This is a genomic window from Novosphingobium mangrovisedimenti, assembly GCF_025153475.1.
Lineage (GTDB): Bacteria > Pseudomonadota > Alphaproteobacteria > Sphingomonadales > Sphingomonadaceae > Novosphingobium > Novosphingobium mangrovi_A.
In genome coordinates, this window is the sequence record NZ_JANZXA010000003.1 from 223,076 (window position 1) to 279,615 (window position 56,540).

A 56,540-nucleotide genomic window follows, 5' to 3' on the forward strand; every position below is an offset into this window, starting at 1 on the left:
CCAGGGGTTCGCGCAGTGCGGGTTCGTCATCGACCAGAAGGATTGTCGGTGGCGCAGTGTCGTTCATGCGTTTTCTCTTCAGCGCCCCCGGCAGGTCGGTGCGTGTTGCGGTGTCACTTGGAAGCAGGCTTGTTCGCCTGCCACTGGGCCTTCATCTGCTGGCGTGCGGCACGGCGTTCGTCCTGGGTGACCTTGCCGTCGTTATTGGCGTCCATCATGTCGAAGTGCTTCATCATGGCCGTATCGAATTCAGCCTTGCTGACGGCACCGTCGTTGTTCGTGTCCGCCATCTTGGGCATCATCATGCCGTTGCCACGGCCGCCATGCCGCTTGCCACGCCAGCCGTCGCGGCCGGGGCAGTCGCCGTTGGGCCCGCCCATGCCGGGATTACCCATACCGGGATTACCCATGCCGGGGCCTCCGCCCATGCCCGGGCCGCCCATGCCGGAACCGCGTTGGCCGGTCATGCCGGGGCCACCCATGCCGGGCTTGGCGGCCATGAACTCCTCGCTGGAAATCGAACCGTCGCCATTGGTGTCGAGCTTGGCGAACATTTCCGCACGCCGGGCTTCGTGGCGGGCCTGGCGGTCTGCCTGGTCGAGCTTGCCGTCCTGGTTGACATCCATGCGGGTGAACATGGCATCGGCCGATTGCTGGGCTTCGGCGCGGGTGATCACGCCGTTGCCATCGACGTCCATCCGGGGCTTGGCGGCAGGGCCCTGCGCATAGGCGAGCCCGCCGATCGAAAGTGCTGCGGCCGAAAGGCCGAGGGTCAGTGTCTTGATTGCAGTCTTCATCGTCGTCTCCACTCCGAGAAGGAAAGGGATGAGAGCCGCCGGCCGGGGAAGGGAGGGGGGAATTGCCCGGCGGCTCTCTGGGACCCCTTCTAGTGTTGTCTTGTCGCTCAGGTATGCCGTGAGTGGCGAATATTGTCGCCAATTGTCACAACTGAACATAGCCGTTCATGGTTCCGCAAACTGGATGAACGTCCGTTCAGCGCAGCCTGCCATCAGGCCCTTCGCCCGGGGCGATGACAGGGGTGTGGCGGCATGCGGCCGTGTCGCGTGTCACGGCGTACCGGGCACGCAGAAGGCATTCATCTTGTTGCCGTCGGGGTCGCGGAAATAGGCGGCGTGGAAGCCGTTGGCGCGCGGTCCCGGCGGGCCTTCGCAACTGCCGCCGTTGGCGAGCGCGGCCGCATGGACGCGCCGCACCTGATCCTCGCCCGAGGCCATGAGCGCGAACATCGTGCCGTTGCCCCGGTTCGCGGCCTCGCCGTCGAAGGGATAGGTTATGCCGATGCTGGGGCCACCGTCCGGGAAGCTCCAGCCGATCGCCCGGTCATGGGCAAAGGTGCGCGCGCCGCCGAATTCGGCCATGATGGCATCGTAGAAGCGCGCGCCCCGTTCAAGGTCGTTGGTTCCAAAGGTTACGTGGGCAACCGGCATCGTTCTCTCTTCCCGTGAAGTGCTGTTCACGCATTGAAGCAGGCCGGCATTGCCCAGACAAGCGTCAGCTCATCACGAAGGCGTTGAGCTTGTTGCCGTCGGGATCGCGGAAATAGGCGGCGTAGAAACCTTCGCCGCGCGGTCCCGGCGGACCTTCGCAGGTGCCGCCATTGGCCAGCGCGATTTCGTAGAGCCGCCGGACCTGCGCCTCGTCGCTGGCTTCCAGCGCGACCATCACGCCGTTGCCGACCGTGGCCGGCTTGCCGTCGAACGGCGTGGTCAGGCCGATTCCGGCGCCACCGCCCGGGATGCCCCAGGCAATGAACTGTTCCTCCTCCATCATCCGGCCGACGCCCAGCTCGCCGCAGACGGCATCATAGAATTTTGCCCCGCGTTCGCGGTCGTTGGTTCCCAGTGTTACGTAACCGATCATCGTTCCGTCCTTTCGCGACTCGCGTGAATGGAAGGAACATTACAGGAACAAAGTCAGGCGGGCAAGGGAATGCACTGGGCTTCCAGCCAGGCCCTGGCCTCGCCGTCGAGCTGCGGGCCGATCAGTTCGAGCACGCGGGCGTGATAGGCGTTCCACCAGGCGATTTCAGTCGGCGTGAGCAGGCTTTGATCGACGAGACGGCGTTCGATCGGCACGTGGGTCAGCGTTTCAAAGCCGAAGAACTCCCCTTCCGCGCCTTCGATCTCGCGCGGTTCGACAAGCACGAGGTTCTCGATGCGGATGCCGTATTCGCCGGCCTTGTAATAGCCCGGCTCGTTCGAGAGGAACATGCCGGGCAGCAGTTCCTGATCGGTCCCGCTCTGCGCGCCGGCGGACTTGGCGATGCGCTGCGGCCCTTCGTGGACCGACAGGAAGCTGCCCACGCCGTGCCCGGTGCCGTGGGCATAGTCGAGCCCGGCCTGCCACAGCGCATAGCGGGCCAGCACGTCGAGCTGGCTGCCGGCGGTGCCCTTGGGGAAGACGGCGGTGCCGAGCGCGATATGGCCCTTGAGCACGCGGGTGAAGCGGTCCTTCACTTCGGCCCCCGGCGCGTCCGGCCCGATCCATACGGTGCGGGTGATGTCGGTCGTGCCATCGGGATACTGCCCGCCCGAATCGACCAGATAGACCGAGTTCGGGGCCAGCGTGAGGCTGGTCTCGTCGGTTACGCGGTAGTGGCAGATCGCCGCATTCGGCCCGGCGCCCGAAATCGTGTCGAACGACAGGTCGCGCAAGTCGCCACGGGCCTTGCGGAAGGCTTCGAGGCGGTCGGCGGCGGACATCTCGGTGACTTCGCCCTTGGGGCCTTCCACCGAGAGCCAGTGCAGGAACTGCGAGACGGCGGCGCCATCGCGCTTCTGCGCGTCGCGATGACCCTGCTGCTCGACCGGGTTCTTCACGGCCTTGGGTAGCACGGTGGGGTCGCGTTCCTCGACGACTTCTGCCCCGGACTGGCGCAGCGTCTGGAAAATGGCGGAGACGGCGCGTTCGGGATCGACCGCGACCCGTTTGCCGGCAAGGCATTCCAGCCCGGCGACGAAGCCGGCGCGCGGCAGGATGTGCACGGCATTGCCCAGGTGCTGGCGCAGTTCCGGCGTCACTTTCTCCTCGGCGATGAACAGGTCGGCCGTTCCGTCGGCATGGGCGATCACATAGGACAGCGCGACCGGGGTCCGTTCCACGTCGGTGCCGCGGATGTTGAGCAGCCACGCGATCGAATCGAGCGCGGTGATGACGGTCGCGTCGAGCTTTTTCTGCGCCAGCCATTCGGACACGGCGGCGCGCTTGGCCTCGCTCGTTTCACCGGACAGGTCGTTGGCGTGCACCAGCGCCGGCGCGTCGGACGGCGCGGGCTGGTCTTCCCAGATCGCGTCGATCGGGTTGCTGTCGACCGCGACGAGCTTGCCGCCTTTCGCGGCGATCGCCTTGTCCACGGTCTCCACCCATTTCGCGCCGTGCAGCCAGGCGTCGTAGCCGATCGCGGCGCCCTGGGGGGCGTTGGCCTCCAGCCATTTGGCGACGCTCGTCTGGGGGACGCTTTCGTAGGCATAGAGCCGTCCGTCGACCTGGTCGCGCACCTGCAGAGTATAGCGTCCGTCGACGAAGATCGCGGCTGCCGGTTCGAGCGCCGGGTCGGTCAGCACCACGACCGTGCCGGCAGAGCCGCCGAAGCCGGTCAGCCAGGCGAGGCGCTGGGCATAGCCCCCCACGTACTCGCTCATGTGTTCGTCGGAGATCGGGATCACGAAGCCATCGAGACCACACGTCTTCAGTTCCTTGCGCAGGGCATCGAGGCGGGCTTCATGGGTATTCATCAGCATGTCATGGGTATCCGGCTTGCGGGGGTCATGATGTGAACATAGATGCGAGGGATGGCAGATTCCACCCAGACCCTGATCGGGCCCCCGCAGGCGGCGAAAAAGCCGCATTCCTTCACCCATCACGGCATTACCGTAGCGGACGATTATGCCTGGCTGCGCGATCCGGGCTATCCGACCGTCACCGACAAGGAGGTACTGGCCCATCTCGAGGCGGAGAATCGCTGGTTCGAGGCGCGCATGGCGCCGTATCGGGAACGGATCGACGCCCTGTTCAAGGAAATGCGGGCGCGCATCAAGGAGGCCGACAAGTCTGCGCCGCAGAAGGACGGCGACTGGCTCTACTGGATCGAGTTCGAGGAAGGCGCGGAATACAAGAAGTGGTGGCGCAGGCCCGTCGGCGCGGCCGATGACGGCTCTGCCGACGAGCTGATTCTCGACGAGGTCGCGCTGGCCGAGGGCAAGGACTACTTCCGCCTCGGTGCGATCTCTGTCAGCGGCAGCGGCAAGCTGCTGGCCTATGCCGTGGATGACAATGGCTCGGAGCGCTTCACTGCCCGCGTCAAGAACCTCGAAACCGGCGAAATGCTGCCCGACGAGATTCCCGGCACGCTGTCCAGCCTCGTCTGGGTCGCGGGCGACAAGGGCCTCGTCTATTCGCTGGCCAACGAGCAGTGGCGTACCGACAATGCCCGTCTGCACTGGCTGGGCGAGCCGCTGGAAAAGGATGTCGAACTCTATCACGAGGACGACGACGGCTTCCGCGTTGGCTCCTCGCTCTCTTCGAACGAGAAATGGCTGATCATCGGCGCCAGCGATCACGAGACCAGCGAGGCGCGGCTGGTGCGCGCGGACGACCCGCTGGGCGACCAGATTCTCGTCAAGCCGCGTGCGAAAGGCGTGGAGTACGATGTCGATGAGCGCGATGGCGTGCTCTACATCCATACCAACGACACGCACGAGAACTTCCGCCTCGCCATGGCCCCGCTCGACAATCCGGGCGAATGGACGACGCTGATCGCAGGTTCGGACGACTTCTACCTGACGGGTGTGGACCTGTTTCGCGACTTCTACGTGATCGAGGGGCGCCGTGCCGGGCTCGACCAGATCGAGGTGCGCTACTACGACGATCCGGCCCGCGTGGAGCCGATCGTGTTTCCCGAGGCGAGCTATTCGGCCGGGCTGTCCAACAATCCGGAATGGCACATGGAGAAGCTGCGGCTCTCCTACGAATCGATGGTCATGCCGGCATCGGTGCTCGATTATGACGTGGCCGCCCACACGCTCGAAACGCTCAAGGTCCAGGAGATCCCCTCCGGCTACGACGCTTTGCTCTACGCGACCGAGCGGCTGGAGATCACCGCGCGGGATGGCACCGCGATTCCCGTCTCGATCGTCTATCGCAAGGACCGCACGGGAGCGGGGCCTCTGCACCTTTACGGTTACGGGGCCTACGGCATCTCGATCGATCCGGGCTTCTCGACTGCGCGCCTCAGCCTTGTCGACCGCGGCTTCGCCTATGCCATCGCCCATATCCGTGGCGGCGACGACATGGGCCGCGCCTGGTACAAGGCGGGTAAACTGGAACGGCGGACCAACACGTTCAACGATTTCGTGGACTGCGCGAAGGGCCTGATCGAGCGCGGGTTTACCTCGGCGGGCAAGATCAGCATTTCCGGCGGCTCGGCCGGTGGCGAACTGATGGGTGCGGTCATCAATTCCGACCCCCATCTGTGGGGCGCGGTGGTGGCGCACGTGCCTTTCGTTGACGTTCTGGCGACCATGCTCGACGAGACGCTGCCGCTCACGCCCGGCGAGTGGCCGGAGTGGGGCAACCCGATCGAGGACAAGGAAGCCTTCGCGCTGATCCGCAGCTATTCGCCCTACGATCAGGTCACGGCTCAGGCCTACCCGCCGCTGATGGTCACTGCCGGCCTCAACGATCCGCGCGTGACGTACTGGGAGCCGGCCAAGTGGGTCGCGAAGCTGCGCGAGCTCAAGACCGATTCCAACGAGCTGATCTTCAAGACCAACATGGGTGCGGGCCATGGCGGCAAGTCGGGCCGGTTCGAAAGCCTGAAGGAAACGGCGGAAGAGTTCGCCTTCGTCCTGTGGCAACTGGGTGTGGAGGGGTGACCAGCCGCTTCACTCTCACTTTCACCGCCGGGCCGGAACACATCGACCAGATGGGCCACGTCAACAATGCGGTGTGGGTGCAGTGGATGGAGGCGATCGCGACGGCGCACTGGGAAGCCGTCGCGCCGCCGGAACACCAGGCGGAATATCTCTGGGTCGTGACCCGGCACGAGATCGATTACCGCGGGAACATCCGCGAAGGCGAAAGCGTGACTGCGGAAACCTTCATCCCGGACGGACCGAACGGCGCGCGCTTCGATCGCTGCGTGGAATTCCGCAACGGGCAGGGCAAAGTGATCGTCCGCTCGCGCACGACTTGGGCGATGATCGCGCGCGCGACCGGGCGGGTCATGCGGATACCGGACGAAGTGGCGGCGCGCTTTACCGCAGGTTGACGACGGTATTCTGTGCGCCGGAAACGGTATCGAACGAAAAGGTGTCCTGAACGGTGCGGTTGCGCCCCTGCGACTTGGCTTCGTAGAGCAGTTCGTCGCATCGCGTATAGAGCGTGGCAAAACGCATCGGCGGGGCGCCGGTTACCAGCCCCATGCTGGCGGTAACCGGGCGTTCCAGTCCGGAGATTTCGGCGGCAATGCGCGCCGGGATCGACTGGCGGCGGCGTTCCGCCCGCTCGGCGGCATCGGCGCCGCGCATCAGCAGCAGGAACTCTTCACCGCCCAGGCGCACGGCGATCGTGTCCTCGTCCGGCATCAGCGCCAGCGCGACGGCGCGCAGCACGGCATCGCCCACCGCATGGCCCCGGGTGTCGTTGACGGACTTGAAGTGATCGAGGTCGAGCACGGCCATGGTGTCGTATCCGGTCTTCGCCAGCCGGGCATAGCGTTCCTCGAAACCGCGCCGGTTGTAGAGCCCGGTCAGCGGATCGCGTTCGGCCAGGCTTTCCAGCACCCGTGCCTGGGTCAGCGCGCGGTCGCGTTCGTGCTTGATCGCCATGAAACGGTCCGCGGCGCCCAGCGTGCTCAGCAGGATCTCGAAACTCAGCGACAGGTGCTGTGTGGTCATCAGGCTCATCGGCGCGTCGGCCATGCCCAGCAACGATCCGATTCGCACCAGCGCCATGCCGATCAGCGGCGTCCAGCCGATGATCTGGAACCACACCGTGCGACTGCCGCGGCGGGCTGCCGTCGCCATCGACCAGACCAGCGTCGCGATGAACGGCAGGAAGGCGACATAATAGGCAGGTGCGATGCTGGGTAGCAGCGGACCGCCCGCGAAGAGGTAGTACACCGTCCAGACCGCCATCCAGGGCCCCATCGCGTGCAGCAGCTGCAATTGCGTCCGGTTGAGCATGCCGGGTTCGACGAGGGTCGCGATGAATTGCGAGGCCGCGATGCTTGCCACGCTCAGGCTCGCCGAGGAGAGCACCGATATTTCCATGATCGAGAGCGAGGCGAACCGGTTCACGAGGCCGCTCGCGACGAAGGTCTGAACCAGCATCGCGAAGACGACGAGCGCGTGCCAGAGCGCGAAGGGCTGGCGCAGCACCCGGTAGAACCCGAAGTTCAGCACCAGCGGCATGAGCATCATCCCGCACAGTGCGGCCAGTACCAACTCCGCGTTGCCGACGCTGGTTTCGTCCGGTGGCGGCGCGATGCGCACGTCCGACAGGAGCCCTTCGTGCCGGGCGCCGCTGACCTTCAGGACATAGGCCGCCACGTCTCCTTTCAGGGATGGCAAGGGCATGCGCATCTTCCATCCGGTGGTGGAAAACCGCAGGTCGCCGGGCGTGATCTCGCGCGTCGACACCGTACCGTCGCGGCCGATCGCGGTCAGCGAGAGCCGGTTGAAGCGCGTGAGCCGCGTGGTCAGGACGGAATCCGGGGGCGGCGTCTGGCCGGTCATGTCGATCCGGACAAGGCTGGCCTTCGAGCCGCTGATCTTCCATCGCGTGCCGCTGCAGTCCCACCGGGCGGTGCTGCGCGCGAGGGCCGCCGCATTGACGTCGGGCGGCGCCAGGGCGGTGCAGACCGAACCGGCAGGGAAGCCTTGGGCGGCGGCCGCCGTCGGCGCACCTGCCAGGGCGCTCAACAGCGCCAGCAGACCGATCAGAAAAAGCCTTGTCCCGGAGAGCATGGCCAACCCATGCGCCAAGGCTTTCAATATGACGTTAATGCCGCGCTAAATATGCCTATCGCAGCACGGCTTCGGCAGGGACGAAGTCGTAGCCCAGTTCGCGGGCCACGGCCTCGTAGGTCACCTTCCCCTGATGCACGTTGAGACCCGCGGCGAGATGCGGATCGGCCCTGAGCGCGGCCTTCCAGCCTTCCGCCCCGTCGAAGGCGTCGGCGATCGCCAGGGCATGGGGCAGGGTGACGTTGTTGAGCGCATAGGTGCTGGTACGCGCCACCGCGCCGGGCATGTTGGCGACGCAGTAATGGACGATGCCGTCCACCACGAACGTCGGATCGTCGTGCGTCGTCGGGTGGCTGGTCTCGAAGCAGCCACCCTGATCGATGGCGACGTCGACCAGGACCGCGCCGGTCTTCATCGTGCCCAGCATGTCGCGGGTGACGAGCTGGGGCGCCGCCGCGCCGGGGATCAGTACGGCGCCGATGACGAGGTCGGCCTCGGCCACGCTTTCGGCGAGATTCGCCGTGCTGGAAAAGCGGGTCTTGGCGCGGGCCTCGAAATGGGTGCCGAGCCGTTCCAGCACATCCGGGTTGCGATCGAGAATGGTCACGTCGGCGCCGAGGCCCGCCGCCATCTGCGCGGCGTTGAAGCCGACCACGCCGCCGCCGATGACCGCGACCTTGCCCGGCATCACGCCCGGCACGCCGCCCAGCAGCACGCCGCGTCCGCCATGTGCCTTTTCGAGCGCGGTCGCCCCGGCCTGGATCGACATGCGTCCGGCCACCTGGCTCATGGGCTTGAGGAGCGGCAGTGAACCGCCGGGCCCGGTGACGGTCTCATAGGCGATGGCGGTCACACCGGACCTGATCAGATCGGCGGTCTGTTCCGGGTCGGGGGCGAGGTGCAGGTAGGTGTAGAGGATCTGCCCTTCGCGCAGCATGGCGCGTTCGATCGCCTGCGGTTCCTTGACCTTCACGATCATCTCGCACTCCGCGAACACCTCTGCGGCAGTCGCGATCAGCGTGGCGCCGGCGCGTTCGTAGTCGGCATCGCTGGCGCCGATACCGCGGCCCGCGCCGCTTTCGACGCGGACGTCGTGGCCGTGCCGGACCAGTTCCTGCACGCTCTCGGGGGTGAGGCCGACGCGATATTCGTGGTTCTTGATTTCCCTGACGGTACCGATGCGCATGGTTCGACTCCGGTGGCGAGAATGACCTTGAGGGAAAATACACCCGGACCACCGCAATGTTTCACCGAATTGCCGCTTGACTACGGCTCCTTGTGTAATATTTCCCGATATGTGGCGGTTTTAAGGAAGGATTTCCCATGGATCGGGCTGACCGTGCCTTGCTGGAGGCGTTGCAGGCGGATTCCTCGCGTTCGATTGCCGAACTGGCCGGATGCGTGAATCTTTCGCCCTCGGCCTGCCATCGGCGCATCAAGGCGCTGGAGGAACAGGGGCTGATCCTGGGCTATGCCGCGCGCGTCGATCCACGCAGGTTGGGGCTTGCCGTGGAGGTCTTCGTCGAAATCACGCTCAACAGCCAGAGCCGCGAGGCGATGGACCGCTTCGAACGTGCCGTGTGCGATTTCGATGACATTCTCGAATGCCACCTGATGAGCGGCACGTCCGATTACCTGCTGCGCGTTGCTGCCGCCGATCTCGATCACTACGATCGCATCCACCGCGACTGCCTTGCACGCCTGCCCGGCGTCTCGGCGATGAAGACGAGCTTTTCTCTGCGGCGGATCAAGCGCTTCGCGGGCTATTCGGTTCCGTCCTGACGCGCGGCGCGTACCGGTTGGGTCAGGATGCGATCGTGCGCGGCCCGCAGGTCTCCCGTCTGGTATTGCAGCGAGAGCCGCTCCTTGTCGCGCGCGCGGTAGGTTGCCTCGGCCTTTTCGATGTCCTCGAGCGAAACGCTGAGGCCCTTGAGCGCGTTGCGGGCCAGGACGATCGCCGATTCCATGACTTCGCGCACGACCGATTTCACCGGCGCGTCCTTGAGCCGCAAGAGCCCCCGGCGGTCGAAGACCCGCGCGTGAATCTGCGCCTTGGGAAATGCCGCGCGAACGGCGTGAAGGAAGGGTTCGGTCAGTTGGTCGCCGTCGATGCAGAACACGATCAGCTGGGCTTCGCCGGCCCCCGCCTGCCGCAGCAGGTCGATGCGCGTACCGTCCCCGAAGTAGACCTTGGCGCCGAATCCGCTGGCGACGTCGATCATCTCGATATCGGTATCGATCAGCGTGACCTCGATCTTCGCCGCGATCAGAATCTGGGCCACTGTCTGGCCGAAACGGCCGTAGCCGACGACGAGGGCATTGGCCCCGTCGACCCTGGGGCCTTCGCGTTCTTCGTCTGCCGCCGGCATCTCCCGGATGCGGCGCGTGGCCATCATCAGGAAGGGCGTCGCCACCATCGAGAGCGTGACGATGGCGCCGAACAGGCTCGCGGCCTCGGGGCGGATGAGCCAGGCATCGGCGGCCTGGGCGAAGAGCACGAAGCCGAATTCGCCGCCCTGGCTGAGCAGCAGGCCGAGCGCGAGGGCGCTACGCCAGTTCATCCGGAACAGCAGGCCCAGCGAGAAGATGACGGTTGCCTTCACCGCGATCAGCGCGAGCGCCATGGCCGCGACGAATAGCGGGCGCTCGGCAATGGCCGAAAGGTCCAGCATCATGCCCACCGACATGAAGAACAGGCCGAGCAGGATCGAACGGAATGGTTCGACATCGGCTTCCAGCTCGTGCCGGTAGGGGCTGTCCGCAAGCATGACGCCGGCGATGAAGGCGCCCAGCGCGGTCGAGAGGCCGAGTGCCTGCATCAGCGCGGCGGCGGCGATCACGGTGAACAGGGCGGCGAACACGAACATCTCGCGTTCGCCCAGGTTGCCGATCAACCGGAACAGCGGCCGGATCACGAAGCGGCCCGCGGCGATCAGCCCGGCAATCGCGAACACCGTGATCAGCGCAAGCTGCCAGCCCGGAGGGCCTTCGGGCAGGTGGGGGTTGCGGTTCATCGCGGCGATGATCGTGATCAGCGGAATGATCGAGAGATCCTGTAACAGCAGGATCGCGAAGGATCGCTCGCCGAAGGGCGAGTGCAGGCGTCCTGCGCTTTGCAGCATCGGCAGGACCTGCGCTGTCGAAGACAGGCCAAGCGGCAGGCCGAGTGCCAGCGACGCCTCGATCGTGAAGGGCGTGAAGAAGTAGATCACCGCCGAAACGGCAAGGCCGCACAGGGCCACCTGCGCCAGCCCGAGTCCGAAGATCTCGTGGCGCATGCGCCATAGCCGTCGCGGCGCGAGTTCGAGCCCGACGATGAAGAGCAGCAGCGTGATCCCCAGTTCGGCAATGCCGATCTTGCCTTCGGGATCGCCGATCAGGTCGAGCGCATAGGGGCCGAGGACTGCGCCCGCGAGCAGATAGCCCAGCGTGGCGCCGAGGCCGAGACGGCGGAACAACAGGACGAAGACAAGCGCCGTTCCCAGCAGCAGGAATCCGTCCTGCAGCGGGAAGGCCTGGGCATGTTGTTCCATTGAAGCCGGTTTCCGGATGCGTGAGGGGGTAAGACGCGCCGTAACTTAGGCGTCCGCGCCCGGCTCTCCAAGCCTTGAGGCGGGATTTTGATCGGCGGCCCGCAGCAGGGCCGGATCGCTGTTTCAGCGGGGCAGGATTCCCTGGCACACGAACCGCAGCACCTTGCCGTCCTGCGAGTCCCAGTGAATCTTTTCAACGCGAGGCGTCGCATAGGTCTGGCCGCCTATCGCCACACCGGCCGGGGTGACCGCGCTCCACTCGTACGTCAGTTTCAGGCCGCCCTGGCAGTTCACGCTGCGCCGGGCATAGATGGCCGTGCCTTTGGGGTAGGTACCTTCCTTGCGCAACAAGACCCCGACCTGCCGGAACTGTCTGCCCAGGCCGCCCGGACCGACGCTGGCCGCATCGACACGCACGCTGCGTCCGATGGCGCGTTCGACGTCCGGAGAGAAGATCCGGTACCACTGGCCGGTCTGCAGGGTAAGGGGCGCCGTTTCGGCCGCGGCGGGCACGGCCACGAGGGCGGCGAGCAGCAGGGCGCGCTTCACAGCGGGTTTCCGTTCTCGTCGCGGTAGATGTCGCGCCGGCCCACGTGGTTTGCGGGGCCGACGAAGCCGTCGTTCTCCATGCGCTCCACCCACTTGGCGGCGGTGTTGTATCCCACGCCCATCTGGCGCTGCAGCCAGGATACCGAGACTTTCTGGTTCTCGAACACGAGCTGGCAGACCTGCCGGTACTTGCGTTCATCCGGGTTGTCCGAAGCCGTCGCGTCGAGGTCGTCGAAGCCGAAGCTGCCTTCCTCGGGCTCCTCGGTGACAGCATCGATATATTCGGGCTTGCCCTGCGTGCGCCAGTAATCGGCGACGTGCTCGACTTCCTCGTCCGAGACGAAGGGGCCGTGGACGCGCTTTATCGGATCGGTGTTGGGCTTGTAGAGCATGTCGCCCTTGCCCAGCAGTTGCTCGGCGCCCTGCTCGCCCAGGATCGTGCGGCTGTCGATGCGGCTGGTGACGGCGAAGGAGATACGCGTGGGCAGGTTGGCCTTGATGACGCCGGTGATGACGTCGACCGAGGGGCGCTGGGTCGCCATGATCAGGTGGATGCCCGCCGCACGGCTCTTCTGCGAGAGGCGCTGGATCAGCACTTCGATTTCCTTGCCGACGGTGACCATGAGGTCGGCCAGCTCGTCGACGATAAGCACGATCTGCGGCAGTGCCTCGTAGTCGAGCTGGCGGTCCTCGTAGAGTTCCTCGCCGGTTTCGGGATCGAAGCCGATCTGGATGCGGCGGCCCAGCGGCTTGCCCTTCGCGGCCGCGGCGCGGACCTTGTCGTTGAAGCTGGCCAGATTGCGCACCGAGATCTCGCTCATCATGCGATAGCGGCGCTCCATTTCCTCGACCGCCCACTTGAGCGCGCGCACGGCCTTGGGCGGCTCTGTGACCACCGGCGAGAGCAGATGCGGAATGTCGTCGTAGCTCTTGAGTTCGAGCACCTTGGGATCGACCAGGATCAGGCGGCACTGCGCCGGCGTCATGCGGTAGAGCAGCGAGAGCAGGATGCAGTTGAGGCCGACCGACTTGCCCGAGCCCGTGGTACCCGCGACGAGCAGGTGAGGCATCGTCGCAAGATCGGCGACCACGGGTTCGCCGGCGATGTCCTTGCCCAGGATGATCGGCAGCATGCCCTTGTGGTGGGCGAAGTTTTCCGACGCGACCATTTCCTTGAACGAGACCATCTGGCGGTCCGCGTTCGGAAGCTCGATGCCCATCACCGTGCGGCCCGGGATCGAGGAGACGCGCGCCGAGATCGCGCTCATGTTGCGGGCGATGTCGTCGGCAAGGCCGATCACGCGGCTGGCCTTGATGCCGGGTGCGGGCTCCAGTTCGTACATCGTGACGACCGGCCCGGTGCGCACTGCGGTGATCTCGCCCTTGACGTTGAAGTCGTCGAGCACGGTTTCGAGCAGGCGCGCGTTGCGCTCGAGGCTCAGCTTGTCGATCTTCTTCTGCGCATTGGCGGGCGGATCGGCGAGCAGGTCGAGGCTCGGCAGTTCGTACTGGTCGAACAGGTCCTTCTGGCGGCTGCCGGAACCCAGTATCGCGGGTGCGGGAGAGGACTTGGGATCGACGATCTCGGGTGCCTTGCGCGGCTTGTCCGCGATCGGGGCGGTGGCTTCGGCGCGCGGGGCGGGTTCGGGGCTGGGCTTGTCCTTCGCCGGCCTGAGCGGCAGATCGCTGCGCGAAGGCATGGCGCGCGGAAAGCGTCCGATGCGGCCGGGCAGCGTGAGCAGCCGGCCCCAGTCGAGCGCGAAAACCCGGCCCGCGAGCGCGACGCCGATGCTCAGGCAGACAAGCGCAATGGCGAGCGTGATCCAGCCGGCGAGGTTCGGCGGAGCGAGGTCGGAAAGCGCGTGGATGGCCTTGGCGCCAAGCAAGCCGGAAAGGCCGCCCATCGAGGCGGGCAGGCTGCCGCCGGGTTCGGTGAACCACAGCGAGAGGACCGTCGCGATCAGCATCATCGCGAGCGCCAGCATGCCAAGCGGCCGCCACCAGCGCTGGTTCGTATGCTCGACCTCGCTGTCGTCTTCTTCCACCAGCAGCCAGAGCTTGCGGGCGAAGACCCAGAGCATCGGCACCAGCAGCGCGGAGACCGGCCCGAACAGGGTAAGCGCGCCATCGGCCACGAGCGCGCCGGCGGGCCCCATCCAGTTGTGCACTTCGCCGCCGGCGGCGGTGGAGAACGAGGGGTCGGTCTGTTCGTAGGTCAGGAGGGCTATGGCAAGGAAGGCCATGGCCGCGAAGAGCACCACGGCCCCCGACAGTTCGGTTGCGCGGCGCAGCGACCGCTTGAGGACGGTGCGCCAGTCGGGCTTCGCGATGCGGCGCCCGGACGCCATGGGCCTTGTCGCCATAGGAATTCCCCTGATTGCGGCTGCGGATAATGCGCCGAGCCGGGACTCCGCGTCAAGAATGAAGCGGGAACATGGCTGTGGGCCTTTCTGCAAGCCCTTGAATTGCAGCCCATTTGCTGGCGCCCATGCAGCGCGCGCGTTGCGCGGTCATGCCCCCCAGCGCGATCACTGGTACGCGTGAACGGATCGCCAGCAACCGAAAACGGACCGGTCCCAGCGTGCCCGCGCCGGGGTGCGAACGCGTTGCGAAGACGGGTGAGATCAGCACGGCATCGGCGCGCGCGTGGTGCGCTTTGGCCAGTTCGTGCAGCGAGTGGACCGTCGCTAGCCGCAACATGGCCGGGCCGCGCGCCAGTCTGTCCGGAGCGCCATAGGCGCCGCCGGCGTTCCAGCGCCGGGCTTCGCGCGCGGAGCCGGACAGCACGACGCAATGACCATGGCGCCGCGCCGTGCGGGCCAGTCGCGCGAAACGGGCGCGCCGTGCCTTGTCGTCCAGGTGGTAGTGGCGGAAGATCAGCCCGGACCCGCGCGGCAATCGGGCGAGTATGCGCTCCAGCGCTGCGTCGTTGCGCGCATCGCTTACGAGCCAGATGTCGGGAAGAGGCGGCTGGCGGTTCGGCACGCAATCGCTATAGCAGCGCCTCATGGATCAACCAGACCTTACCCCGCTTCAGGCTGTTCGCGCACGGATCGCCCGCGCCGCCACGATCGCCGGTCGCAAGGCCACGGACGTGGAACTCATCGCCATTTCGAAGACGCATCCGCCCGAGCGGATCATGCCGCTGATCGAGGAAGGCCAGCGCGTCTTCGGCGAAAATCGCGTTCAGGAAGCACAAGGCAAGTGGCCGGCGCTGGTCGAGGCGCATGCCGACGTGAAACTGCATCTGGTCGGCCAGCTGCAGTCGAACAAGGCCGAGGACGCGGTTCGCCTGTTCGACTGCATTCACTCGCTCGACCGCCCCTCGCTGGTCTCGGCGCTGGGCAAGGCGATGGACAAGGCAGGCAGGCAGGTGCCGTGCTTCGTGCAGGTCAATATCGGCGAGGAAGAACAGAAGGGCGGCTGCGCGATCGCGGACGTGCCCGCGCTGCTTGCCTCGGCGCGCGAGGCGCAGATCCCGGTCATCGGCCTGATGTGCGTCCCGCCGGCCGGGATCGAGTCCGCGCCGTTCTTCGCGCTGCTCGCGAAGATCGCCGCCGACAACGGGCTCGACCAGCTCAGCATGGGCATGAGCGACGATTTCGAGACTGCGGTCATGCTCGGCGCGACGCACGTGCGCGTGGGGTCCGCACTGTTCGGGGCGCGGGACTAGGCCTTACTTCGGCGTTTTCAGCTCGTTGCCCGAAAGGGTGACGACGTGAAGCAGGTTTGTCGACCCCGGCACGCCGAACGGAACGCCGGCGAGCGTCACCAGCCGGGACCCGGCAGCGCCGAAGCCATGGCGCAGCGCCATGCGCTTGCCCTTGGCGATCATCTCCTCGAAGCTGCCGATGTCCTTGGTCAGCACCGTGTGCGCGCCCCACAGCAGGGCGCCACGGCGAGCGGTCTTGATCGACGGGGTGAGCACCAGCATCGGCGCGGCGGGCCGTTCGCGGGCCACGCGCCGGGCCGAACTGCCAGAGCCGGTGAAGATGATGATGCCCTCGATCGGCAGGGTATCGGCAATCGTCGCGCAGGAGGCCGACAGCGCATCGGCGGTCGTGGCATCGGGCGGCGTCTCGGCGATATGGATGCGCTCATGGTAGGTCGAATCGCTTTCGACCTGGGTGGCGATGCGGTCCATGATCGTTACCGCTTCGACCGGCCACTGGCCCGCAGCCGTTTCCGCCGAGAGCATTACTGCATCGGCGCCGTCGTAGACGGCATTGGCAACGTCCGAGACTTCGGCGCGCGTCGGCGTGGGGCTGGTGATCATCGATTCGAGCATCTGCGTCGCGACGACCACCGGCTTGCCGCAGGCACGGGTCTTTTCGATGATGTGCTTCTGGATCGGCGGGACTTCCTCGGGCAGCAGCTCGACGCCGAGGTCGCCGCGCGCGACCATGATGCCGTCGGACAGCTCGATGATCTCATCGAGGCTCTGCACTGCGGCGGGTTTTTCGATCTTGGCCATGAGCGCGCCGTATCCGCCCATCAGCCGCCGCGCTTCCGCCACGTCCTCGGGCCGCTGGACGAAGGACAGGCCGATCCAGTCCGCCCCTTCCGAGATCGCGAAGGACAAGTCGCGCCGGTCCTTTTCGGTCAGCGCGGGCACGGGAATGATGGCATCGGGCACGTTGACGCCCTTGCGGTCGGAAATCGTACCGCCCACTTCGGCAGTGCACAGGATCTTGTCCTTTTCCGGCCGGATCACCACGAAGCGCAGCTTGCCGTCGTCGATCAGCAGGCGCTGGCCCTTCTCGAGAATGCCGAACAGTTCGGAATGGGGCAGGCAGACACGGTTCTCGTCGCCGGGCGTGGGGTCGCTGTCGAGCGTGAAGTGGGCGCCGTGGCGGATGAAGGCCTTGCCATCCTTGAAGGTGCCGACGCGCAGCTTGGGGCCTTGCAGGTCGCACAGGATCGCCACCGGGCGCATCAGGTCCTTTTCGACCGCGCGGATATTGGCGATGGTCTCGCGGTGGGTTTCGTGGTCCCCGTGGCTCATGTTGACACGGAAGGCGTCGGCGCCGGACTTGAGCAGCTTGGCGATGGTTTCCCGGTCGCGGCTGGCGGGACCGAGCGTGGCGAGTATCTTGACCTTGCGCGCGCGCTTGATTCCGCGGTGATGGGGCGAGCGACGATTTGAGGGATGGACCACGTTTTAGCATGCCTTTTTGGGAGACAGGGGCCCATATGGCAAAGCAATGCTTACAAACCAAGGACGATTGGCAGGGAAATGACTGACAGCGATACGATAGACACGTTGGACGATGCCGTGGCCGCAGCCGCTTTCCGCCGCTTGGTGCGCCATCTGCAGAAACGCCACGATGCCCAGAACATCGAGCTGATGGGGCTGGCCGGTTTCTGCCGCAATTGTCTGGCGGACTGGATACGCGATGCCGGCTTCGAGGGCGACAAGATGGAAGCCCGTGCGGTCATCCACGGCATGCCCTTCGCCGAATGGAAGGACAAGTATCAGAGCGAGGCGACCCCGGAGCAGATGGAGCGGATGGAGGAGAGCCTGAAGAAGAACGGCGGCGAGCACTGATCCACGGCGCTGTGGGCGCCCGTTTGCCGAGGGCTGGGCGGCCTTGCCTGACAGGCGCTTAGGGTAACGCTTTCGCCTGCCTGTTCCCGGTTGCGGGACAAAGGGCGACGTGCCGATCGCCGCCCTCCACATCGGGCGCCGTCCCCAGGCGCCCGCCCCATGTGCCCGGTTCAGGCGGAAGCCGCCTTCAGGCGGCCTTCCGGCGTGCGATACGGCGGCGGCCGACGATGGTCGCGGCCGCGGCGCCGAACAGGATGAGCATGGGCGGCGCGGGCACGTCGGTGCCGCCCGTGCTGGACGAGGTCGAGGAACTCGATGACGAGCTGGACGAAGACGACGAGCTCGACGAGGAGGAACTGCTGCCGCCCGAACTGGTCGACGTCGAGGAACCCGAGGAGGAAGAGCTCGACGAAGAGGACGAGCCGCTGCTGCTGGAGCCGCCCGAAGTCGTTCCGCCCGACGAACTGGACGACGAGCTCGACGAAGACGATGAGCTCGACGAGGAACTGGACGACGACGAACTGGACGTGCTGCTGCCGCCCGAACTGGTAGAGGTCGTGGAGGTCACGCCCCCGGTGGAAGTCGAGGTCGATCCACCCGAGGTGGAGGTCGAGCCGCCCGAAGTCGAGGTCGAAGTCGAACCGCCGCTGGTGGTCGAACTGATCACGACGTTACCGCCGCTCGAACCGCCGCCGAAGAAACCGCCGAAGAAACCGCCGCCGAAGCCGCCGATCGGGCCGCCGCCGATAACCACCGGCGTGCCGCCGCCGCCCGAAATGACCTGCGGCGGGGCGGGCGGGATGTACGGCGGGGGAAGCGGAACCATCGCCATCTGCGGCTGCTCGCAGCAGGTGCGCTTGATGATCTTGCGCACACGCTTGGTCTGGCGCGGCTTCGCCTTCTTGATGATGCGCTTCACCGGCTTGGCGGTCTTCGCCATCTTGAGCTTGTGGTACTCAGTGGTCGCCGATTGCGTTTCCGCCACGTGGACGGCGCCGCCACCAATGATGGCGCAGCCTGCCGCGCAGGCAGACAATTTTGCGAGGGCCATCCGAACCGACATAAGTAATGCTCTCTTTGTTTCCGTCTGGAAATTCCGGCCCCGTGGGAAGGGTCCGGGCATTCCATCTGACAGAAACAACGCAGAGTCCGGTTAACGGGACAACGGCGTTAACCCTGATTTGTCCGTCCCGATGTGAGAAATCGGGTTAACTGACAGCCCTTACCGGCTGGCTGTACCAAAACGGGACCGCTTTGAGGTTGTTCGTGAACCCCGGCGGCCCGGTTCCGCCATTGTCAGGCTTGTTCGTCCGGCTTTTTCGAATCGAACAGATCGCCGTCCGATGCCATCGGCGATCCGGTAGGGGGCGACAGCCCGAGGTGCTTCCAGCCCCGTTCGTTGAGGCACCGTCCGCGTGCGGTGCGGGCCACGAGGCCCAGCTGGATCAGGTAGGGTTCGATCACTTCCTCGATGGTGTCGCGCGGTTCGGACAGCCCCGCCGCGAGGGTTTCGACGCCGACCGGGCCGCCTTTGTAGATGTCGGCGATCATTCGCAGGTAGCGGCGGTCCTGCGCATCGAGGCCGATTGAATCGACTTCCAGGCGGGTGAGTGAATCGTCGGCAATCTCCCGCGTGATCACGTCGCTGCCGCGGACATGGGCGAAGTCGCGCACGCGCCGCATCAGCCGCCCCGCAACACGCGGGGTGCCGCGCGAACGGCGGGCGATCTCGGTCGCGCCATCCTTGTCGATGCCGATGCCCAGCAGGTTCGCGCCGCGCGTGACGACATGTTCCAGCTCGGGCACCGTGTAGAACTGCAGTCGCACCGGAATGCCGAAGCGGTCGCGCAACGGCGTCTGCAGCAGGCCCTGCCGGGTGGTCGCCCCGATCAGGGTGAAGGGCGGCAGGTCGATCCGTACCGAACGCGCCGAAGGGCCTTCGCCGATGATGAGGTCGAGCGCGCGGTCCTCCATCGCCGGGTAGAGCACTTCCTCGACAACGGGATTGAGGCGATGGATCTCGTCGATGAACAGCACGTCGCCATGTTCGAGATTGGTGAGCAGCGCGGCCAGATCGCCGGCCTTGGCGATTACCGGGCCCGAAGTGGCGCGAAAGCCCACGCCCAGCTCGCGCGCGACGATCTGCGCCAGTGTCGTCTTGCCAAGGCCCGGAGGCCCGAAGAACAGTACGTGGTCCATCGCCTCGCGCCGTGACTTGGCGGATTCGATGAACACCTGCAGGTTGTCCTTGGCGCCCGCCTGCCCGACGAATTCGGAGAGTGTCTTGGGACGCAGCGCCGCATCGGCGTCTTCGGCCTGGCGCGAGGAGGAGAGGATGGGGTTGTCGGTCACGGGATGAGGACGTAGCCCTGCTGCTGGAGCTGCGCAAAGGCGTTCATCGCGGAAAGCGACAGCTTCACGCCGGGCAAAAGGTCGCTCTTGGCAATGCCGTTGGCTTCAGCGCTCTGCCCGCACAGATAGATGGTGACGCCGTGGGCCAGCAGCTGTTCGACCAGTGGCGCGCTGGCATTGGCGTTGTCGGGATCATGCCGGGCATAGGTGGCCGCGTTGGTCAGGTTCCATGTCGCCTTGCCGTGAACGACAAGCACGACGTGGATGTTCTCTTCCGGCACGCCGGCCGCCACGTTCATGTTGATGAAACGCGCCACCGAATTGAATGTGCGAACGACCTCGTCCGGTCCGGCGCCGTTCTTGGCGTCGAAGATAACCTTTAACTGCGTGTCGGCCGGGATCGGCAGATCGCTGTCGATTTTCGCCACCTTGCCATAGTCGGTGAAGACCGGGCCGGCGGTGAAGGCGGGCATGTCCTGTGCCAGTGCCGGTGTTCCCGACAGGATGGTTGCCGCGAGAATGGCCTTGGTGATGGTGCGCATCGTTTCTTGCTCCCTGCTATCCGGCTGCCTTCTTGAGCGCCACGCGCACAAGGTCGTTCAAGCCTGCATCCTCGCCCAGTTCGTCGATTGCATGGGCGACGGCGGCGCTGGCGATCGCGGGTTTGAAGCCGAGGTTCTGGAGGGCAGAGACGGCGTCGGCGCTTGCCTTGCCCGGAGCGGCTGCCGGAGCGCTTCCCGGTGTGGCCGGCACGGTTGCCATGCCGCCGGCCTTGTCCTTCAATTCGTTGACGATGCGCCCTGCGAGCTTGGGCCCCACGCCGTTTGCACGCGCGACCATGGCCGCATCGCCGCCGGCGCAGGCACGCTGCAGTTCCTCGGTCGTGAGCGCCGAGAGGATGGCGAGCGCCACCTTGGAGCCGACGCCCTGCACGGCCGTGAGCAGCCGAAACCAGTCGCGCTCGGCGCCGCTGGCAAAGCCGATCAGGCGCACGTCGTTTTCGGACACCTGCATTTCGGTGAAGATCGTTGCCCGGTCTCCACGCACGCCCATCGTATCCAACGTGCGGGCCGAACAGTGGACGAGGTAGCCGACGCCCGAAACATCGATTACCGCCCAATCGGCGCCGAAATCGTCGAGAGTGCCGGTCAGCTTTGCGATCATGGTTTGTTCTATGGCACAGGCGGGAGTCGGGCAAAAGGGGCCAAACGCGCCTCGTCCACTGGCGTGAGCCCGAGCGAAAGTGACAGCGATGCTTGCGGCCTCTAGTATGTTGCCATGCACGGGGTTTCGCCGAAACGGGTTCGTGAGCGCCTGACGAGGGGTTGGATCGCGGCCGTCGTTGCGGCTGTGTTGGCCGGGCTGATCCTGCGCGTCGCCGGCTTTTCGCTTTACGACATCGGTTATTCGGACGAGCTGATGCAGTATCTGGAGCAGGCCAACCGGCTTGTTACCGGACATGGCATAGTGCCCTGGGAAAGCCGGGAGGGCTTGCGCAATGCCCTGATCCCGCAGCTCCTCGTTCCCGCTGCAGCACTTGGCCATTGGCTGGCGCCCGGCACGCTGCTGCATGTCGGGCTGGTGCGGGCCTGGTTTCTGGCGCTTACCCTGATCGCGCTTCCCGGGGCATGGAAGCTGGGCGTGCTTCATTCGCGGGCAGCGGGGCTGGTCGCGCTCACGGTCGTGGCGGTCTGGTGGGAGAGCGTGCTGTTCAGCGAGTTCATGCTCTCCGAAAGCCTTGGCGCGGCGCTGATGCTCGGGGGGGCGGCACTGTTGCTCGATTCGAGGTCATCCCGGCGGCGCTTGGCTATTGCCGGTCTGTTGATCGGTTTCGCCGTGCTGGTGCGGTTGCAATATGCGGTGTTCGCCGGGGTTCTGGTGATCGCCGCCTTGCGCCTCGATTGGCAGCGCTGGGGGCCGGTCGTCCTTGGCGGGCTGTGCGCGCTGGCATTGGGGGCGCTGAGCGATCTGGCCGGCGGACTGGTCCCGTTCTCGTGGGCCGTGGTGACGGTGAAGATGAACCTTGGCGATGGCATTGCTGCGCGTTTCGGCACTTTGCCGGCGGATGCCTACCTGCAGATGCTTGTCCGCCACTTGTTCCCCTTTGCCCTGCCGATTGGTCTGGGCGCGCTCTTTGCCGGTGCGCGCTATCGGCCGCTGTTGCTGGCGGCTCTGGCCAACCTGCTGGTGCACAGCCTGATCGCGCACAAGGAATACCGTTTCGTCTGGCTGACCGTTCTGAGCCTGCTGGTCCTGGCGGCGTTGGCGTCGGTGCGGATCGCGGAATATTATGCGGCGCGCCGGGGTTCGGCGGGCCCGCTAACGCTTCCTGCAGTGCTGGTCATATGCGGTGCCTGGGCGATGGCATCCGCGTGGTCGTCGCATGTGACGGGCGGTGCGGGCGCCTATCGTGGCGGCGGGGCGGTCGCGCAGATGGCAGACAGCGCCGCGCGTGATCCGGCGATTTGCGGCGTGGCCGTGCCGTTCGAATACAAGAGCCACGTGGTGACAGCGCTTCTGGCGAATCCGAAGCCGCTGGCGCTCATTCCCGAAGGCGTGATGGACGGTAAGGCATCGCTGCCGTTCGGGGTCGTGACATCCGCCAATGCCCTGCTGCTGCGGCGCGATGCGCAAGTGCCGGCGGGATACCACCGGATCGCCTGTGCAGAGGGTCGCGACTTCCCTTGTCTCTTCGAGCGAGAGGGGCAGTGCCGGCCTGATCCGCGGTACAGCTATCAGCAGATGATCGCCCGCGCCGGGCTCTAGGCGGTCAGCGGTGACTGCCCAGCATGTTGGCGTGGGTGATTGCCACGGCCAGCGCGTCTGAAGCATCCTCGCCGGCCAGTTTCACGCCGGGCAGCAGGACCTTGAGCATGGCCTGGATCTGCTTCTTGTCGGCGCCGCCGGTGCCGACCAGCGCTTTCTTGACGACCTTGGTCGGATATTCCGCCACGGGCAGGCCGGCCCGGGCGATGCTGAGCATGGCGACGCCGCGTGCCTGGCCGAGCTTGAGCGTCGACTGCGGGTTCACGTTGACGAAGACTTCCTCCACCGCGCCGGCGTCGGGACGGTGGTGGAGGATCACGTCGGTCAGCGCCGCGTCGAGTTCGACCAGTCGCTCGGCCATGCACGCCTTGGCATCGGTGCGGATCTGCCCGTTGGCCACATGGCTGAGGCGGCTGCCGCTCTTGGCGACCACGCCCCAGCCGGTGCAGGTGAGGCCGGGGTCGAGGCCGATGATGATCATGGGCCGGGCTTAGCCCAGCTTCTCCATGACCTCGTCCGAGATCTCGTAGTTGCCCCAGACGGTCTGCACGTCGTCGTCGTCGTCGAGCGTGTCGACCAGCTTGAGCAGGGTGCTGGCGGTGCCTTCGTCGACATCGACCTTCAGGCTCGGGCGCCAGGCCAGCTTCACGCCTTCGGCCTCGCCCAGCACCTTTTCGAGTTCGCTTGCCACTTCGTGCAGGTTCTCGACCTGGGTCCAGATCGCGTGGCTCTCGTCGTCGCTTTCGACGTCGTCGGCGCCGGCCTCGATCGCGGCTTCGAGGACTTTCTCCTCATCGCCCGCGCTGCCGGGGTACTCGATCAGGCCAAGGCGTTCGAAGCCGTGGCTCACCGCGCCCGACGAACCGAGGTTGCCGCCGTTCTTGGCAAAGGCAGTGCGCACGTTGGTGGCGGTGCGGTTGCGGTTGTCGGTCAGCGCCTCGACGATGATGGCCACGCCGCCCGGGCCATAGCCCTCGTAGCGCACTTCCTCGTAGTTCTCGGAATCGCCCTTGGTCGCCTTGTCGATGGCGCGCTGGATGTTGTCCTTGGGCATCGACTGCGCCTTGGCGGCGTTGACCGCGGCGCGCAGGCGCGGGTTCATGTCCGGATCGGGCATGCCCATCTTGGCCGCGACGGTGATTTCGCGCGAGAGCTTGCTGAACTGTGCCGAGCGCTTTTTGTCCTGCGCACCCTTGCGGTGCATGATGTTCTTGAATTTGGAATGGCCTGCCATGGGGTCCGCTCGTTGTCTGCCCGCCGCCTGTACAGTGCCGGTGAGCAGCAATGCCGGGGCGAGTCCGTTGGAAATAGGGTCGCGCGCCCTTACAACACGGACCGGGCCGAGGGCAACCGCCCCGGGCCTAGACGACGACGGCGGTGCCCGAGCAGCTCACCATCAGCATCGAGCCGCCCTGGCCGAGCACTTCGTAGTCGAGGTCGACGCCGATCACGGCATTGGCGCCGCGCCTGGCGGCCTCGGCTTCCACTTCGGCCAGTGCTTCCTCGCGGGCGCGCTGGAGCACCTGTTCGTACTTGCCCGAACGGCCGCCGACGATGTCGGTGATCGAGGCGAACAGGTCGCGGAAGATATTGGCGCCGACGATCACCTCTCCGGTGACGATGCCCTTGTATTCGCGGACCGGGCGGCCTTCGACGCCTGGGGTGGTGGTGACGATCATGGCAGGCTCTCCTCGTTTCCGGCCCGGTTTCTAGCGCAAGCCGGAAGCGAGGTCACCCGCAGCGCGATCAGTCGATGCCGAGCGCTGCCTTGTAGGTGTCGAGAATCATGTCCATTTCGCGGCGGTCGTCGGGCTTCATCTTCCGCAGGCGCACGATCTGGCGCATGATCTTGACGTCATAGCCGACCGCCTTGGCCTCGTTGTAGACGTCGCGGATGTCGTCCGAGATGCCCTTCTTCTCTTCCTCAAGGCGCTCCACGCGCTCGATGAGAAGGCGCAGGCGATCGTCGGTGGTTTCGGCCATGGGGTATGTGCTCCGGTCGGAAGGTGGTGAATCGGTTGGCGGCGCTGATAGCCGGGGGCGGGGATTCGGGCAAAGCCGCAGCTGTGGAAAGTGCGGCAAGCCGGAAGGGACCGTGCGGGTATTTCACGAAGTTTGCCCACTCGGGCTGTGGCGAGTTTTCAGGAAATCCTTGTTCTGCAATGCGTTGTCCGCGCGCGAACTTCACATCGGTGAAGTTGCGGCGGCGCATGGGGATCAACGGTTCAAGGAGCGCGGCCGGAGGAAAGCCGCACGCAGTGTGACAGGTGCGCCGCGCGTAGGAAAACCCGTTCCTCAGCCTTTCGCGATGCCGGCCGCGTCCGCGGGGGTATCGACGGGTTCGTCCCGGTCCTTGCGCTCCGAATAGCGGTCCACCAGTTGCGCGGTGTGCGGGCGCAGCAGGACGGTGAGGCGCACCAGCTCCTCCATGACATCGACGATCCGGTCATAGTAGCTCGACGGTTTCATCCGTCCGGCATCGTCGAATTCCTCATAGGCCCTGGCGACCGAGGACTGGTTGGGGATGGTGAACATGCGCATCCAGCGGCCGAGCTGGCGCAGCGTGTTGACCGTGTTGAAGCTCTGCGAGCCGGCCGAGACCTGCATCACCGCCAGCGTGCGTCCCTGCGTCGGGCGCAGCCCCTTGTAGGCCAGCGGCAGGTGATCGATCTGCATCTTCATGATGCCGGTGATCTGGCCGTGCCGCTCGGGGCTGCACCAGACCTGCCCCTCGGACCAGAGCGAATGTTCGCGCAGCTCGTGGACGGCGGGATGATCGTCGCCCGCAACCTGATCGGGCAGGGGCAGGTCGCAAGGGTCGAAAATGCGGGTTTCGCAGCCGAAGAGCTGCAGCAGGCGTGCGGCCTCTTCGACCGCCAGCCGCGAATAGGACCGCTCCCGAAGCGAACCGTAGAGCAGCAGGATGCGCGGCGGCGGGTCGCTTTCGCCCAGGCCCAGCGCCGGGCGGCGATGGACATATTCGGGCCGCAGGGCCGGCAGGTGATCGGGGTCGGCAAGGGCGCGCAGGCGGGACATCGACGGGCTTTCGTTCGGCAGAGGGGCGTCAGGCCGCGGGGAAGCTGGCGCGGGTGCGATTGGCAAAGGCGACCAGCGAGAGCATGACCGGCACTTCCACCAGCACGCCCACCACGGTGGCCAGCGCCGCGCCGCTCGAAAGGCCGAACAGGCCGATGGCGACCGCAACGGCCAGTTCGAAGAAATTGGAGGTGCCGATCAGCGCGCAGGGCGCGGCGATATTGTGCGGAACCTTCCACGCCTTTGCCGCGGCATAGGCCACGGCGAAGATGCCGTAGGACTGGATCACGATCGGAATCGCGATCAGCACGATCAGCAGCGGGTTCGACACGATGGTGCCTGCCTGAAAGGCGAAGAGCAGCACCACCGTCGCCAGCAGGCCGATGATCGACCACGGCTTGAGCCGGGCGGTGAAGGCATCGACCGAGGTTTCATCGCCGCCGTGGCGGGCGATCACGCGCCGCCGGGTGAAGGCCCCCGCCACCAGCGGGATCACGACATAGAGCGCGACCGACAGCAGCAGCGTTTCCCACGGCACGACGATGTCGGTCACGCCGAGCAGCAGCGCGACGATGGGCGCGAAGGCGACGATCATCACCAGATCGTTCACCGAAACCTGCACCAGCGTATAGGCCGGATCGCCCCGGGTCAGCTGCGACCAGACGAAGACCATCGCGGTGCAGGGAGCGGCGCCCAGCAGGATCAGCCCGGCGATGTACTGATCGGCCTCGCCCGGCGCCATGAAGCCGGCATAGAGATGGCCGAAGAACAGCACCGCCAGCGCGGCCATGGTGAAGGGCTTGACCAGCCAGTTCACCACCAGGGTGATGACCAGCCCCTTGGGCCTGCGGCCGATGTCGCGCACGCTGGCGAAATCGACGCCCACCATCATCGGGTAGATCATCGCCCAGATCAGCACCGCCACGACCAGATTGACCGAGGCATATTCGAGGCTCGCCAGCACGCCGACCGAACCGGGCGCGGCCAGGCCGAGCGCGATCCCGGCAAGGATCGCCAGCAGCACCCAGAGCGAGAGATAGCGCTCGAACACGCCCAGCGGCGAGGCGGCATGGCCGGATGCGGCCGATTGCTGCGACATGGTGTTTCCTGCCTTTTCTGCGTCAGCCGATACGCTGGCCAGCGGCATCGACCACCGCCTCGCCATCTTCCTTGGCGAAGGCGCCGCGCTGCTCGGCCGGGATCAGGTCGAGCACTTCCTCGGACGGGCGGCACAGCTTCACGCCCAGCGGCGAGACGACCAGCGGCCGGTTGATCAGGATCGGATGCGCCATCATCGCATCGATCAGCTGCGCGTCGGTCAGCGCGGGATCGTCCAGCCCGAGTTCGGCGTAAGGCGTACCCTTTTCGCGCAGGAGCGCGCGCGGGGTGATCCTCGCTCGCGCGATCAGGCTTTCGAGCTGGGCGCGCGCGGGCGGCGTCTTGAGATATTCGATCACGTGCGGTTCGATCCCGGCGTTGCGGATCATGGCGAGCGCGTTGCGCGAGGTGCCGCATTCGGGATTGTGATAGATGACGATGTCGGTGCTCATTCCCAGTCCTTCACCTTGGCGCGCGCCCTTTCGCGGTGCGGAAAATCGTTTCAGGGCCTGCAGGCCGTGATTTCGAGGATGTCCGCGCAGACGAGCGGATCGCCCTGGCAGCAATCCTCCATCAGGAAGGCCAGAAGGCGGCGCATCCCGCCAAAGTCGGCGCGATAGCGGATGACGCGGCTCTCGCGCTCAGACGTGGCCAGCCCAGCGCGTTCGAGATTGGCGAGGTGGTGCGACAGGGTCGAAGGCGGAACGGAGAGCTTCTGCGCGATCTCGCCCGCCATCAGCCCATCCGCGCCGGCTTGCACGAGCATGCGGAAGACCGACAGCCGCGTGTCGTGCGCCAATGCCTGCAGCGCGCCGACTGCCCAGTCCTGAGGTGATGCCGTCATGCCTGCCCCTTTCGTGAGGACACCTGCATAGCTGCGGCCTTCTGGCTGTCAATCCATAATTCGAGAAATATCGAAATATAAGCCGGGAGCGAACGTCGGGGAGTGTCATCCACCCGGCCCGTCATCCCGGTGAAGGCTGGATTGCTGACGGCAGCCTGCTTTGACATTTGAATCTTGAAATGCGGCCATGGCTGCTTGCGGTGAGGGTGAGCCAGGGTCTCGATGGCAGAAATGTCGGGGAGAGCGGACGTCAGGCCAGATCAATGTACGCCTCTCGTGTAGTCGCCTTTCGACCCTCGCCAAAAAGGGCCTGAACCTCTCGCAGGAATGCCCGCAATTCCTCGTCGACGTTTCCAGCGTGATGAACGACTATTCGGAAGGGCGGTTCGACTTCATTGATGTCGCCTCCAAAAACACTGTCATCAAGTGCATCCAGATTGTGCCCGTGCCATGAGGGAGCCCCCAAGTTGGCCAGAAGGGCATTGTAGAAGTCAGCGGGCTGCTGCCATCCTATTGCGTCGAGGTCTATCTCCAACATGCGAGCAGTTTAGCAGCGGCCTCTATGTCTGGTAAGTCGGTGTATCCGGTCAGTCCGCTATCAGCGGCAAACTCGAAATGGTGGACAGATGGCCCATCCGGAGCGCGCCCGGCTTTCTAGAACCACATCCTGATCCCGGCCACGAGGCTGGTCCGGCTTGTGCTGTCGCCCGCGGCCCTTGCGTAGTCCGCGCTGCCGCCCGCGCGCCATTCGTGTTCCACGCCGATGTAAGGCGCGAACTCGCGGGCGATCTCGTAGCGCAGGCGCAGGCCCAGTTCGGCCTTGTCGAGGCCTGAGCCCACGCCCAGTTCGGGAATGTCCTGCGCGGAGAGAGTGACTTCGGCACGCGGCTGCAGGATCAGGCGCTGCGTCACGCGCTGGTCCAGCTCCGCCTCGATCCGGGCGGTGACGTCGCCCTTGTTCGAGACGAAGGCGGCGGCGTCGATTTCGAAGCGGTAGGGGGCGAGGCCCTGTATGCCGATGACCGCGTGGGTCCGGTCGGGCCCGGCGAAATCGTGCCGGACGCCGGCCTGCAGGTCGAACCACGGTCCGATCGCATGGCTCCATAGCGCCTGCCCTTCGGCCTGTTCGGGCTTCCCGCCGAAGGCGCCTTCGCCCTCGCTCTTGATCCAGAGCTTGTCGACGTCGCCGCCGTACCAGCCCTGCGCGTCCCACAGGTAGCCATCGGTGCCCTTGTGCGCGCGGTATTCGAGGCGGTCCACCATCGCTTTCGAGAGCATCATGGCGCCCATTCCGCGGGCCAGCGCCGCGCGGGAGGCCTTCATCGCATCGGCGCCCCAGATCGCGTCCGCCGCGCGCGCGGGGCCGCTGCCGGCTTCGGGCGGCGGCGCGGTCTCGCTCGACGGTGCGGATGTTCCGGCGGCCGGCATCGGCATCGTCATCGTGTGGGGCATGGCGTGGCCGGCGTGGGGATCGCTGGCCGGCGTTGCGGTTTCGTGGTGGTGTGGCTGGTCCTCCGCCTGTGCCCCGGGCGCCGATGCCGGTTCGGCCATCGGCATGTCGTGCCCGGTGTGCTGGGCCCATGCGGGCTGCGCCAGCACGAGAGCGGGAAGGGCGAGCAGGATCTTCATGCCGCGTCCTCCGCCGGGGGCACCACGGTGACGATCTGGAACATCCCCGCGTGCATGTGGTAGAGCAGGTGGCAGTGAAAGGCCCAGTCGCCCGGTTCGTTTGCGGTGAGGTCGAACTGCGCGCTGCCGCCGGGCTGGACGATCACCGTGTGCTTGCGCGGCCGGTGCGTTCCCCCGGCCCCGTTCACCAGTTCGAAGAAGTGCCCGTGCAGGTGGATCGGGTGGGCCATCATGGTGTCGTTGACGAGCCGCACGCGGACCCGCTCGTTGTTGGCGAAACGGATCGGCTCGTCGCTTACCGCCGAGAATTTCTTCCCGTCGAACGACCACATGTAGCGCTCCATGTTGCCCGTCAGGTGCAGTTCGAGCAGGCGCGAGGGCACGCGGGTGTCGGGATTGGGCTCCAGCGCGACGAGCTTGCGGTAGTCGAGCGTGCGGTGGGCGACCTTGTCGAGGCCGATGCCCGGATCGCCCATGCGGTCCACCGGGCTCATCGAGACCATGTCGATGCCCGGCCCGACGCTTACGTCGGGCGGGAGCAGAGACGTGTCGCGCATGGACATGCCGGACATGTCCATGCCGCCGCCCTCATCCATCTTCATGGCGCCTTCGGACGGGGAGTCCATGGCCATGCCGTCGTGGTCCATTGCACCGTGGTTCATGCCCCCATGGTTCATGCCCCCATGGTTCATGCCCATGTCGGCCATCGTCAGCAGCGGCGGATCGCGCAGCGGTGGCACGGTCGCCCGCGCGCCGGGGTGCGAGGCGAGCGTGGCCAGCGCCATGCCCGAGCGATCCATCGCCTCGGCCACGATGCTGTAGGCGGGGCTCTGGCCGGGCTCGACGATCACGTCGTAGGTTTCGGCCACGCCGATCTGGAATTCGTCGACCTCGACCGGCCGCACGTTCTGCCCGTCCGCCGCGACCACCGTCATCGGCAGGCCCGGAATGCGCAGGTTGAAGAACGTCATCGCCGATCCGTTGATGATGCGCAGGCGTATCCGCTCGCCGGGCTGGAACAGGTATTCCATGCCCTCCAGCGGCCCGCGCCCGTTGGCGAGATAGGTATAGGTGGAGCCGGTGACGTCCGAGATGTCGGTGGGCATCATCCGCATCCGCGCCCACATCCGCCGCTGCGCGCCGGTCAGCGGGTAGCGGTCGGTCCAGGTTGGGACCTGGTAGTTGAAGTAGTGCTCGCCCTTCTTGAGCTTCTCGAAGATCGTGTGCGGATGCATCGGCGTGAACTCGCTGAGCAGCAGCACGTAGTCGCGATCGGCCGCGACCGGATCGGTGCCGGCAGGATCGATCACCAGGGGGCCGTAGTGGCCGGTCTGCTCCTGCAGCCCCGAATGGCTGTGCCACCAGTAGGTGCCCGCCTGCCGGACCGGGAAGGTCGCGGTGAAATGGCCGCCGGCCGGGATGCCGGGGAAACTCACGCCGGGCACGCCGTCCATCTGGAAGGGCACCAGCAGCCCGTGCCAGTGGATAGAGGTTTCGGCATCGAGCGTATTGCGGATGTTGAGCGTCGCGGTCTGGCCTTCGCGAAGCCGCACCAGCGGCCCCGGCACGGTTCCGTTGACGGCGGTGGCGTGGCCGCGCCGGCCCTGCACGATGCTGGGGCCCCGTCCGATGGTCAGGTCGATCACGGCGCCGCCGACCTCGTCGAAGCCGGGGCGTATGGCGCTGTCGTGCAGGCTTGCGCCCTGCGCCCAGCGGGGCACGGCGAAGGCCGTTCCCGCAAGGGCCAATCCGCCGAGAATGCCGCGCCTGTCCAGTTCCACGATTCACCTGCTTGAAACGATCCTGCTACTGCGTGCATAATATACCCCTATAGGGTATTTCAAGGAGCAATCATGAGCGAGGAATCGCGCAAGGCGACGGTGAACCGGCTGCGCCGGATCGAGGGGCAGGTGCGCGGGCTGGCGCAGATGGTCGAGGACCAGCGCTACTGCATCGACATCCTGCACCAGATCCAGGCGGTGAAATCGGCGCTCGGCAAGGTCGAGAGCGCGGTTCTCAAGGACCATGCCGCCTGCTGCGTGGCCGAGGCGATCCATTCGGGCGACGCGGCTGAGCAACGCCAGAAGTTCAGCGAACTGGTCGAGCTGTTCGAGAAGGTGAAGCGCTGAGCTACCGCGGAGGCGGGGACTTCCGATAACGAAAAACCCCGCCCCGCGCGAGGCGGGACGGGGCTTTTCAGACCGTCAGGCTGGAGCGGCTTACGCGGCCAGCTTGCGCAGCACGTACTGCAGGATGCCGCCGTTCATGAAGTACTCGACTTCGTTGGCGGTATCGATGCGGCACAGTGCGGTGAAGGTGAACGTCGAGCCGTCACCCTTGGTCACTTCGACTTCGACATCCTGACGCGGCTTGAGATCGGCCACGCCCTTGATGGTGAAGGCGCAATCGCCGTCGAGGCCCAGGCTCTGGCGGGTATCGCCGTCCTTGAACTGCAGCGGCAGCACGCCCATGCCGACGAGGTTCGAGCGGTGGATGCGCTCGAAGCTTTCTACGATCACGGCGCGAACGCCCAGCAGGTTGGTGCCCTTGGCCGCCCAGTCACGGCTGGAGCCGGTGCCGTATTCCTTGCCGGCCACGACCACCAGCGGGGTGCCCTGTTCCTTGTACTTCACCGCCACGTCGTAGACCGGCATGGTCTCGCCGCCGAAGCTGGAGAAGCCGCCTTCGGTGCCGGGGACCATCTCGTTCTTGATGCGGATGTTGGCGAAGGTGCCGCGCATCATCACTTCGTGGTGGCCACGGCGCGAGCCGTAGGAGTTGAAGTCCGCCTTGGCGACCTGATGCTCCATCAGCCACTGGCCCGCCGGGCTGTCGGCCTTGATCGAGCCGGCCGGGCTGATGTGGTCGGTGGTGACCGAATCGCCCAGGATCAGCAGCGGCTTGGCCTCGATGATGTCGGACACCGGAGCCGGGGTCATTTCCATGCCGTCGAAGTAGGGCGGATTGGCGACGTAGGTCGAACCGGCGCGCCACTGGTAGGTGTCGGAGCCGACGACGTTGATTGCCTGCCAGTGCTCGTCGCCCTTGTAGACGTCGGCATAGCGGGCCTGGAACATCGCGCGGTCGACGCAGGCGTTCATGGTCGAGGACACTTCCTCGTTGGTCGGCCAGATGTCCTTGAGGAACACGTCCTGGCCGTCCTTGCTCTTGCCGATCGGGGTGGTGGTGAAGTCTTCCACCACGGTGCCCTTCAGCGCGTAGGCGACGACCAGCGGCGGCGATGCCAGGAAGTTGGCGCGCACGTCGGGCGAGACGCGGCCTTCGAAGTTGCGGTTGCCCGAGATGACCGCCGAGGCGACCAGGTCGTTCTCGTTGATCGCCTTCGACAGCGGCTCCGCGAGCGGGCCCGAGTTGCCGATGCAGGTGGTGCAGCCGTAGCCGACGAGGTTGAAGCCGACGTTGTCGAGGTGCGACTGAAGGCCGGCCTTCTCGAGGTAGTCGGTGACGACCTGCGAGCCCGGTGCCAGCGAGGTCTTGACCCAGGGCTTGGGCTTGAGGCCGAATTCGTCGGCCTTCTTGGCGACGAGACCGGCAGCGACCAGAACCGAGGGGTTCGAGGTGTTGGTGCACGAGGTGATCGCGGCGATCATCACGTCACCGTCGGTCAGCTCGTAGTCGGCGCCGGCAACCGGAACCGACTTGATCTCGCGCTTGTAGAGATCGGCCATGTCCTTGTTGAACACGTCGTCGACCTGGGTGAGGACGACCTTGTCCTGCGGGCGCTTGGGGCCGGCGAGCGAGGGAACGACGGTCGAGAGGTCGAGTTCGAGCGTGGAGGAGAACACCGGCTCGGGGTTCGACGGGTCCATCCAGAAGCCCTGCTCCTTGGCATAGGCTTCGACCAGCGCGATCTGGTCTTCCTCGCGGCCGGTGAGGCGCAGGTAGTCGAGCGTCTTGTCGTCGATGCCGAAGAAGCCGCAGGTGGCGCCGTATTCCGGAGCCATGTTGGCGAGCGTCGCGCGGTCGGCAAGGCTCAGCGTGGCAAGGCCCTCGCCGTAGTATTCGACGAACTTGCCGACCACGCCGTGCTTGCGCAGCAGGTTGGTGCAGGTCAGCACGAGGTCGGTGGCGGTGACGCCTTCCACGAGCTTGCCGGTGAACTTGAAGCCGACGACTTCGGGGATCAGCATCGAGACCGGCTGGCCGAGCATCGCGGCTTCCGCCTCGATGCCGCCGACGCCCCAGCCCAGCACACCCAGGCCATTGACCATGGTGGTGTGGCTGTCGGTGCCGACGCAGGTGTCGGGATAGGCGACCAGTTCACCGTTCTGGTCCTTGTCGGTCCACACGGTCTGGGCGATGTTTTCGAGGTTCACCTGGTGGCAGATGCCGGTGCCCGGGGGGACCGCGTAGAAGTTGGCGAGCGACTTGGAACCCCACTTGAGGAAGTCGTAGCGCTCCATGTTGCGCTGGTACTCGATCTCCATGTTGTGCTGGAAAGCGACCGGCGTGCCGAACTCGTCGACCATGACCGAGTGGTCGATCACGAGGTTCACGGGAACCTGCGGGTTGATCTTGCTGGTATCGCCGCCCAGCGCCTTGATGCCGTCACGCATGGCGGCAAGGTCGACGACGCAGGGAACGCCGGTGAAGTCCTGCAGCAGCACGCGGGCCGGGCGGTACTGGATTTCCGCGCCGGTGACGGGGTTCTTCTGCCAGTCGGCAACCGCCTGCACGTGGTCGGTGGAAACGGTGAAACCGCCGTCCTCGAAGCGGAGCATGTTCTCGAGCAGCACCTTCATCGAGAAGGGCAGGCGCGAAACGTCGCCGATCTTTTCAGCCGCTTTCTTGAACGAGTAGTAGGCGACGGTCTTGCCGCCGACCGTCATGGTGCTGCGGGTGCCGAGCGTATCCTGTCCGACCTGAGTCATGGTGGGCAATTTCCCCTTCTTTGTGGAGCTTGCCACCCTGCCCGGCGGTCCTTGGCGATGCCTGGCCGTGCTGCAGTGCGACAAGCGGATTCGTCGGCCCCGCCGATGCGCGCTAAGGGGCCTCAGGTCAAGGGGGCGCGGGCCTAGACCATGGTCTGGGGGCGGGGCATTCGTGTTGCGATCCAGCATCCGATCACGATCAGGGCGGCCCCGGCGACGGTCGCGGGCTCGACATGTTCGCCGAACATCAGCCACCCGAACAGCGCCGCCCAGAGGAAGCCGGTGTACTCGATCGGCACCAGCACCTGCGCCTCGGCGCGGGCATAGCCCCAGGACAGGAACAGCAGCGCGGCGGTGGCAAAAACCGCTCCGCCCAGGATCAGGCGCAGGCTCTCCGGGTCGGGCCAGAGGGCGAACCACGGTGAAAAAACAAGGAAAATCAGGGATACGATGCCGCTCTGGAACAGTGCGATCTCGACCGGGCCGGCTAGGAGCGCCTGCTTGCGCTGGAACACCAGGTTGGCCGCGTAGAACATCGCCGAGCACAGGATCGCGACCGTGCCCTTGATCGTCTCGAGCGAGAAAGTGCCCGTCCCGAAACGCCCGGCGCCAATCACCAGCACGCCGACGACGCCCAGGACCGAGGCGGCGATTGCCTGCGGACGAATTTTTTCACCAAGCATCACCGCCGCGAAATAAAGTGCCACGATCGGCGCGATGAACGAAATCGCGATTCCTTCGGCCAGCGGGACTCGCACGAGGCCATAGAAGAACAGCACCGCCATCATTGCCGTGATGGCCGAGCGCTGGGCATGGACGGCCAGGACCGCGCGGCTGGGCAGCGGGCGTCCGGCGGCCAGCCACAGCGGAATCGTGATGAGCGTGCCGAAGACATTGCGCAGCAGCAGCGCGCTGAAAACGCCGACCGCGATCGACGCACCCTTGAGCATCGCGTCCATGGCACTGAATGTCGCGATTCCGGCGATCACGGACAGCATGGGCAGGTAACCCGCTGGAGATTCGGAGGAAGACGCGCGCATTACGGCTCTGCGCATCGCCCCATGCGCATTTATGCGCAAGCAATTCATCGCAGCGACAGCACGAATCGTTGATGAGGGGCGGAGAAGGGGGCTAATTGGCGCGGCGACCACGGAACATCGCCGTTCGCGATGCGTTCCCAGTGGCAGACAGTGTGGCAGGTTTTCTAGAATGACGAGCTTCAAGCGTTTCGGTCCCGGCCTCGTGTCGGCGTTCACCGCCCTGAGCCTGACGGCGCAGCCGGTGCTGGCGCAGACGATCCGGACCGAGATGCCGGAGAATATCCTGCCGCCGTCGATCGAGCCGACGCCGCAACTGCAGCCCCGGCCCGAGCCACGGCAGGCGCCGTCCGCGGTCGCGACGCAGGCGCCGGCGGCAGGGACGGTTCCCGCCGTCTCGCAGCCGGTGGTCCAGCCGCTGTTCCTTGCCGAGCCGGTCATGTCCTGGTCGCTGGTCGATGCGCAGGCGCTGCTTTCCACCATCGAGCAGATCGGCACCGAAGGCCTTCTTCCCGCCGACTATCAGCCCGACGCGCTCAGAGCCGCGATCGCCGCCGGTGAGGGCGATGCGCTCGACACGCAGGCGAGCCGGGTCTTCGCCTGGCTGATCGAGGACCTGCGCGACGGGCGCACGCCGATGAGCGCGCGGGTACAGTGGTTCGCGGTCGATCCCGATCAGGACACGATGCCGACCGCGCAGATCATGGCGCAGGCGCTCTCCGATCACGACGTGCCCGGCGTGGTCGACAAGCTCGCGCCGACCGTGCCCGACTATGCCGCGCTCAAGGACGCGCTGGCCGAAACCCCGGTGGACGACGAGGCGCGCCGCGCGCTCATCCGCGTCAACATGGACCGCTGGCGCTGGCTCGCCCGCGATCTGGGCGACGTCTACCTGCTGACCAACGTGCCCGAATACCAGCTGCGCCTGACGGTGAAGAACAAGATCATCCGCACCTATCGCACGGTCGTCGGCAAGCCGGGCCGGACGGCCACGCCGCAACTGGCCGAAAAGGTCACCGGTGTGGTCTTCAATCCGACCTGGACGGTGCCGCAGTCGATCGTGAAGGGCGAGGGGCTCGGCGCCAAGGTGCTCGCCAATCCGAACTGGGCGCGGGCGCGTGGCTACAAGGCCACGCGGGGGGCGGACGGCACGATCTACGTCGTCCAGCAGCCGGGCCCCGGCAACTCGCTGGGGCTGATGAAGATCGACATGCCCAACCCGCACGCGATCTACCTGCACGACACACCGTCGAAGCAGTACTTCGATCACTCGGTGCGCGCCTACAGCCACGGCTGTATTCGCACCGAGCGTGCGGTCGAACTGGGCATGACCATGGCGATCCTGGGCGCGCAGATGCCGGCCGAGGAAGCCGCCGACATTTCCCGGTCGGGCAAGTACACCAAGGTCGAGATGACCCGGTCCTTCCCGGTCTACCTCACCTATTTCACCCTGGCGCGCTCGATCGACGGGCAGCTCGAACAGTTCGACGACCTCTACGGCCGCGACGCGCCGGTGCTCGAAAGCTTCACCCAGCCGCGCGAACTCAAGACCACGCAGCGCGCCAGCGACGAAGAGATCATCCGGCTCGACAATCCGCTCTGAGGGTGGACTAAGCGGACGTAGCCTTGTCCTCCCTGTACCGGGGAGGACAAGAGGCCGGTAATGTCTGTGCGTCCCGATAGGTGAGCTTTTCATTAAGATTTTGGAAAATATAGATTTATTAAATTCAGCGGTCAGGCTATTCATTAGCGCTAAAGGCCTCAATCCTGACGATATGTTGGGGCGGGGAGATTGTCTGGCCCGAGACGATAACCCGAAGCGCGGCTGTAGATGGTGCACCGTCGGATGCCGGTTCAACGGCGTCGCTGATTGCGAAGGCTGCCCATCGCTTGGTGCAAGCGACAGTTGCTAAACCGGCTGAATCTACAGGCACGAACTCGCGGGCTTGAGCATCAAACCAGAATTTTGGGCCATTTGAGGCGCTCCAATTCGCGTTCGAAAGATCGTTCGCATGGGCGCATCTGTCGAACACCGCCTCAAAATATGCTTCTTTTGCGGTATCCCAGTAGGGTTTGGTGACGAGGCCGACGAAAAAAGAGATCAAGATCGTTCCAACAGCGGCGGTGAATTTTCGAGATGGTTTGTATGCCATCAGCCCCAGCCTCCCGATTGAATTGGCCGACGATAGATGCGCTGACGTTTGCCTGTGTCAACGTCCGCTGCCTGCACGGCTGCGGGGGGCACGCCGCCTTTGGGCACTACGCCGGCAACGCATCGGCGATTGCCGGGGCCGGGGGCTTGCGCGCGATCCGGGGGAGGCCCACGTTGAGGCCTGCCCCCCCCGATCAATCCAGAGGACCCGCCATGACCGACAAATCCGCAAGCCGCATCGAAGAAGCGACGTCGCGGGTCATCGAGCTCGAGGCGGAGCTGGAGGCTGCGGGCAGCGCCACGACGGAAGAGACTGCGCTGGCCAGGGCCAGGGAGACCCTGCATTCCTGGGTCGACAGCGTCACGGCGGTTGTCGCCACGCCGGGCGTGGGGCGCGTCGTGCTGATGCACGAAAACGGCACCGAATCGCGCATCGCCTCGCCCGACCTGCCGTTCAAGCTGGCGGTGCCGGTGAACTTCACCAGGCGCGAGGGGTAACGCCCCATTTGAAAGTCCGCCGGGTGAAACCGGACGTCACGTCGGACCGATCCGCTCAGAACTGCCGGATCACGTGGAGGAATTCCTCGCCGTAGGTATCCAGCTTGCGCGCGCCGACGCCGCCGATTTCGCCCAGTGCGGCCAGCGAGGAGGGGCGTGCCTGCGCCATTTCGCGCAAGGTGGAATCGTGGAAAATGACGTAGGGCGGCACGCCCGCGTCCTTCGCCAGATCACGGCGCAACTCGCGCAGGGCGTCGAACAGCGGGTCGCCGACCGGGTTGGCGCCGCCGTCCGCATTGCCCCGGCGACGGCGTTCCTTCTTGGGCGGGCGCACGATCATCATGCTGGCCTCGCCCTTCAGGATCGTGCGGGCATCGCCGCCCAGCGCCAGCCCGCCATGGTCGGTGGGCACGAGGCTGCCACGCGCCTGCAGCGCGCGCGATACGGCCTTGAGCAGGGGCTTTTCCTCATCGCGCAGGATGCCGAAGACCGAGAGCTGGTCGTGCCCGCGCTGCAGCACCCGGTCATCGCTCACGCCCGCGAGCACTTTTTCCAGATGGCCGAGGCCATAGCTCTGCCCGGTGCGGTAGACTGCCGAGAGCAGCTTCTGCGCGATCGTGGTGGCATCGATCACGTCTGCCGGTTCGAGGCAGTTGTCGCAATTGCCGCACCTGGCGGGCGGCTCCTCGCCGAAGTGGCGTAGCAGCACGGCGCGGCGGCACTCGGCGGTCTCGACCAGCCCTGCCAGCGATTCGAGGCGCTGGCGTTCGCTCTGCTGGCGGTGCTCCTCGACTTCGGAGAGGCGCTGGCGGGCGCGGGCGAAATCGTCGGCGCCCCAGAACATCACCGCCACCGAAGGATCGCCGTCGCGCCCGGCGCGGCCGGTTTCCTGGTAGTAGGCCTCGATCGACTTGGGGATGCCGGCGTGGGCGACGAAGCGCACGTCGGGTTTGTCGATGCCCATGCCGAAGGCGACGGTGGCGACCATCACCATGTCCTCGCTGGCGACGAAGGCGGCCTGGTTGCGCGCGCGCACGTCCGGCGAGAGTCCGGCGTGGTAGGGCAGCACGCGCCGGCCGGTGGCCGAGGCGAGTTTTTCGGCCAGCTGCTCGACGCGCGCGCGGGTGGGCGCATAGACGATGCCGGGGCCGGGGTTCTCGTCGAGCACGGCCTTGATCTGGTGCATCGCGCTTTCGCGCGGGCGGATGGCGTAGCGGATGTTGGGGCGGTCGAACCCGGCGACGATCAGCCCGTCCTCGGCAATGCCGAGCTGGGCGAGGATGTCGGTGCGGGTGTGGTGATCGGCCGTCGCGGTCAGCGCGAGGCGCGGGACGTGCGGGAAGGCATCGAGCAGCGGCCTCAGCAGGCGGTAGTCGGGCCGGAAATCGTGGCCCCATTCCGAAACGCAGTGCGCCTCGTCGATGGCGAACAGGGCGATCCGCGCGCGGCTGAGGAGTTCGCGGAAATGCGGCTGGCTGGCGCGCTCGGGCGCGACGTAGAGCAGGTCCAGCTCACCGGCGCGGAAGCGGTCCATGGTCTCGCCGCGGTTCTCGTCGGCACTGGTCAGCGTGGCGGCGCGGATGCCGTTGGCAGTCGCCGAGCGCAACTGGTCATGCATCAGCGCGATCAGCGGCGAGACGACCACGCAAGTGCCGGGCAGCAGCACGGCGGGAAGCTGGTAGGTCAGCGACTTGCCCGCGCCGGTGGGCATGACCGCCAGCGTCGACTGCCCGTGGAGCACGCGCTCGACCACCCGGTCCTGCACGCCGCGAAAGCCGGGAAAGCCGAAGACATCGTGCAGCGCCTGTGAGACGGCTTCGGGCGAGGGCGGCTCGGCCGGAGTCTGGTCGATGTCGGGCGCGTATGCATCGAGCATGTCCGCGTCCGGTTCGCCGTAGAAAGTCGTCTCGAAAGGCCAGTCGTCGTCGTTCACGGGCGCGTTATGGCAGAGCCCGGGAGTGCAGGCAAAGCCCCGGGCGCCGTGAAACTTCGTTCATCCGCAACAAGTGTACGGATGCGGCGGGATTTTCAGCTGAAGACATCGCTGAGCTGTCCATCGGTGCCGCCGTCCCTGATCGTCACTGTTTCCAGGTAGATCGAGGCCAGAAGCCCGCTGATCAGCACGCCGAACACCCATCCGCTGAAGATCGAAAGGAGCCATCCCAGCGGGCTGGCAGTCATGGCGCTGGCCATGCCCATCATGCTTCCGCCGAGCACGGCACCCAGCACGCCGAAGGCCACCACGTAGACGACGACGAGCACGACCAGCAGCGTGACGAAGATCATCATCCGCGATCCCCTGGTCAGCTCGCGGCTGCGGCCGAAGCTGGCGAAGACACCCAGGTTCTCGCCGACGAGGGCTGGCATGGCGACGCTCCACATCGTCATCAGGATCAGGCCCGGCACGATCAGCGCAATCCAGCCGATGACGACGCCGAGGTACCAGAGCAGGGTCAGGCCGATCATCGGCACGAGCTTCGCCAGCCCTTCGCTGACGCAGTCCGCCAGCGAGGTCGGCTTTCCGCTGCTGGATTCGAGGAGGCCGTGCAGCGATCCGGTGAAGGTGAAGGCGCCGAGCGCCAGCGACAAGACTATCGAGCCCCAGTACCAGCCGGACGAGAATATCGCCAGGGCAGCCAGCGGATCGCCGCTCGTCTGCGTGCTGGTCAACGTGCCCATCATAAGCCGCTGGGTGAAGAACTGCACCCCGACGTTACCGATCTGGACCAGCAGCACGAACAGCCCGACGCTCGGCAAAGTCGAGACGATCAGGTTGAACGTGCGCGATAAGGTCCTGCCAATATTGAAGGATTCCATGGCCCCACCTTCATTTCAGAGGAAGGGACAGGGTACTGCCTCTGTTCGCGATTGCCAGCTTTAATCGAGATTGGGCCGCAACCAGCGTTCCGCCGTCTGCAAGTCCACTCCGCGCCTTCCGGCATAGTCTTCGAGCTGGTCGCGGCCGATGCGGGCGACGCCGAAGTACTGGCTTTCCGGGTGCGCGAAGTAGAACCCCGAGACCGCCGCGGTCGGTAGCATGGCCTGGCTTTCGGTGAGCGTGATCCCGGCATTGTCCGTGGCCTTGAGCAGGTCGAACAGGATCGGCTTCAAGGAGTGGTCGGGGCAGGCCGGATAGCCGGGAGCGGGGCGGATGCCGCGGTATTCCTCGCGGATCAGCGCTTCGTTGGTGAACTGCTCGTCCGGCGCATAGCCCCACAGCGTGGTGCGCACATGGGCGTGCAGGCGCTCGGCAAAGGCTTCGGCAAAGCGGTCAGCGAGGGCTTTCAGCAGGATGTCCGAATAGTCATCGTGCGCTGCCTTGAAGCGTTCGAGGTGGGGTTCGATGCCGTGGATGCCGACCGCGAAGCCGCCCAGCCAGTCGTTCTCGCTGTCGATGAAGTCCGACAGGCAGAAGTTGGCGCGGCCGCGCGACTTCTTGAACTGCTGGCGCAGGAAGGGCAGGCGCGTCCCGTCTTCGAGCAGGATGTCGTCGCCCTCGCGGTGGGCGGGCCAGAAGGCGCAGACGCCCTTGGCCGTCAGCCACTTTTCGGAGACGATCTTTTCCAGCATGGCCTTGGCATCGGCGAAGAGGCTGCGGGCGCTTTCGCCCACGATGTCGTCGTCGAGGATCTTCGGATAGGTGCCCGCCAGTTCCCATGCGCGGAAGAAGGGCGTCCAGTCGAAAGTCTCGATGAGGTCCGAGAGGTCCCAGTCCTCGAAGACGTGGAGCCCGGGATGCGCGGGCGTGGGGGCCTTGTCGGCGAAGTCGGGCGCGTAGGCATTGGCGCGCGCTTCGGTGAGCGGGAGCAGGTCCGACTGGCCCTTGCCCTCACGGGCGATGCGCACCTTCTCGTAGTCGATCGCGACTGACTGCTTGAAGCCTTGGGCCTGCGTTTCGGAGAGAAGCTGCGAGGCGACGCCGACCGCGCGGCTGGCGTCGAGCACGTGGATCACCGGCCCTTCGTAGGCCGGATCGATACGCAGCGCGGTGTGGACCTTTGACGTCGTGGCGCCGCCGATCAGCAGTGGGATCTTCATCTCGGCGCGCTGCATTTCCTCGGCCACGGTCACCATCTCGTCGAGCGAGGGGGTGATGAGGCCCGAGAGGCCGATGATGTCGATGTCTTCCTTTTGCGCGGTCTCGAGGATCGTCGCCCAGGGAACCATCACGCCCATGTCGATCACTTCGTAGCCGTTGCACTGCAGGACGACGCCGACGATGTTCTTGCCGATGTCGTGGACGTCGCCCTTGACGGTGGCCATGATGATGCGGCCCTTGGCCTTGGCGCCGGCTTCCTTCTCCGCCTCGATGAAGGGGATGAGGTGGGCGACGGCCTTCTTCATCACGCGCGCCGATTTCACGACCTGCGGCAGGAACATCTTGCCGCTGCCGAACAGGTCGCCGACGACGTTCATGCCGTCCATCAGCGGGCCTTCGATCACTTCGATCGGGCGGCCGCCGCGCTCGGTGATCTGCTGGCGGGCTTCCTCGGTATCATCGACGATGTGGGCGTCCATGCCCTTCACCAGTGCGTGCTCGATGCGCTTGATGACGTCCCAGCCGCGCCATTCCTCGGCGGCCTTTTCCTCGGCGACGGACTTGCCCTTGAAGCTTTCGGCCAGTTCGATGAGGCGCTCGGTCGCATCGGGGCGGCGCATCAGGATCACGTCCTCGCAGGCCTCGCGCAGCGCCGGGTCGATCTGGTCGTAGACGTCGAGCTGGCCGGCGTTGACGATCGCCATGTCGAGCCCGGCGGGGATCGCGTAGTAGAGGAACACCGAGTGCATCGCCCGGCGCACCGTCTCGTTGCCGCGGAAGGAGAACGAGAGGTTGGAGAGGCCGCCCGAGAAATGCACGTGCGGGCAGGCTTCGCGGATTTCCTTCACCGCCTCGATGAAGTCGAGCGCGTAGCGGTCATGCTCCTCGATGCCGGTGGCGATGGCGAAGACGTTGGGGTCGAAGATGATGTCCTCGGGCGGGAAGCCGATGCCGGTCAGCAGCTTGTAGGCGCGCTTGCAGATCTCGATCTTGCGCTCCTTGGTATCCGCCTGCCCGGTCTCGTCGAAGGCCATGACGACCACGGCCGCGCCATAGGCCATGCACTTGCGCGCATGTTCGAGGAACTGTTCCTCGCCTTCCTTCATCGAGATCGAATTGACGATGGGCTTGCCCGAAACGCATTTCAGGCCCGCCTCGATCACGTCCCACTTCGAGGAGTCGATCATGATCGGCACGCGGGCGATGTCGGGCTCGGCGGCGATCAGCTTGAGGTAGGTGGTCATCGCCTCGACCGCATCGAGCAGGCCTTCGTCCATGTTGACGTCGATCACCTGCGCGCCGTTCTCCACCTGCTGGCGCGCGACTTCGATGGCGGTGGGATAGTCGCCGGCCATGATCAGCTTCTTGAAGCGGGCCGATCCGGTGACGTTGGTGCGTTCGCCGATATTGACGAAGCGGGCTGAGGAAGGTGTCGCGGTCATGATTTTTCTCGTTGGATCAGATTTTTGCTGCATCTGTCCATCCAACTCCGCTCAGGCTGAGCTTGTCGAAGGATGGGGCTTCGACAAGCTCAGCCTGAGCGGGATTGAGGGAGCAGTTCAAGCGAGGGCGAGCTGGCTGCCAGAGGGCAGGCCAGCACGAAGTCGTCGTAAGTCTTGCCGCCGACGTCGAAGCGGCGGGTGCCGATCGTCTCGAAGCCGTGCTTGCGGTAGTAGGCGAGGGCGCGGTGGTTGTCGTCCTTCACGCCGAGCAGCAGGCGGGAATGGCCCGATGATGCCGCCTTGACGGCGTCCATCAGGCCCCGGGCAATGCCGCTGCCCTGAAAGCGCGAGAACAGGTAGATGCGCTTGAGTTCAATGTCGCCCGCCTCTGCCTGTTCCAGCTCGGGCCTGCACAGCAGCGCATAGCCGACCGGCGCTCCGCCCGGCTCGACTTCGGCGATCCACGCCTGCGCGCCCTTGGCGAAATAGGCGCGGTAGGCATCGGTTGAATGCTGGCGTGCGCAATGCGCGACGATCCCCGCCCCGTCGACCACGCCGGCGAAGCTTTCGAGGAACGTCGCGGCACCCACGAGGGTGAGCGCCTCGACATCGTCAGGCCCCACAGGCCGGATGTGCCAGTCGGCACCCGCCATGTCAGGCCGCCAGGGTGAAGGGCTCGAGGCCCGCCAGACGCGTCACCGGCTCCAGCACCGGCACCTTGCGCGGCGGCACGCCCGCGACGGCCCTGGCCATGGCGGCGATGTGCGCGGGGGTGGAGCCGCAGCAGCCGCCCAGCACGTTGACCTGCCCGGCGATGGCCCATTCCTTGACGAATCCGGCGGTGGTGTCGGGCATTTCGTCATAGGCGCCCAGTTCGTTGGGCAGGCCGGCGTTGGGGTAGATCATGATCAGCGTGTCGGCGATTTCGGACAGCGCCTTCACATGCGGGCGAAGCTGGGTCGCGCCGAACGAGCAGTTGAGGCCTACGGTCACCGGCTTGGCGTGGCGCACGGCGTGCCAGAAGGCTTCCACCGTATGGCCCGAGAGGTTGCGACCGGAAAGGTCGGTCAGCGTCATCGACAGCATGATTGGCACTTCGCGGCCGAGTTCGGCTTCGAGCTGCTTGACCGCCATGATCCCGGCCTTGGCATTGAGCGTGTCGAACACCGTCTCGATCAGGATGAAGTCCGCGCCGCCTTCGACGAGGGCGGCGGCCTGTTCCTTGTAGACATCGACCAGCGTGTCCCAGTCGATCTCGCGGTAGCCCGGATCGTTGACGTCGGGGCTGAGCGAGAGCGTCTTGTTGGTCGGGCCGATGGCGCCGGCGACGAAGCGGGGCCTGATTATCCCGTTTTTGGCGTCCTTCGCCTGGTATTCGTCGGCCATGCGCCGCGCGAGCTTGGCCGAGGCGATATTGATTTCGCGCACGAGGTGCTCGGCGCCGTAGTCGGCCTGGCTGATGCGGTTGGCGCTGAACGTGTTGGTCTCGGCGATGTCGGCCCCGGCCTCGAAATAGGCGCGGTGGATCGCCTCGGGCACTTCGGGCTTGGTCAGCGCGAGGATGTCGTTGTTGCCCTTCTGGTCGTGCGAAAGACCCAGATCACCGGCATAGTCCTCTTCGGAGAGCTTCCAGTTCTGGATTTCGGTGCCGAAGGCGCCGTCGGTGATGAGGATGCGCTTGGCAGCCTCGGCGAGGAACGTTTCGCGGGCGCTCATGCGGCAATCTCCCCAATGACCGGTTTCGGACGAAGGCCCAGCAACTGGCAGATCGCGTAAGTCTGCTCGGCCTTGTTCAATGTATAGAAGTGAAAGTCGCGCACGCCACCGTCGTAGAGGCGCTTGCACAGGTCGGCGGCGGCAACCGCGGCGACCAGCGCGCGCGGGCCGGGGCGCTCGTCGAGCCCCTCGAACATGGATTCGAGCCAGCCGGGGATTTCGGTGTTGCCCGACATGCGGCGGATCGCGGCAAAGCTCGTCACGGGCATGATGCCAGGCAGGATCGGTGCGGTGATGCCCGCGGCCAGCGCCTTGTCGAGGAAACGGAAATAGGCGTCGGTCGAAAAGAAGAACTGCGTGATCGCCCGGCTGGCGCCGGCATCGATCTTGCGCTTGAGATTGTCGAGGTCGGCCTGGGCGCTCAGGGCCTCGGGATGGACCTCGGGATAGGCGGCGACCGAGATGTCGAAGTCGTGCCGCGCCTTGAGGCCCTCGACGAGGTCAGCCGCGCAGGTATAGCCTTCAGGGTGCGGAACGAACTTTCCGCCATCGGCCGGCGGCGGGTCGCCGCGCAGGGCGACAATGTGGCGCACGCCCGCTTCCCAGTACTGGTCGGCGATCTCGTCGATCTCGCCCCTGCTCGCGCCGACGCAGGTCAGGTGGGCGGCGGGCACCAGATCGGTCTCGCGCACCAGACGCGAAACGGTGGCATGCGTGCGCTCGCGCGTCGATCCGCCCGCGCCGTAGGTTACCGAGACGAAGCCGGGCGCCAGCGGGGCGAGCTGGGTGATCGCGTCCCACAACTGGGCTTCCATCTTCTCCGTCTTGGGCGGGAAGAATTCGAAGGAGACGGATATGTCGCCCGGCAGCTCCCCGAAAAGGGGGCGTTCGGCCGGTCTTTGGGCGGCAGTCATTCGGCAGGTGTCTTTCGTCTTGGGGTTTTCTTGTCGGTGCCGGCCGGCGCCGTGGCGCAATCGCGGCGGGCCGTCCAGATCTTCACGGTGAGCGGATCGCCGGGCAGCGCCACCGGGGTGTCCGGAACGAGCCCGGCCTCGCCCAGCAGCGCGATCATCTGTTCGTCGGAAAAGCCCAGGCGGGCGTGGGCATGGCGTTCGCGCAGTTCCTCGCGGGCGTGCGCGGCAAGGTCGACCACGGCGATGCGGCCGGAAGGGCGCAGCACGCGCGCGGCTTCGGCCAGCACCGCCCCGGGGTCCTGCGCATAGTGCAGCACCTGATGGAACAGCACGGTATCGAATGTCCCGGCGTCGAAGGGCAGGTCGGTGAAGTCGCCCTGGATGAGGTTCACCTTGTCCGCCGGCAGTGCCTGCAGCCGCGCGCGGGCGATGCGCAGCATTTCCGGGCTCTTGTCGAGCGCGGTTACCTGCGCGGCGCGCGCGGCCAGCAGTTCGGCCATGCGCCCGGTCCCGGTGCCGATGTCGAGAAGCGCGCCCAGCCCGCGCCCGTCGAGCGCCGCGAGCAGGGCGGCTTCCACCGGCTCGTCGGCACCATGCAGCAGGCGCAGGGTGTCCCATTCCTCGGCGTGGCGGGCGAAGTAGGCCTGGGCGCTCGCCTCGCGGCCGGCGCGAATCGCGGCGAGGTGCCGGCGGTCTTCGGCGCAGCGTGCCGCGAACGTGCCGTCTTCCTGTTCGGCGACCGCCAGCAGGCGCGCGGCGGCGGCTCCCAGGGGCGGGCTGCCCTGTTCGTTCACCGCGCTGCGCAGGAAGACCCAGCTGCCTTCCTTGCGGCGTTCGGCAAGGCCGGCGTCGCACAGGATGCGGATGTGGCGCGATACGCGCGGCTGGCTCTGGCCGAGCACTTGCGCCAGCTCGCCCACGGCCAGTTCCATGTGCGCGAGCAGGCGCATGATGCGCAGCCGCGTCGGTTCCGAAAGCGCTCTCAGGAGGGGGTCGATCCGCATGCCAGATCATATAAAGATATCTTTATATGTGTGCAACCCCAAGGATTTCAGCGGGTTTGCACCTCTCCACTTCCTATTTGCGTTGCACCATTGTCTCGTCTAAAGAATGGCGCTGCAGGCTTGCCTGCAAGCGTTGGCCTATGGGCCAAACAATGCAAGGGGATTCGCATGAAGAAGATTGCTTTCGCCGCGTTCGCGTCGGCTGCTGCTCTGTCGCTCGCCGCTTGCGGTGAGACTCCGACCGACACCGCTACCGAGTCGGTTGAGACCGCTCCGGAAGAGATGATGACCGGTGACGCCACCGACATGCCGACCGAGGCTCCGTCCGAGGCGATGTAATCGGCGCAGGGGGCTGGTGCCTGCCTTACCGGCACACCGGCCCCCGCCGCTTTCCATTCCGTCCGGTTTCGGGCAAATGGAGAGTCCGTCGAAAGGCGGACGAAAGCCCTCCCCACCGGGAGGGTTTTTTGTTTGTGCAGCACGGTTGCACGACAGCCCGTCCCGCAAGGGGCGGGTTTTTAATTGCAAGGACCCATGCCGGCGGGCATCAAACCGTCCATGCCCGATACGCTGAAGATCGCCCTTGCACAGCTCAACCAGTCGGTGGGCGATATTGCCGGCAATGCGAAGGGCATGCTGGCGGCGCGCGAGAAGGCGCGGGGCAGCGATCTCATCGTCTTTCCCGAACTGCATCTGATCGGCTACCCGCCCGAGGACCTGATCCTCAAGCCCTCGCTGATAGAACGCGCCGCGGCCGAGCTGCAGAAGCTGGCCGAGGCCAGTGCATCCGACGGTCCGGCGATGCTGGTCGGCTCCGCCTTCGTGCTCGATGGTGCGCTGCACAACGGCGTGGCGCTGCTCGATCAGGGCCGGGTGGCTGCCGTGCGGCTCAAGCACGAGCTGCCCAACTACGGCACGTTCGACGAGATGCGCCTGTTCCAGCCGGGGCCCTTGCCTGAGCCGGTAATCGTGCGTGGCACGATGATCGGCGTGCCGATCTGCGAGGACATCTGGCAGCCGGAAGTCTGCCGCCACCTCGCCGATTTCGGGGCAGAGATGTTCATCTGCATCAACGGCAGCCCCTACGAGATCAACAAGGACGCGCTGCGCATCGAAGGCGTGGCCAAGCGCCGCGCTGTCGATACCGGGCTGCCGCTCGCCTACCTCAACCGTGTCGGCGGGCAGGACGAACTGGTGTTCGACGGCGCCAGCTTCGTGGTCAATGGCGATGGCGGCCTCGCGGTTCAGCTCAGGGACTGGGAAGAGCAGGTCGTCGAGACCGGCTGGACCAAGACCGCGCAGGGCTGGCGCTGCGATCGCGGGGAGGTGGAAACGCTCGCCGTCCATCCCGAGGACATCTACTGCGCGATGGTTCTGAGCCTGCGCGACTACGTCAACCGCAACGGCTTCCCCGGCGTCGTGCTCGGCCTTTCGGGCGGGATCGATTCGGCAACCTGCGCGGCCATCGCCGTCGATGCCCTGGGGGCCGACCGGGTCTGGGGCGTGATGATGCCCTCGCGCTTCACCAGCCAGGAAAGCCTGGACGATGCCGCCGCCTGTGCCCGGGCACTGGGCATCCGCTATACAGAGATGCCGATCGGCGATGCGGTGGACAGCCTCGATGCCATGCTGGGCGAGGCCTTTGAGGGCACCCGTCGCGATCTGGCCGAGGAAAACCTGCAGTCGCGCATTCGCGGCACCGCGCTGATGGCCCTGTCCAATAAGTTCGGGCCGATGCTGATGACCACCGGCAACAAGAGCGAGATGAGCGTGGGCTATGCGACCATCTATGGCGACATGGCGGGCGGCTACAACCCGCTGAAGGATGCCTACAAGATGACCGTCTTCGCCATCGCCCGCTGGCGCAACCGGCACGTGCCGCGCATCGGCCTGGGGCCCGCGCGCGCGGTGATTCCCGAGAACGTGCTGACCAAGCCGCCCACCGCGGAACTGCGCCAGGGCCAGCGCGACGATGATAGCCTGCCGCCCTACGACGTGCTCGATCCGATCCTCCTCGGCCTCGTCGAGCACGACAAGAGCGTCGAGCAGGTTGTTGCCGAGGGTTTCGAGCGCGAAACCGTCCAGCGCATCGAACGCCTGCTCCATCTTGCCGAATACAAGCGCCGCCAGGCCCCGCCGGGCGTGAAGCTGACGGCGCGCAATTTCGGCCGCGACCGCCGCTACCCGATCACCCACGCCTTTCGCAGCGGGTGACCGCGGGCGCGGGGGAGGGCACCCGCGGCTTCCGAACCCTTTGACGCCGCTCTTCCGGCGCCGTAATCGCGCGGACCATGACCGTTACCCGTTTCGCCCCGTCGCCCACCGGGCACCTGCATGTCGGCAATATCCGCACGGCGCTGCACAACTGGCTGCTGGCCAAGCAGGCGGGCGGGCGCTTCCTGCTGCGGATCGACGATACCGACGCGGCGCGCTCGAAGGAGGAATACGTCGAGGCGATTCGCGCCGACCTCGCATGGCTGGGCCTCCATCCCGAGGGCGAAGAGCGGCAGTCGGCGCGCTTCGGTCTTTATGAAGGCGCCTTCGAACGGCTGAAGGCGCAGGGGCGGGTCTATCCGTGCTGGGAAACCCCGCAGGAACTCGAACTCAGGCGCAAGGTCCTGCTGGGGCGCGGCCTGCCGCCGATCTACGACCGCGCCGCGCTGTCGCTGAGCGAAGAGGACAAGGCAGCAAGGCTGGCGGCGGGCGAAATGCCGCACTGGCGTTTCCTGCTCGACCGCGCAGCGCCGATCGAATGGGAAGACGGTATTCGCGGGCCCCAGCATTTCGATCCGGCGATGATGTCGGACCCGGTGGTCCGCCGCGCCGACGGGTCCTGGCTCTATATGCTGCCCTCGGCGATCGACGACATCGACATGGGCGTGACCGACATCCTGCGCGGCGAGGACCACGTGTCCAACACGGCGGCGCAAGTGCAGATGTTCACCGCGCTGGGGGTTTCCCCGCCGCGCTTCGCGCACGAGGCCCTGCTGGTCGGTACCGAGGGCAAGCTGTCGAAGCGCCTGGGGTCGCTGGGCGCCATGCATTTCCGCGAATCGGGCATCGAGCCGCAGGCACTGGTGGCGCTGCTCGGGCGGCTGGGCACGTCCGATCCGGTCGACGCGGCGCTGGGTCTGGAGGAACTGGCCGCATCGTTCGACCTGTCGCGTTTCGGTCGTGCGCCCGCGCGCTTCGACGAGGCGGAGCTGGAGCGGGTCAATGCCGCGGTCGTCCACGCGCTGCCCTACGAGGCGGCGGCGGCCCGTCTGCCCGAGGGCATGGACGCGGCGGCGTGGGAGACGGTGCGGCCCAACCTGACCCACGTGCACGAGGCCGCGGACTGGTGGCGGGTGGTGACCGGGCCGGTGGAAGCCCCTGCCTTCCCGGACGAGGACCGCACCTATCTTGCGCAGGCGGCCGAGGCGCTTTCGGCGCTGGACTGGGATGCCGGAAACGAGAGCGGCGCGTGGAAGGCGCTGACCGGGGTTCTCAAGGATGCGACGGGGCGCAAGGGCAAGGCGTTGTTCCTGCCGCTTCGCCAGGCACTGACCGGTATGGACCATGGCCCGGACATGGGCGCCTTGCTGCCGCTGATCGGCCGCGACGCGGCAGTGGCGAGGCTGCGGGCGGTTAGCTGAGACTTTGCGGCTTGCCTGCCCGCCGGCCGGATACGGTGGGCGCGCCTAGAAGCGCGCCCTGATGCCTCCCAACACCATGCGCGGGGCGCCGGGGCGCGCGCCTGCGGGCGAAAAGGCCACGTTGTAGGTCTTGTCGAACAGGTTGTTGACGGTGCCGAACAGCGAAATGGGGCCGTATACGTCCCACTCGGCGGCAAGGTCGACGAGTGCGCGCCCGTCGATTTTCTGCGAGGCGGGTATCGTGCCCGTCCCGGCCACTGCCCGGGCCTTGCTGACCAGGTTGACGGATGCGGAGAGCCGGACCTTTTCGAGATCGACGCCCGCGTTCAGCGTCAGCTGGTGTTTGGGCAGGTAAGGTAGCAGGTCACCCTTCTCCACCGTTCCCCACGGCTCGTAGTCGCTCTCGAAGGACGTGCGGAATTCGGCGTCGGTCAATGTGTAGACGACAGAGACCGGCACGGCGAAGCCTTGTGCCGCGATGCTACCGAAAGTGTAGCCGCCGGTCAGTTCGAGCCCCTTCACATGGGCTGCGCCGCCATCGAACTGATCGCCGATCGTGCAATTGCCACCGGTGGAATTGGTGCAGGTGCCCACGAGGTTCGCATAGTCGTTGAAAAAGCCGATCGCCTCGAGATGCCAGGCGTTCCGGGCAAGCTTGAACCCCGCTTCATAGTTCCACGAGGTTTCCGCGTCTGTGGTCGAGCCTGGGCCCGGGCTGGCAAAGCCCCGGTGCGCGCCCGCGATGAAACGCATGCCGGGCGAGAATTCCCAGGCGGCGGCGACCCCCGGTATCCAGACGTCGACGTTCGTTGTCCTGATCGACGTGGGAGAAACGCGTTCCGGATCGGAGCCCGACCAGTCGGTCCGTTTCAGGTCGATCGTTTCGTAACGCAGGCCGGGCGTAAGGGTGATCGTGCCCAGCGTGATCGTGTCCTGGATGAAAAAGGCCCACGCTTCCGCTTCGCCGAGGCGGTTTGAATTGCTTCCCGGAGCACCGGCTGAAGTGAGGATCATCCGGCCATCGGCCATCTGGTAGACGTCGTCCTGCTGGAAGCGGTCTTCCTCGTCCTCGTGGTAGCGGGCGGAGAGTTGCAGCTCGTGGCTGGCGCTGCCGGTTGCAAAGCGGGCTTCGAAGAGGCCCTGCACGCCCGTTGCCTGATACCGGCGGTTGTTGTTCCGCACGCGCAGGCCGTTCGTCCTGCCCGTATAGCCAGGCGCGCCGACCAGATCGGCCATCTGCGTGGCATATGTAACGGGATCGGCGACGACGCTGCTTATCGAGTTCCAGCCGGTGTCGGCCGTGTTGCGGACATCGTTGAGCTTGTACCAGGCGCGCTTGGTGTCGTTGCGATAGGCGACGACGGTGAAGCCCAGCGCGTCGGAGGGGCGGAACCGGTAGGTCAGCTGGTAGGTCTGGTGGTCCGCATTCATCTCGTCGCGCTGGCTGGCGTTGTAGCGCCGGTACGGCGTGGCCCGAAAATCGTCGAGCGTGAGCCCCAGATAGGTTTCGGCGCTGGTCTCGTCGTAGCCTTCGAACTTGAATTCCAAGGCGTGCCGGCCATCGGTGCTGCGCAGGCCGAGCTTGGCCACGACGTCGGTGATCTCGAAGCCGGTGTCGCCTCCGGCATCGATGTGCTTGAAACCGCCCGAGTGCTCGTAAAGGCCCTCGATCAGGCCACCCGCCTCAAGGCCGTCCGAAAGCGGGACCCAGCCGCCCGCCCAGCCATGGCCTCGGCGCGCCGCGTACGATCCCGCGAGAAGTTCGCCGAAGCCGGAGGTTTCGTCGGGAATCGGTGTGGAGATGAGGTTCAGCGCCCCGCCGACCGTCATCGGGCCGTACTTGATGGCTGCCGGCCCCTTGGAAACCTCGACCGCGGACATGCGGGAGATCTGCGGGAAATAGTATGCCGAAGGCGCGGCATAGGGCGCCGGTGCTATCAGCACGCCGTCTTCCATCAGCGCGATCCGCGCCGACCGGTCGGTGCCCGAGCCGCGAATGCCGATATTCGGCCTGAGCCCGAAGCCGTCTTCCTCCTGAAGGTTCACGCCCGGAATCTGGCGCAGGAGGCGATTGGGATCGGTGTAGGAAAACTCGGCAAGATCTTCGGAATCAAGGAACTGGACCGAGCCGCCGACTTCGAGGGCCTGTGGCTTGGAAGCACTGACAAGGATGGCCTCGTTGGCCGGCGCGGCGTCTTCCATGCCCGTGTCCGACGCAAGGGCGCCGCTGCTCCATGCCATGACGGATACGAGAAGGCTGGAAAGCGCAGTGCTCCTGCGCAGTTGAACTTTCATCTGCAGACGATCCCCCCCTGAGTCGTTTTGCGAACGCTAATACGAACGATTCGCAATAAAGCAACTCCGGAACGACACATTGATCCAGATCAAAGTCGTGCCGACGGGAGACAAGCGGGTGAAGTTACGTCCCGCCGGCGTCGTTGACGCGCGTCAACGACGCCGGCGGCGGCAGGCCTATAGATCTCTTTCCACCGAGGGTGCGAACCTCGCGCGGGATGCATGGGGGCTTCCCGTGCGGGGTTCGCTGCTTTCCTGTACCGGGCGTATCGCGTGCGGTGCCGCAGCACCCGGGCGTCACTCCATGAACCAGCCGTGGCTCGCGATCAGCGACTGGCCGGTGAGCGCGTTGGTCTGGAACGCGGCGAAGAACAGCGCGACCTGGGCGATGTCTTCCACCGTGGTGAATTCGGCATCGACCGTCTGGCCGAGCATGACCTTGCTGATCACTTCCTCTTCGGGAATGCCCAGTTCCTTGGACTGTTCCGGGATCTGCTTGTCGACCAGCGGGGTGCGCACGAAGCCGGGGCAGATCACGTTGGTGCGCACGCCCCTGGGCCCGGCTTCCTTGGCGATCACGCGCGACAGGCCGAGCAGCCCGTGCTTGGCGGTGACGTAGGCGCTCTTGAGCTTGCTCGCTTCCTTCGAGTGGACCGAGCCCATGAAGATGATCGAGCCCGAGCCCTGCTTGTACATGTGCGGGATGCAGGCTTTCGATGTCAGGAAGGCGCCGTCGAGGTGGATGGCGAGCATCTTCTTCCAGTCGGCAAAGGCGAAATCCTCGATCGGGTTGACGATCTGGATGCCCGCGTTGGAAACCAGCACGTCGACCGTGCCCCAGGCATCGACCACGGATTGCACGCCCGCCTCGACCTGTTCCTCGCTGGTCACGTCCATGGCGATGGCCATGGCCTCGGTCCCGAACCTGGCCTTGATGTCGTCCGCCGCCTTCTGCGCCGAGTCCATGTTGATGTCGGCAATGGCCACCTTGCCGCCTTCCGAGGCGTAGGTATGGGCAATGGCATTGCCGATGCCGCTGGCCGCGCCGGTGACGATGCAGACCTTGTCCTTCAATTTCATGCGTGCTCTCCGTTGGATACGGTCAGCGGCTTTTCCAGTCTGTCGCCGGCCAGGTCAAATGTCATGATTTCGTCGGGTTCGAGCGAACGGCCCGTCCACTCGGGATGGGCGAGCGAATAGAGCGCGTCGGCGCGGCCGGCGGCCCAGTGTTCCTCGACGGTCATCCGCGAGAATTCGTAGTCCTTGGAATTGGTCTCGTAGCCGCGCGTGCGGTTGATGAGGTGCATGACGGCGACCGCGCCTTCCGGGTGGTGGTCGAGCAGCGCGGCCATGTCCGGGTCGTCGCGGAATTCATCGGGCAGCTTGTGCGCCAGCCGGCGCGCCGCGGCGCGCATCTTCTGCATCTGCCGGGGCGTGTCGGTGCCCAGACGCGTGCGGCTGGAATAGCGGATGTCCTTCACGCGCTGGTCGATGTCGGCCATCGTGCGCGGCACGCTCCCGCGCGAGGAGAACAGGTCGACCTGGAACACGGTCATCTCGCAAGGCGTGCGATTGTCGAGCACGTACTGCAGCGGCGTGTTGGAGACGAGGCCGCCGTCCCAGTACCACTCGCCGTCGATCTCGACCGGCGGGAAGCCCGGCGGCAAGGCGCCGCTGGCCATCACGTGTTCGGGCCCGATCCTGCGCTGGGTGTTGTCGAAATAGGCGAAGTTGCCGTTCAGCACGTTGACCGCGCCCACGCTGAACCGCGTCTTGCCGTGGTTGATGCGGTCGAAATCGACCAGTTCGAGCAGCGTGGCGCGCAGCGGCGTGGTGTCGTAGAAGCTCAGCCGCCCGATCTCGGCGGGCCATTCGGGCATCGGCATCGGCACGCGCGGGTGGAAGAAGCCGGGCAGGCCGAAAGTGGCGGCGTAGAGCGCGGAAACCTCGTTGAAGGCGCGGCGGGCAAAGCCGATCGGCTCGTCGAGGCGGTAGAGCAGCTCGGAAGACGTGTGTTCCCAGAACCGCCGCAGCGCGCCGACCCTGTCGCCGGGGGCATTGCCCGCGATGATCGCCGCGTTGATCGCGCCGATCGAAATTCCCGCCACCCAGTCCGGATGGACGTCACGGCCGCCAAGGGCTTCGCACACGCCCGCCTGATAGGCTCCCAAGGCGCCGCCGCCCTGCAGGACGAGGACGCATTGCGGATCGGTATGACGGGCGGAATCGGGAGCTTTCATGGGCGAGATCCTGCGCAGTGAGGGGGGGCGGAGCACTGGCATGCTGCATTGCAACGAATGACGCCTGCGTAAGTTCCCTTCAACCCTTCTCTGCGCCGACCTGCGCGTCAGGCGGCCACTTCGTCGCCCGTCAGTTCGCTGGTGGCTTCCAGCAGCTTGCGTTCGAGCGTCTTGAGCCGGCTGGTCGAGGTCAGCTTCTCGCCCAGCAGGTCGGTGACATAGAACGTGTCCGCCGCCCGCTCGCCATAAGTGGCGATATGCGCGGAGTGGACCATCAGTCGCGATTCGAACAGCACATAGGCAAGCCGGTTGAGCAGCGCCGGACGGTCGCGGGCATTGACTTCGACCACGGTGAACCGGTTCGAGGCCTTGTTGTCGAACAGCACGCGCGGGCGCACCTCGAAGGCATCGGCCCGTGGGCGCGCGTCGGGCTTGGCGACGAGCTGGGGCAGGATCTGGATGCGGTTGGCGAGGGCGTTTTCGATCGAGGTGCGCAGCCGCTCGAGCTGGGTGGCTTCCTGGAACGGGCGGCCCAGCGGGTCCTGTACCAGGAAATTGTCGACCGCACGGCCGGTGCGCGTGGTGTGGATGCGCGCATCAATGATGTTGCCGCCGGCAAGGTGGATGCCGCCCGCGATGCGGTAGAACAGGCCCGGATGGTCCGACGCGATCACGGTGGCGAGCGTCGCCCCGCGTGCCGGGTAGTATTCGGTGGCGATCGAGAGCGGCGTGTTCTCGGCGGTCTCGAGCTGGGCGAGGTTCTTGGCGATGATCTCCTCGGGCTCCGCGATCCAGTAGGCATCGACGAACTTGTCGCCGACCTGCCCGATCAGGGCATCGTTGCCCGGTGCCAGCGCGGCCACGGCGGCCTTCTTCGCCGCCACCCGCTTCTCGCGCCCGAATTCGGCATGGCCCAGGCGCAGGCGTTCTTCCGAGGCGGAATAGAGCTCGCCGATGAGCTGGCGCTTCCAGGAATTCCAGGTGCCCGGTCCCACCGCGCGGATATCGACGATGGTCAGCAGCGTGAGCTGGCGCAGGCGGTCCAGCGATTGCACGACCTCGACGAAATCGCTGATCGTCTTGCCGTCGGCGAGGTCGCGCTTGAAGGCGGTGGCCGCGAGCAGCAGGTGCTGGCGTACCAGCCAGGACACGAGTTCGGTCTCCTCCTCGTCGAGGCCGAAGCGCGGGCACAGCTTGAGCGCGATTTCGGCGCCCAGCACCGAATGGTCGCCGCCGCGCCCCTTGGCGATGTCGTGCAGCAGCACCGAGGCATAGAGCGCGCGGCGCGAGCGGACCTTGTGGACGATGTCGTGCGCCAGCGGGTGATCCTGCC

53 protein-coding genes (2 of these 53 running past the window's edge) are annotated in these 56,540 nt (G+C 66.0%); 13 read left to right on the forward strand and 40 right to left on the reverse strand.

From position 1 onward, the window contains the following. From NZK81_RS06755 to NZK81_RS06775, 5 genes are all read right to left on the reverse strand, one after another. Positions 1-67 carry the beginning of a response regulator gene (locus tag NZK81_RS06755; protein WP_260045170.1) on the reverse strand. It extends 668 nt beyond the left edge of the window, so 67 of the gene's 735 nt are visible here — the first part of the coding sequence; its start codon is at positions 65-67; its stop codon lies off the left edge, out of view. Positions 68-113: 46 nt separating this feature from the next. Beyond that, entirely contained in the window at positions 114-797 is a 684-nt protein-coding gene (locus tag NZK81_RS06760) for an EF-hand domain-containing protein (protein ID WP_260045172.1), read from the reverse strand. A 270-nt stretch (positions 798-1,067) separates the two neighbouring features. Beyond that, a complete protein-coding gene (locus NZK81_RS06765) occupies positions 1,068-1,448 on the reverse strand; it encodes a VOC family protein (RefSeq protein WP_260045174.1) in 381 nt (126 codons plus the stop codon). Between the two features lie 64 nt (positions 1,449-1,512). Further along, a complete protein-coding gene (locus NZK81_RS06770; protein WP_260045176.1) occupies positions 1,513-1,881 on the reverse strand; it encodes a VOC family protein in 369 nt (122 codons plus the stop codon). Positions 1,882-1,934: 53 nt separating this feature from the next. Then, positions 1,935-3,761: an aminopeptidase P family protein gene (locus NZK81_RS06775; protein ID WP_260045177.1), complete on the reverse strand. Its 1,827-nt coding sequence runs from the start codon at positions 3,759-3,761 to the stop codon at positions 1,935-1,937. A 42-nt stretch (positions 3,762-3,803) separates the two neighbouring features. Between NZK81_RS06775 and NZK81_RS06780 the strand changes: the two genes are divergently transcribed. Beyond that, complete coding sequence (locus NZK81_RS06780) at positions 3,804-5,894, forward strand: S9 family peptidase (protein WP_260045179.1); 2,091 nt, start codon at positions 3,804-3,806, stop codon at positions 5,892-5,894. Next, positions 5,891-6,289 carry an acyl-CoA thioesterase gene (locus tag NZK81_RS06785; RefSeq protein WP_260045181.1) on the forward strand — a complete coding sequence of 133 codons (399 nt, stop codon included), beginning with the start codon at positions 5,891-5,893 and terminating at the stop codon, positions 6,287-6,289. Before NZK81_RS06780 ends, NZK81_RS06785 begins: the two co-directional genes overlap by 4 nt. On the opposite strand, the gene NZK81_RS06790 is transcribed toward NZK81_RS06785, so the two are convergent. Then, a complete protein-coding gene (locus NZK81_RS06790) occupies positions 6,276-7,988 on the reverse strand; it encodes a sensor domain-containing diguanylate cyclase (RefSeq protein ID WP_260045343.1) in 1,713 nt (570 codons plus the stop codon). The two genes, NZK81_RS06785 and NZK81_RS06790, sit on opposite strands and share 14 nt — an antisense overlap. Before the next feature lie 55 nt (positions 7,989-8,043). Further along, entirely contained in the window at positions 8,044-9,174 is a 1,131-nt protein-coding gene (ald, locus tag NZK81_RS06795) for an alanine dehydrogenase (RefSeq protein ID WP_260045184.1), read from the reverse strand. A 137-nt stretch (positions 9,175-9,311) separates the two neighbouring features. Between ald and NZK81_RS06800 the strand changes: the two genes are divergently transcribed. Next, the gene (locus tag NZK81_RS06800; protein ID WP_260045187.1) at positions 9,312-9,770 is read left to right on the forward strand and encodes an Lrp/AsnC family transcriptional regulator; all 459 of its coding nucleotides are present in this window, start codon (positions 9,312-9,314) and stop codon (positions 9,768-9,770) included. Here NZK81_RS06800 and NZK81_RS06805 read toward each other — a convergent pair. The 4 genes from NZK81_RS06805 to NZK81_RS06820 all read right to left on the reverse strand — a co-directional run bounded on the left by NZK81_RS06805 (position 9,752) and on the right by NZK81_RS06820 (position 15,079). Beyond that, entirely contained in the window at positions 9,752-11,521 is a 1,770-nt protein-coding gene (locus NZK81_RS06805; RefSeq protein WP_260045189.1) for a cation:proton antiporter domain-containing protein, read from the reverse strand. The two genes, NZK81_RS06800 and NZK81_RS06805, sit on opposite strands and share 19 nt — an antisense overlap. 123 nt (positions 11,522-11,644) lie before the next feature. Further along, entirely contained in the window at positions 11,645-12,070 is a 426-nt protein-coding gene (locus tag NZK81_RS06810; protein WP_260045191.1) for a hypothetical protein, read from the reverse strand. Further along, complete coding sequence (locus tag NZK81_RS06815; RefSeq protein WP_260045192.1) at positions 12,067-14,433, reverse strand: DNA translocase FtsK; 2,367 nt, start codon at positions 14,431-14,433, stop codon at positions 12,067-12,069. Before NZK81_RS06815 ends, NZK81_RS06810 begins: the two co-directional genes overlap by 4 nt. Positions 14,434-14,485: 52 nt before the next feature. Next, positions 14,486-15,079, reverse strand: a complete 594-nt coding sequence (locus NZK81_RS06820) for a thiamine phosphate synthase (RefSeq protein ID WP_260045194.1) — start codon at positions 15,077-15,079, stop codon at positions 14,486-14,488. Here NZK81_RS06820 and NZK81_RS06825 point away from each other — a divergent pair. Further along, positions 15,078-15,743: a YggS family pyridoxal phosphate-dependent enzyme gene (locus NZK81_RS06825; protein WP_260045196.1), complete on the forward strand. Its 666-nt coding sequence runs from the start codon at positions 15,078-15,080 to the stop codon at positions 15,741-15,743. The genes NZK81_RS06820 and NZK81_RS06825 overlap by 2 nt on opposite strands. A 3-nt stretch (positions 15,744-15,746) precedes the next feature. On the opposite strand, the gene pyk is transcribed toward NZK81_RS06825, so the two are convergent. Next, positions 15,747-17,228, reverse strand: a complete 1,482-nt coding sequence (gene pyk / locus NZK81_RS06830) for a pyruvate kinase (protein ID WP_260045198.1) — start codon at positions 17,226-17,228, stop codon at positions 15,747-15,749. Positions 17,229-17,306: 78 nt separating this feature from the next. On the opposite strand from pyk, the gene NZK81_RS06835 reads away from it, so the two are divergent. Both NZK81_RS06835 and NZK81_RS06840 read left to right on the forward strand, forming a co-directional pair. Further along, a complete protein-coding gene (locus tag NZK81_RS06835; protein WP_260045200.1) occupies positions 17,307-17,618 on the forward strand; it encodes a DUF1244 domain-containing protein in 312 nt (103 codons plus the stop codon). 227 nt (positions 17,619-17,845) lie between these two features. Further along, positions 17,846-18,775, forward strand: a complete 930-nt coding sequence (locus tag NZK81_RS06840) for a hypothetical protein (protein ID WP_260045203.1) — start codon at positions 17,846-17,848, stop codon at positions 18,773-18,775. A gap of 139 nt (positions 18,776-18,914) precedes the next feature. Here the strand turns inward: NZK81_RS06840 and ruvB are convergent, their stop codons facing one another. The 3 genes from ruvB to ruvA are packed head-to-tail and all read right to left on the reverse strand — an operon-like array spanning position 18,915 to position 21,134. Continuing rightward, positions 18,915-19,970 carry a Holliday junction branch migration DNA helicase RuvB gene (gene ruvB / locus NZK81_RS06845; protein WP_260045205.1) on the reverse strand — a complete coding sequence of 352 codons (1,056 nt, stop codon included), beginning with the start codon at positions 19,968-19,970 and terminating at the stop codon, positions 18,915-18,917. Further along, positions 19,967-20,512: a DsrE family protein gene (locus NZK81_RS06850; protein ID WP_260045207.1), complete on the reverse strand. Its 546-nt coding sequence runs from the start codon at positions 20,510-20,512 to the stop codon at positions 19,967-19,969. Before NZK81_RS06850 ends, ruvB begins: the two co-directional genes overlap by 4 nt. Positions 20,513-20,528: 16 nt before the next feature. Next, positions 20,529-21,134: a Holliday junction branch migration protein RuvA gene (gene ruvA / locus NZK81_RS06855; protein ID WP_260045208.1), complete on the reverse strand. Its 606-nt coding sequence runs from the start codon at positions 21,132-21,134 to the stop codon at positions 20,529-20,531. A gap of 186 nt (positions 21,135-21,320) precedes the next feature. Between ruvA and NZK81_RS06860 the strand changes: the two genes are divergently transcribed. Continuing rightward, on the forward strand, positions 21,321-22,736 hold the full coding sequence (locus NZK81_RS06860) for a glycosyltransferase family protein (RefSeq protein WP_260045345.1): 1,416 nt from the start codon (positions 21,321-21,323) through the stop codon (positions 22,734-22,736). 4 nt (positions 22,737-22,740) lie between these two features. Here NZK81_RS06860 and ruvC read toward each other — a convergent pair whose 3' ends face one another. The 11 genes from ruvC to NZK81_RS06910 form a co-directional block, all read right to left on the reverse strand. Then, positions 22,741-23,217: a crossover junction endodeoxyribonuclease RuvC gene (gene ruvC / locus NZK81_RS06865; protein ID WP_260045210.1), complete on the reverse strand. Its 477-nt coding sequence runs from the start codon at positions 23,215-23,217 to the stop codon at positions 22,741-22,743. Positions 23,218-23,226: 9 nt separating this feature from the next. Further along, complete coding sequence (locus NZK81_RS06870) at positions 23,227-23,970, reverse strand: YebC/PmpR family DNA-binding transcriptional regulator (RefSeq protein ID WP_260045213.1); 744 nt, start codon at positions 23,968-23,970, stop codon at positions 23,227-23,229. Positions 23,971-24,097: 127 nt separating this feature from the next. After that, on the reverse strand, positions 24,098-24,415 hold the full coding sequence (locus NZK81_RS06875; protein WP_260045215.1) for a heavy metal-binding domain-containing protein: 318 nt from the start codon (positions 24,413-24,415) through the stop codon (positions 24,098-24,100). 67 nt (positions 24,416-24,482) lie between these two features. Further along, positions 24,483-24,719, reverse strand: a complete 237-nt coding sequence (locus NZK81_RS06880; protein WP_007012906.1) for a DUF2312 domain-containing protein — start codon at positions 24,717-24,719, stop codon at positions 24,483-24,485. A 312-nt stretch (positions 24,720-25,031) separates the two neighbouring features. Next, positions 25,032-25,772 carry an arsenical resistance protein ArsH gene (arsH, locus tag NZK81_RS06885; RefSeq protein WP_260045222.1) on the reverse strand — a complete coding sequence of 247 codons (741 nt, stop codon included), beginning with the start codon at positions 25,770-25,772 and terminating at the stop codon, positions 25,032-25,034. Between the two features lie 28 nt (positions 25,773-25,800). Next, the gene (arsB, locus tag NZK81_RS06890) at positions 25,801-26,871 is read right to left on the reverse strand and encodes an ACR3 family arsenite efflux transporter (protein WP_260045223.1); all 1,071 of its coding nucleotides are present in this window, start codon (positions 26,869-26,871) and stop codon (positions 25,801-25,803) included. A gap of 22 nt (positions 26,872-26,893) precedes the next feature. Next, positions 26,894-27,322 carry an arsenate reductase (glutaredoxin) gene (gene arsC, locus NZK81_RS06895; RefSeq protein WP_260045224.1) on the reverse strand — a complete coding sequence of 143 codons (429 nt, stop codon included), beginning with the start codon at positions 27,320-27,322 and terminating at the stop codon, positions 26,894-26,896. A 50-nt stretch (positions 27,323-27,372) separates the two neighbouring features. Continuing rightward, positions 27,373-27,714, reverse strand: coding sequence for an ArsR/SmtB family transcription factor (locus NZK81_RS06900; protein WP_260045225.1), 342 nt, complete (start codon positions 27,712-27,714; stop codon positions 27,373-27,375). A gap of 250 nt (positions 27,715-27,964) precedes the next feature. Continuing rightward, positions 27,965-28,252: a barstar family protein gene (locus tag NZK81_RS21730; protein WP_419181660.1), complete on the reverse strand. Its 288-nt coding sequence runs from the start codon at positions 28,250-28,252 to the stop codon at positions 27,965-27,967. A 116-nt stretch (positions 28,253-28,368) separates the two neighbouring features. Beyond that, entirely contained in the window at positions 28,369-29,343 is a 975-nt protein-coding gene (locus tag NZK81_RS06905) for a copper resistance protein B (protein WP_260045227.1), read from the reverse strand. Beyond that, positions 29,340-31,127, reverse strand: a complete 1,788-nt coding sequence (locus NZK81_RS06910) for a copper resistance system multicopper oxidase (protein ID WP_260045347.1) — start codon at positions 31,125-31,127, stop codon at positions 29,340-29,342. Before NZK81_RS06910 ends, NZK81_RS06905 begins: the two co-directional genes overlap by 4 nt. Positions 31,128-31,196: 69 nt before the next feature. On the opposite strand from NZK81_RS06910, the gene NZK81_RS06915 reads away from it, so the two are divergent. Further along, the gene (locus NZK81_RS06915) at positions 31,197-31,472 is read left to right on the forward strand and encodes a metal-sensitive transcriptional regulator (RefSeq protein ID WP_260045228.1); all 276 of its coding nucleotides are present in this window, start codon (positions 31,197-31,199) and stop codon (positions 31,470-31,472) included. Between the two features lie 90 nt (positions 31,473-31,562). Here NZK81_RS06915 and acnA read toward each other — a convergent pair whose 3' ends face one another. Both acnA and NZK81_RS06925 read right to left on the reverse strand, forming a co-directional pair. Further along, positions 31,563-34,235 carry an aconitate hydratase AcnA gene (acnA, locus tag NZK81_RS06920; RefSeq protein WP_260045229.1) on the reverse strand — a complete coding sequence of 891 codons (2,673 nt, stop codon included), beginning with the start codon at positions 34,233-34,235 and terminating at the stop codon, positions 31,563-31,565. Between the two features lie 143 nt (positions 34,236-34,378). Beyond that, positions 34,379-35,275 carry a DMT family transporter gene (locus NZK81_RS06925; RefSeq protein WP_260045231.1) on the reverse strand — a complete coding sequence of 299 codons (897 nt, stop codon included), beginning with the start codon at positions 35,273-35,275 and terminating at the stop codon, positions 34,379-34,381. 169 nt (positions 35,276-35,444) lie between these two features. On the opposite strand from NZK81_RS06925, the gene NZK81_RS06930 reads away from it, so the two are divergent. Then, the gene (locus tag NZK81_RS06930; RefSeq protein WP_260045232.1) at positions 35,445-36,875 is read left to right on the forward strand and encodes a L,D-transpeptidase family protein; all 1,431 of its coding nucleotides are present in this window, start codon (positions 35,445-35,447) and stop codon (positions 36,873-36,875) included. Between the two features lie 136 nt (positions 36,876-37,011). Here NZK81_RS06930 and NZK81_RS06935 read toward each other — a convergent pair whose 3' ends face one another. Then, positions 37,012-37,425 carry a hypothetical protein gene (locus tag NZK81_RS06935; RefSeq protein WP_260045234.1) on the reverse strand — a complete coding sequence of 138 codons (414 nt, stop codon included), beginning with the start codon at positions 37,423-37,425 and terminating at the stop codon, positions 37,012-37,014. Positions 37,426-37,637: 212 nt separating this feature from the next. Here NZK81_RS06935 and NZK81_RS06940 point away from each other — a divergent pair, with 212 nt between their 5' ends. Then, positions 37,638-37,922, forward strand: coding sequence for a hypothetical protein (locus NZK81_RS06940; RefSeq protein WP_260045236.1), 285 nt, complete (start codon positions 37,638-37,640; stop codon positions 37,920-37,922). A gap of 55 nt (positions 37,923-37,977) precedes the next feature. Here NZK81_RS06940 and recQ read toward each other — a convergent pair whose 3' ends face one another. The 7 genes from recQ to NZK81_RS06975 all read right to left on the reverse strand — a co-directional run bounded on the left by recQ (position 37,978) and on the right by NZK81_RS06975 (position 47,037). After that, entirely contained in the window at positions 37,978-39,855 is a 1,878-nt protein-coding gene (recQ, locus tag NZK81_RS06945; protein ID WP_260045238.1) for a DNA helicase RecQ, read from the reverse strand. Between the two features lie 95 nt (positions 39,856-39,950). Further along, complete coding sequence (locus NZK81_RS06950; protein ID WP_260045239.1) at positions 39,951-40,739, reverse strand: hypothetical protein; 789 nt, start codon at positions 40,737-40,739, stop codon at positions 39,951-39,953. Between the two features lie 60 nt (positions 40,740-40,799). Beyond that, a complete protein-coding gene (gene metH, locus NZK81_RS06955) occupies positions 40,800-43,403 on the reverse strand; it encodes a methionine synthase (protein WP_260045242.1) in 2,604 nt (867 codons plus the stop codon). 89 nt (positions 43,404-43,492) lie between these two features. After that, positions 43,493-44,056 (reverse strand): GNAT family N-acetyltransferase, encoded by a 564-nt coding sequence (locus NZK81_RS06960; protein ID WP_260045244.1) that lies wholly within the window; start codon positions 44,054-44,056, stop codon positions 43,493-43,495. 1 nt (position 44,057) lies between these two features. Then, entirely contained in the window at positions 44,058-45,119 is a 1,062-nt protein-coding gene (locus tag NZK81_RS06965) for a homocysteine S-methyltransferase family protein (RefSeq protein WP_260045245.1), read from the reverse strand. After that, positions 45,116-46,033: a methylenetetrahydrofolate reductase [NAD(P)H] gene (metF, locus tag NZK81_RS06970; protein ID WP_260045246.1), complete on the reverse strand. Its 918-nt coding sequence runs from the start codon at positions 46,031-46,033 to the stop codon at positions 45,116-45,118. The genes NZK81_RS06965 and metF overlap by 4 nt, the downstream gene beginning before the upstream one ends. Continuing rightward, on the reverse strand, positions 46,030-47,037 hold the full coding sequence (locus NZK81_RS06975) for an ArsR/SmtB family transcription factor (protein ID WP_260045247.1): 1,008 nt from the start codon (positions 47,035-47,037) through the stop codon (positions 46,030-46,032). The genes metF and NZK81_RS06975 overlap by 4 nt, the downstream gene beginning before the upstream one ends. Positions 47,038-47,205: 168 nt before the next feature. Between NZK81_RS06975 and NZK81_RS06980 the strand changes: the two genes are divergently transcribed. The 3 genes from NZK81_RS06980 (at position 47,206) to gltX (ending at position 50,672) form a co-directional block, all read left to right on the forward strand. Continuing rightward, on the forward strand, positions 47,206-47,376 hold the full coding sequence (locus NZK81_RS06980; protein ID WP_260045249.1) for a hypothetical protein: 171 nt from the start codon (positions 47,206-47,208) through the stop codon (positions 47,374-47,376). A gap of 219 nt (positions 47,377-47,595) precedes the next feature. After that, complete coding sequence (locus NZK81_RS06985; protein ID WP_260045251.1) at positions 47,596-49,251, forward strand: NAD+ synthase; 1,656 nt, start codon at positions 47,596-47,598, stop codon at positions 49,249-49,251. A 77-nt stretch (positions 49,252-49,328) separates the two neighbouring features. Further along, positions 49,329-50,672 (forward strand): glutamate--tRNA ligase, encoded by a 1,344-nt coding sequence (gene gltX, locus NZK81_RS06990; RefSeq protein WP_260045253.1) that lies wholly within the window; start codon positions 49,329-49,331, stop codon positions 50,670-50,672. A gap of 45 nt (positions 50,673-50,717) precedes the next feature. On the opposite strand, the gene NZK81_RS06995 is transcribed toward gltX, so the two are convergent. The 4 genes from NZK81_RS06995 to NZK81_RS07010 form a co-directional block, all read right to left on the reverse strand. Beyond that, positions 50,718-52,967, reverse strand: a complete 2,250-nt coding sequence (locus NZK81_RS06995; RefSeq protein ID WP_260045255.1) for a TonB-dependent receptor family protein — start codon at positions 52,965-52,967, stop codon at positions 50,718-50,720. A 297-nt stretch (positions 52,968-53,264) separates the two neighbouring features. Continuing rightward, the gene (locus NZK81_RS07000) at positions 53,265-54,047 is read right to left on the reverse strand and encodes a 3-hydroxybutyrate dehydrogenase (protein WP_260045257.1); all 783 of its coding nucleotides are present in this window, start codon (positions 54,045-54,047) and stop codon (positions 53,265-53,267) included. Beyond that, positions 54,044-55,207 (reverse strand): patatin-like phospholipase family protein, encoded by a 1,164-nt coding sequence (locus tag NZK81_RS07005; protein ID WP_260045260.1) that lies wholly within the window; start codon positions 55,205-55,207, stop codon positions 54,044-54,046. Before NZK81_RS07005 ends, NZK81_RS07000 begins: the two co-directional genes overlap by 4 nt. 107 nt (positions 55,208-55,314) lie before the next feature. Beyond that, positions 55,315-56,540 carry the final stretch of a [protein-PII] uridylyltransferase gene (locus tag NZK81_RS07010; protein ID WP_260045262.1) on the reverse strand. Its footprint extends 1,528 nt past the window's final position, so only the last 1,226 of its 2,754 coding nucleotides appear in the window; its start codon lies off the right edge, out of view; the stop codon is at positions 55,315-55,317.

Coding starts and splice junctions, on each gene's coding strand:
- NZK81_RS06760 (WP_260045172.1), bottom strand. CDS start 797: ATGAAGACTGCAATCAAGACACTGACCCTCGGCCTTTCGGCCGCAGCA.
- NZK81_RS06765 (WP_260045174.1), bottom strand. CDS start 1,448: ATGCCGGTTGCCCACGTAACCTTTGGAACCAACGACCTTGAACGGGGC.
- NZK81_RS06770 (WP_260045176.1), bottom strand. CDS start 1,881: ATGATCGGTTACGTAACACTGGGAACCAACGACCGCGAACGCGGGGCA.
- NZK81_RS06775 (WP_260045177.1), bottom strand. CDS start 3,761: ATGCTGATGAATACCCATGAAGCCCGCCTCGATGCCCTGCGCAAGGAA.
- NZK81_RS06780 (WP_260045179.1), top strand. CDS start 3,804: ATGCGAGGGATGGCAGATTCCACCCAGACCCTGATCGGGCCCCCGCAG.
- NZK81_RS06790 (WP_260045343.1), bottom strand. CDS start 7,988: ATGCTCTCCGGGACAAGGCTTTTTCTGATCGGTCTGCTGGCGCTGTTG.
- ald (WP_260045184.1), bottom strand. CDS start 9,174: ATGCGCATCGGTACCGTCAGGGAAATCAAGAACCACGAATATCGCGTC.
- NZK81_RS06800 (WP_260045187.1), top strand. CDS start 9,312: ATGGATCGGGCTGACCGTGCCTTGCTGGAGGCGTTGCAGGCGGATTCC.
- NZK81_RS06805 (WP_260045189.1), bottom strand. CDS start 11,521: ATGGAACAACATGCCCAGGCCTTCCCGCTGCAGGACGGATTCCTGCTG.
- NZK81_RS06815 (WP_260045192.1), bottom strand. CDS start 14,433: ATGGCGACAAGGCCCATGGCGTCCGGGCGCCGCATCGCGAAGCCCGAC.
- NZK81_RS06825 (WP_260045196.1), top strand. CDS start 15,078: ATGGATCAACCAGACCTTACCCCGCTTCAGGCTGTTCGCGCACGGATC.
- NZK81_RS06820 (WP_260045194.1), bottom strand. CDS start 15,079: ATGAGGCGCTGCTATAGCGATTGCGTGCCGAACCGCCAGCCGCCTCTT.
- NZK81_RS06835 (WP_260045200.1), top strand. CDS start 17,307: ATGACTGACAGCGATACGATAGACACGTTGGACGATGCCGTGGCCGCA.
- NZK81_RS06840 (WP_260045203.1), top strand. CDS start 17,846: ATGGTCGCGGCCGCGGCGCCGAACAGGATGAGCATGGGCGGCGCGGGC.
- NZK81_RS06850 (WP_260045207.1), bottom strand. CDS start 20,512: ATGCGCACCATCACCAAGGCCATTCTCGCGGCAACCATCCTGTCGGGA.
- ruvA (WP_260045208.1), bottom strand. CDS start 21,134: ATGATCGCAAAGCTGACCGGCACTCTCGACGATTTCGGCGCCGATTGG.
- ruvC (WP_260045210.1), bottom strand. CDS start 23,217: ATGATCATCATCGGCCTCGACCCCGGCCTCACCTGCACCGGCTGGGGC.
- NZK81_RS06870 (WP_260045213.1), bottom strand. CDS start 23,970: ATGGCAGGCCATTCCAAATTCAAGAACATCATGCACCGCAAGGGTGCG.
- NZK81_RS06875 (WP_260045215.1), bottom strand. CDS start 24,415: ATGATCGTCACCACCACCCCAGGCGTCGAAGGCCGCCCGGTCCGCGAA.
- NZK81_RS06880 (WP_007012906.1), bottom strand. CDS start 24,719: ATGGCCGAAACCACCGACGATCGCCTGCGCCTTCTCATCGAGCGCGTG.
- arsH (WP_260045222.1), bottom strand. CDS start 25,772: ATGTCCCGCCTGCGCGCCCTTGCCGACCCCGATCACCTGCCGGCCCTG.
- arsB (WP_260045223.1), bottom strand. CDS start 26,871: ATGTCGCAGCAATCGGCCGCATCCGGCCATGCCGCCTCGCCGCTGGGC.
- arsC (WP_260045224.1), bottom strand. CDS start 27,322: ATGAGCACCGACATCGTCATCTATCACAATCCCGAATGCGGCACCTCG.
- NZK81_RS06900 (WP_260045225.1), bottom strand. CDS start 27,714: ATGACGGCATCACCTCAGGACTGGGCAGTCGGCGCGCTGCAGGCATTG.
- NZK81_RS21730 (WP_419181660.1), bottom strand. CDS start 28,252: ATGTTGGAGATAGACCTCGACGCAATAGGATGGCAGCAGCCCGCTGAC.
- NZK81_RS06905 (WP_260045227.1), bottom strand. CDS start 29,343: ATGAAGATCCTGCTCGCCCTTCCCGCTCTCGTGCTGGCGCAGCCCGCA.
- NZK81_RS06915 (WP_260045228.1), top strand. CDS start 31,197: ATGAGCGAGGAATCGCGCAAGGCGACGGTGAACCGGCTGCGCCGGATC.
- acnA (WP_260045229.1), bottom strand. CDS start 34,235: ATGACTCAGGTCGGACAGGATACGCTCGGCACCCGCAGCACCATGACG.
- NZK81_RS06925 (WP_260045231.1), bottom strand. CDS start 35,275: ATGCGCGCGTCTTCCTCCGAATCTCCAGCGGGTTACCTGCCCATGCTG.
- NZK81_RS06930 (WP_260045232.1), top strand. CDS start 35,445: ATGACGAGCTTCAAGCGTTTCGGTCCCGGCCTCGTGTCGGCGTTCACC.
- NZK81_RS06935 (WP_260045234.1), bottom strand. CDS start 37,425: ATGGCATACAAACCATCTCGAAAATTCACCGCCGCTGTTGGAACGATC.
- NZK81_RS06940 (WP_260045236.1), top strand. CDS start 37,638: ATGACCGACAAATCCGCAAGCCGCATCGAAGAAGCGACGTCGCGGGTC.
- NZK81_RS06950 (WP_260045239.1), bottom strand. CDS start 40,739: ATGGAATCCTTCAATATTGGCAGGACCTTATCGCGCACGTTCAACCTG.
- metH (WP_260045242.1), bottom strand. CDS start 43,403: ATGACCGCGACACCTTCCTCAGCCCGCTTCGTCAATATCGGCGAACGC.
- NZK81_RS06960 (WP_260045244.1), bottom strand. CDS start 44,056: ATGGCGGGTGCCGACTGGCACATCCGGCCTGTGGGGCCTGACGATGTC.
- NZK81_RS06965 (WP_260045245.1), bottom strand. CDS start 45,119: ATGAGCGCCCGCGAAACGTTCCTCGCCGAGGCTGCCAAGCGCATCCTC.
- metF (WP_260045246.1), bottom strand. CDS start 46,033: ATGACTGCCGCCCAAAGACCGGCCGAACGCCCCCTTTTCGGGGAGCTG.
- NZK81_RS06975 (WP_260045247.1), bottom strand. CDS start 47,037: ATGCGGATCGACCCCCTCCTGAGAGCGCTTTCGGAACCGACGCGGCTG.
- NZK81_RS06980 (WP_260045249.1), top strand. CDS start 47,206: ATGAAGAAGATTGCTTTCGCCGCGTTCGCGTCGGCTGCTGCTCTGTCG.
- NZK81_RS06985 (WP_260045251.1), top strand. CDS start 47,596: ATGCCCGATACGCTGAAGATCGCCCTTGCACAGCTCAACCAGTCGGTG.
- gltX (WP_260045253.1), top strand. CDS start 49,329: ATGACCGTTACCCGTTTCGCCCCGTCGCCCACCGGGCACCTGCATGTC.
- NZK81_RS06995 (WP_260045255.1), bottom strand. CDS start 52,967: ATGAAAGTTCAACTGCGCAGGAGCACTGCGCTTTCCAGCCTTCTCGTA.
- NZK81_RS07000 (WP_260045257.1), bottom strand. CDS start 54,047: ATGAAATTGAAGGACAAGGTCTGCATCGTCACCGGCGCGGCCAGCGGC.
- NZK81_RS07005 (WP_260045260.1), bottom strand. CDS start 55,207: ATGAAAGCTCCCGATTCCGCCCGTCATACCGATCCGCAATGCGTCCTC.